Raw genomic sequence first — 46,644 nt, forward strand, 5'->3', positions numbered from 1 at the left:
TTGGGTGGCAGTGCTTATCAGCAATAGCCTGCAACTGCTCTACAGTCTGCTCGTTGTGCAACAGTCTGGCTACCTGAAACAGACCTGTGGTCGTCCTCATTGGGTCCAGATGACGGGTGATAACCCAGGTTTCCGGATCAAATGCACACTGCTCCAGAGCCTCAGGGTGCGAGGGGAAAATCAGGTTAATTGAAACCGACAGGCTCTCAGGCGGATATTGGACATGAATATCCTCAGTATGGCGATAAAACATAAGCTTGCCCGGCGTCAGCAATGTATCATCCTGAAAGGCTGTCTCCACCTGTTCACCCACCAGGCCAGTCATCCGGCGCTTGTCGCATAAATGAACAATCGTTCTATAGCCCGGCCCGTAATAGCCACAGGTAAGGAAGTCAAAATGGTGATTATGTGTCACTCCATAGCCAAGAGAGGTGGCATCTTCGGAATCAGGTTCGTCACAGGGAAGCCACAACACTGCCCTGACTGAAAAGGTATCGCAGCTGAAGAGATAGAAACTGGGTGGGGTAAAGTCTGTTTTTACGTCGTATTGGAGTACACGCCTTAACTGACCATTGAGAAAATCCAGAAAGAACCTTTTATTATTGGCAAGGCGACGAAGCATGTATGCGTCCGAAAGTACCCTGTCGCGGTCGGATAAATGCGTTTGTGAGCGACAAAAATCGATATATTCCTCCAGCTCGATTTGCTCTTTATCTGAGCAGTCCACTGTAATTGTCATCTGAGTCACCGGATTCGTTTATCGGCAGGCAGAGTGGCTAAGAATAAAAGATAGGTCACCACCAGCATCAGAAGTGAGAACAGCGATATAACTTTTGGCGTACCATCGTGCCAAATAATCAATAAAATATTGACTACACTCGCCACTGAAGAAAACAGGATAAACATTAATGCCACAGCCTGCATTGCCCAGTTAGCGCTATTCAGCAGGATGCCTGCCAGAGTATTGGTAAGAACAAACCCGGACAAGGCATACAACAGCATCGGCAAAATCAGGTTCATGGTCTCAGCACTGTGATAGATCAGATCCAGAACTGTGGTCAGTAGCGTGAGGAAGATCAGCAAAGGAATAGTATGGTGAACGATAGGAAGATAGTTATATTTTTTCAGCAACAATCCGTTAAATACGCTCACCATCATGCGGCTTAAATACAAGACACTTAACAGATAGCTGTATGAGAGTGGCTGTAACTTAAAATAGTCGAGATAAAGAAAAGCCGAATTACTGACGTATATCTGGCTGACAACCGCAATCCCTGTATTACACACCAGAAAGGCCAGAGTGTAACGATCCGTCAACATCGTTTTCCAGTGTCGAAGGCATGATTTGTAATACCTTGCATAGTCGACAGAATGAGTTGGCTCAGGCTTTTTCAATATGCCCATACATAGCAAGGTTACGATAATTGAATAAGCCAGCATTATCCCGTACACCGTTTGCCAGCCCTGAGAAAAGGCTATGAGAGTACCAAGCTCCGGACCAACCATGGGAATAACAAAACCAATGGCAGTAATGTACGACAGAACACAAGCCACCTCATTGTCTTCATAACACTCGTTAACCAGAGCCGGAACAACCGTTATCAAGCCAGCCGAAGCAGCCCCCTGCAAAGCTCGTCCGACAAAAAACAATGTTTCCACTGTCAGCAGGCAACATAACGTACCGATCGCAAACAGCAGCAACGACCAGTAAAGGCAATGGAGCCGAAAGCCCGCATCTGACAACAATGCAACGATTGGCATTGCAAACACCTGGGTCAGTACGAACAGGGGCAATGCCAGCTGCATTTCAGCGGAGCTGACACCCAGCGACGTTGCAACATCAGGCAAGATTGGCAGGAATAACGTAACTGGCAGCATGGGCAGAATGGAGACTGCTCCCATCAACGCAACCAGTTCAGCTTTTGTCAGGTGCTGCAGAGGTGCCACAAGCGGTTACCCATCAGGTACTTATATGTTAGTACTCAACCACAGAAATCATATAGGTGGTTAAATGTTCACCTTCCAGTTATTTCTATTGCTTTTACGATGTCACTCTCCTGAAACGATCATGAAGCTATTCAGTAGTGGTAATGAGCATAGACAGATATTCTCATATCGTTTTTTTCTTTGACCCACTGTTGGAGTACTCTTATTCTGAAAAAATCAACATTTATAACTGGAGGCACGAACGTTGAAAAAAATTAAGAACGAAACCGAACTGGTCCGCGAAGCACTGCGAATTGGTGCCATCTATGTCGAAAAGCGCAAAGCCGGTAAGTTTGAAGAAACGGATTCTTCCCGCCAGAAAATCGAGTACCTTTACCGCCTTCTGGTACACGACAACCTGATTCAGCCACTGGTCAAGGGACAGGAATCCGAACAGAACATGAAACACAAACTGGCTTTGTGGATTTCACGACAACTGCCCGAAGGGCATCCCCTGCTCAAATAAGCAAAAGCAGGAAACTGATCTTAAAAACCAGTACACTGGCCGCCTTTTCACTATCTTCACTTGACTATCGACATGCCTGCCAACCTGAAATGCCCCGTCTGCTCGCAGCTTTTACAACAGTTAGACAACGGGGCAGCATGTGCCAACAACCACCGTTTCGACCGCGCCCGCCAGGGTTATCTGAACCTGCTGCCCAGCCATAAAATGCGCAGTAAGCATCCGGGAGATGACAAGCAGATGGTGCAGGCGCGTCATCGTTTTCTGGACAGTGGTTGTTATCAACCAGTTATAGACGCCCTGACAAAAGCCACCCGAACAGCACTGGACGGCGTTGAACACCCCGTTATTCTGGACGCAGGCTGTGGTGAAGGTTATTACACCGCTCAATTACACGATGCTTTTCCACAGGCATCAGTCTGCGGTTTTGACATCTCAAAACCCGCCATTCAGGCCTGCTGTCGCCGCAGCAAAGACGTTCAATGGCTGGTTGCCAGTGTTAACGACATTCCTGTGCCAGACAATCAGATTGATGTCATTATCAGTGTATTTTCCCGCTGTGACTGGAAAGAGTTCAGCCGGGTTCTCAAGCCTGGTGGGAAAGTTCTGGTTCTGGCACCAGGGGAACAACACTTGTATGCACTGCGTCAGGTTATCTATGAGGAAGTTCGCCCCTATCCGGCAGACAAGCTGGTCAGCCAGTTGCCAGAGCATTTCAGCCTGCTGGAAAAAGCTTCTGTGACAGGTACAATGAAGCTGGATTCGTCAGAGTTAATTCTTGACCTGTTGGCCATGACACCACACTACTGGCATGTAAAGCCGTCACAAAAACAACAACTGTCTGAGTTAACATCGCTTGAGTGTGGCATTGACATGAAACTCTACGCCATCGCCTACCAACCTGCAGAGAGTTAAGATTTTGATCAATATTGACGAGATCGAATGGGACGAATGGACTCATGGTGAACAGTATGGTGTTCGTAGCAAATGCCTGAGCGACAGCGCAGGCGGGCTGGCCATTGCTACCCGCATGCAGGAGCTTGAACCGGGCAAACAGTCAATGCCACTGCACTTTCACACCGCAGAAGAAGAACACCTGTTCATCGTTGAAGGCGAATGTACTCTGCTGCACGGCGAGGAGTATATTCACATGATTGCTGGCGACTATATCTGCTTTATGCCCGGTGATGACCGGGGACACGCCTTACTGAACCACTCTAAAGGCATCTGTCGATACCTGATTATCGGTCAACGCGACCAGAAAGATACCGTCGTTTACCCAGAAGAAGGTCAGGTGCATGTAAAAGCGTTAGATAAGATTTTCCACGACAACTGACATATATTCCGGATTCCCACTGGTTTATTGTTCAGCGTCAACTCCTTACACCTGAAGCAAAGGTATAACTGTCTGTGCAGACGTTAACTTTTGTTGTCATCTATCAAGGAGAGGTCGCGATGAACACACCACGAAAGAACACGATCGACAGCAATAACACCTTCATGAAGTATGCGCCCAAAGCGGTTGCACTGCTTTGCCTGCTGACTGTTATTTCTGCTGCCTCCTTTCTGACCCGGGGCTGGTCCCTGATGGACTTCAATATCGCCACACTGTCGGCTCTCTCTGCCCTGGTTCTGCTGTTGAACATTCAGCTCGCCAGGGGGGAAACAATCAGCCCAAAAAAACGATTACTGACCCGGATTATGCACCGATGCAGCTATGTGCCTTACCTGTTCGGCATTTATCTGCTTCTGTTTAAGGGTTTCTGGAGCCTGACTCTGATGGTGGAATCCTTTTCAGTCATGCTGGCGGTAATGAGCCTGTTTTACCTGATTTGCGGACATTTTGTGGTTAATGCCGGCTTTCAGAGCTGTCCAATGGCAAAGCTGAGATAAAGGGATAATAAAGAGGCGGGTGCGTCCCGCCTTCTTGGAACCTGCCTTTATTTCAAGGATACTCTCCCACCTGTAGCTATAACCCCTGAAATCATCTATGACATCAACCCAAGTTCCTTTTACCACCTGGTATCTGGCTATGGAGCACGAGCATGAACTGGTAAAAAAGCCTCTGCTCGATGCTCGCTTCAAGATTCGTGAATGCCTTGAGAAACAGTTTGAAATCAACCGCTTTTTCTACCAGTTTGTAGGATGCCACTGGGAATGGACCGACAAATTAAGCTGGGATGATGAACAGTGGCAGGCTTATGCAGAAGCTCCAAATCGTCGAACCTGGATCGCTTACGTCGATAACAGTCCCGCCGGTTATTTGGAGCTGAGCAAAAATGAAGACAATGTAGTTGAGCTTGATTATTTTGGTCTGGCCAGGCGTTTTGTTGGTCGTGGGTATGGTGGAGGCTTTCTGAGCTTTGCCATTGAGGCGGCCTGGCAATGGGGCGCTCAGCGGGTGCAGGTCAACACCTGTTCAAAAGATCACCCTGACGCTCTGGCGAACTACCAGGCCCGGGGATTCAGCCTCTACAAAACCATTACCAGGTAACTCCAACAGACTTATGGCTAAAACCACGAAAAAACCGGCAGTTTCTGCTGAAACCAGAGAAGAAGCGTTAAAGATTGCCAGGGCTACCCAGAAGCCCGGACAAACCAAGGAACAGACCCGTCTGATTGCCATGGGCATCCAGAAAGGTATTGACCAGTACAAAAAACAGCAAAAAACTAAAGCCCGGGAGCTGGACCGACGCCTGAAGACGATTAAACGCCACAGGGAAAATGAGCCTGTCGTTGAAAAGATTACCGAGACAACAACCTCTGTCGTTTACCGACAAAGCAAATTACCCTGGGTGTTGCTGGGCCTTAGCTGGGCAGGCATGGCAGGCTACCTGTACTACCTCACGCTCTAAAAAATCTTACCCACCAGAAGCGAACATAAACCAGTAATGATCGCTATTCCGGCAAGGTTGAGAATCAAGCCACTGCGTACCATTTGCCGGATCGACAACATGCCGGAACCAAACACGATCGCATTGGGCGGTGTCGCAACAGGAAGCATAAAGGCACAGCTGGCTGCTATGGCAGCCGGTATGGCCAGCATCTGCGGGTCCATCCCCAGCGAAACAGCAAGGGCGCCCAGCGGAGGCAGAAAGGCTGCCGTGGTGGCGGTATTACTGGTAATTTCAGTCAGGAAAATAATCACCGTAACCACCAGTCCAATCGCCATCAATAAAGGCATTCCTTCCAGAATATTCATATTTCCGGCAATCCATTCAGCCAGGCCGGTTTTGCGGATCATCGCTGCCAGACTCAAGCCCCCACCAAAGAGCAATAAAACATCCCAGGGCAGTCGCTGAATATCTTTCCATCCCATCAGGAACGCCAGCTTTTTCCAGCGCACAGGTATAACAAACAAGGCAATGGCACCGCACAGGGCAATCGTTGTGTCAGTCAAGGCAATGCCGGGAAAATGTCGCAGAATTAACGGCCGGAATATCCAGCCAGCTGCCGTCAGAAGAAAAATCGTGGCAACCGCCTTTTCACCTCGCGAAAGCCCTCCCATTTCAGCCAGCTGCTGTTTAAGGGAATGCTTTACTGTTTCATTGTCTTCCGTACGCAGGCTGTAGCCGCCACGACTCAGCCACCAGCCAGTCACTATCAGCATCAACACACTGGCTGGAACACCAATAATCAACCACTGGGCAAAACCCAGCTCAATACCATATTGTTCCTGCAAAAAGGCAGCCAGCAATGCATTAGGCGGTGTGCCAATCAAAGTGGCAAAGCCGCCGATGGAAGCGCCATAAGCAATCGCCAGTAACAGTGCGCTGGGAAATTCACCCTGGTTCTGGTGATGATCCCGCATCATGGCAATCACCGACATGCCGATCGGCAACATCATAATGGCAGTGGCGGTATTAGAGACCCACATACTGATAAACGCCGTAGCTATCATAAACCCTATAACCTGACGTCGCTCTCCAGTACCACTGGCCAGCATGGTGTGCAGGGCAATGCGTCGGTGCAGGTTCCAGCGCTCCATGGCGAGTCCCAGTATAAACCCGCCCATAAACAGAAAAATAACCGGATGGGCATAAGGAGCAGCAACCTTGTCGAGACCCGAAAGGTTCAGTAACGGTGCCAGCAGCAATGGCAACAGTGCAGTGACAGGTATTGGCAGAGCTTCAGTGGACCAGAAAATAGCCATCATCATCGCCAGACCCGCACAGCGCCAGGCAGGGTCGCTCATACCTTCCGGGGCAGGAACCAACAAGGTTATTCCCAACAATAAGACCCCCGACACAAAACCAATAAGCCAGCGGGACGCTCCCAGTTCTGCGTCAACCGCAGGCGTTTCATTTTCCGAAGGGGGTTGAGACATGTTATTTTCCTGATGATCACTCTGTAAATGTGTCGGTCAATGGCCTGATCTATTGAGCTATAGCGACATTGCCCCTCCACGATTGCTTGCTGCAATAGTTTGAACAGAACGTCCCATCGATCAGAAGGGAATTATAAACCAGTATGATAACCAGCCTGCCTGAATAAGCGGCACCCCGCAAAGATGAGACAAATCACATGAAACACCCCTGCTTCCACCATGCTAATGCGAATTTCCACTGAGCACAGTTACAACGGCTCTCTGTTATACTGGCTGGCTTTATCATCAAAACAAAGAGTCCATCTTGAGTCAGGCACTGTTTTCCAGCTTACCACTCCCCCCCGCCCTGTTAACCAACCTGAAAACCATTGGTTATCAGGAGATGACAGCCATCCAGCAGCAGAGCCTGCCCCTGGCTCTTGACGGCAAAGACCTGATTGCCAAGGCTAAAACCGGTAGCGGCAAAACGGCGGCTTTCAGTATCCCGATGCTGACTAAAATCCGTCAGCGCTTTTTTGGCTGCCAGGCTCTGGTACTTTGTCCAACGCGGGAGCTGGCGACGCAGGTGGCGAACGAAATTCGCAGGCTGGCTCGCTACCAGCAGAACATAAAGGTCGTAACACTCTGTGGCGGTCAGCCCATAGGGCCACAGATAGGCTCTCTGGCTCACGGCGCTCATATTGTGGTGGGTACTCCGGGGCGTATTCAGGATCACCTGCGCAAACGAACCCTCTGCCTTGAAAAAGTCAGCACACTGGTGCTGGACGAAGCCGACCGTATGCTGGATATGGGGTTCATTGACGCCATTGAAAACATCATTGACCACACACCCGGCCATCGTCAGACCCTGCTGTTCTCTGCTACCTACCCGAAAGGCATTCGCCAGCTCAGTGACCGGTTCCAGAATGAGCCTGAAGAAGTCACCGTTGAGTCTGTGCATAGCCACCAGCATATTGCACAGTCTTTCTATCAGGCGGATCACCATGAAAAACCCGATGTTCTGCACAAACTGCTGGCACATCACCAGCCATCGTCCAGCGTCATTTTCTGCAATACCAAACAGGTGTGTAAGGATGTGGGGGTAGAACTGTACAATCTTGGTTACAAACCTCTGGTTCTCCACGGTGATATGGATCAGAAAGAGCGCGATCAGATGCTGGTACGCTTTTCCAATCAGAGTTCCAATATCCTGATCGCTACTGACGTTGCAGCCCGTGGACTGGATATTGATGACCTGGCCTGTGTAATCAATTACGACCTCAGTCGCGACCCCGAAGTGCATGTTCATCGCATCGGGCGTACAGGCCGTGCAGGCAAAGAAGGTCTGGCATTCAGCCTCTACACATCCAAAGAACATTACAAACTGGAACGCATTGCAGACATACTGCAATCAGAGCTGTCTGAATCTGACCCCAGCCACCTGCCAAAACCGAAAACCGAAGCCCCGAAAGCTCCCATGGTGACGCTGGCCATTGATGGTGGACGCAAACACAAGGTAAGACCCGGCGATATTCTCGGCGCCCTGACCGGCGATGCTGGCATTGCCGGAGATCAGGTGGGAAAAATCAATGTCTTTGATTTTGTGGCTTATGTCGCTATAAAAAGAGAGTCGGCTCGCAAGGCTTTGAGCCGACTGGAGCAAGGAAAGATCAAAGGCAGGAAGTTTAAAGTTCGCCGGATTTAAAGCGTTTATGCCAGCGGCAGATTAATGGTTACCAGCAAGCCACGGTCGTTATTCTCCAGATGAATATCACCACCGTGGCTATGGATGATATTGCGGGCAATGGACATGCCCAGACCAATACCACCCGTTTCCCGGTTTCTAGACTCTTCCATCCGCACGAACGGTTCAAATACTCGTTCTGTCATCGCTTCAGGAATACCATCGCCTTCATCCTGTATCCGTATTTGAGCGCTTTCCTGCCCTGCAGACGTACTCACATGGGCAACAGAACCATATTTCACCGCGTTCTCTATCAGGTTACGCATTGCACGCTTCAGACTCACCAGACGACAATGGGCAATAACTTCCTGACCGTCCTGATAGTGAACATGCAGGCCAATATCCCGTAAGTCTTCACACAGACTATCCAGCAGGGCATTCACATCGACCGCCCGGGTTGGTTCATTGTCTGAAGCCTGTCGTGTAAATGCCAGAGTGGCTTCAGACATCTGGTGCATTTCATCCAGAGTGGCCAACAGCTGATCCGTGTCCGGCCCCGGTTCCATCAACTCAACTCTGAGCCGCATGGAAGTAATGGGTGTTCTCAGGTCATGGGACAAGGCTGCCAGCATACGGGTACGATCTGCCACAAACCGCTGTAGTCGTTCATTCATCAGGTTGAAAGCCCTGATCAACTCGCGAATATCCTCAGGCCCCTCTTCCTGAAGCGAGTCGATTTTTTCACCCAGCCCCAGCCGGTGCGAAGCAGACGACAGTTTCCGCATGGGTCGGGTAATGCGGCGCACCATAAAGATAATTCCGGCCAGAACACATAAGGTCGATATTCCCATCAAAAACGCGGTTCTTTTAGCCAGTAAGGGCATAACCTTTGGTGTCGACGACTGCATATTCAGCCACTGCCCATCATCCAGCTGGATAGAGACATTGAGAAATAACAGGTTAGGACGTCTTTTATATCGGTCATGACCCCTGTCCCCTCTGCGCTCCTCCCAATGCTTTGAACGACGGGGAGGCGTCATTTCTTCAGATCGATCACTGGCAAGATTCACCCTTACCTGTCGCCCCGGTTTCGGGTCGTCAAAAGACCCGGCAATACGATCAATCAGCATCTGTTCTTCAGGAGAATAGTCACCAGCCGGCACCAGACTCTGGTCGGACAAACGGAAAAACGCATTCTCCCGGCGAGTCGTTTTTAAAATTGACCGGTGCAAACTGGCCGGACTGGCTTCCAGCACTTCCGCAAGGGTGGCGGTCTGACGGGTCAGCATCCACTGGTTAATGCGATTCACAGCTTCTTTATGAGCGTCACCTGCCATCCATAGACTGATCGCCAGCGCCAGCGCCATACCCAAAAGCACCACAAGAATCATCTGGCTTGCCAGACTTTCAGGCCAGAAACGTGATGAGCGTAATTTGCTAAAACGTTTAATCAAATTCTATTTCCTGAAATCAGGTTGCTTTTACTATGAAAATGCAGCTCTCCCAGACTCCTCAGTCATTTTCATGTTTCGGAGTGAGCCGCATTTTCAGCTCATGGCTGTTTAGGAGCGATCTCTTTAAGAAACCATATTGGCCGTAAACGAATAACCCCCACCCCAGACGGTTTTGATTAACCTGGGGTTTCTGGGATCTTCTTCTATTTTTTTGCGTAGCCTGCTGATCTGGTTATCAATGCTGCGGTCAAAAGGCAGAGCTTCACGCCCCTTGGTCATATCCAGTAACTGGTCACGACTTAATACTTTTTTGGGGTGGTTTAAAAAGACGGTCAACAAGCGGAATTCCGATGTGCTGAGCGGCACAAGCAGGCCATCCTGCCGTTCCAGCTGATGCTGATTAAGGTCAAGCGTCCAGCCTTCAAAGCGCATTTTTTCAGGCTCATTGACTGACTGTTTCTGCGGACGAACCTCGCTCACCCGTCTTATCACTGCTTTTACTCTGGCCAGCAGTTCTCTGGGGCTGAAGGGTTTGGAAATATAATCATCAGCCCCCATTTCCAGGCCAACGATTGTGTCGGTTTCTTCGCCCAGCGCCGTCAGCATGATAACGGGTGGGCCACCCTTATCTTTCAGATAACGGCACAGGCTCAGGCCATCTTCTTCCGGCATCATGATATCCAGAATGACCAGGTCCACCGTTGTCTGCGACAACACATTGCGCATCTGCTGACCACCATCGGCCAGGCTGACCTGATAACCATGCTGCCCTAAATAACGTCCTAACAGATCACGAATTTCGTCGTGATCATCGACCACAAGAATATGCTGTTGTTCTGCCATAGCTTTAACAACCACTTTACTGACCCTCTCTTGTCTCGATTATACGGGCTCAGATTAAGCAAAGTTGTATCAAATATTATCAGCCTGACAAAAAGCACTGCCAGTTGATACAAATTGCGACAACTGACCGCGCTGAAGAGATATTTCTGAGACATCCCCACGCTTTAATGAGAAGCGTAAACCAGACAAACGAGGAAGGGTCCATGAACAAAAAAACATCTATCGCTTTTATCGCCGCAGGCCTGATCGCCATCACATCGGCTTTTGCATGGTACGGTGAAACGCAAGACTCTGAAGGTCATGAGCACCGGTCAGAACACTGCATGAAAGGCGGCAGGCATCATGGTTACAAGATGGGGAAACGTGGCTGGGCTGGTCACAAAATAATGGAGAGAGAATTCACCGCTGACCAGATCGGGACGCTCACCAAAGCCAGACTGATTATGCGTGGTAATGAAAACCTCAAATTAGGAAAAGTAACCAGCACGGAAAATGGCTACAACGTTACCATCGTGACTCAGGATAACTCTCTGGTGAAAGAACAACAGCTGGCGAAGAACGGCATGCCTGTTAAAAAATTTGAGCGCCTGCAAAAGCGTATTGAAGCACGCAAGGCAAAAGCCAGCTCTCAGTAATACCCATTCCGGTCGGCAGGGCTGGCTCATACAACGCCCTGCATGGGTGATAAACTCTTAGACACATCCGATTTAAGAAATTTGACGCTAAATAAGTTGGGACAGTACGAGGAACTCAACTTCTGGGTGTGCGACCCATGGTTCAACATACATTGCAAAATGTATCTGTACGGTCAAATGGTGACGTGAACTACTCGCCCCTGAAGGAGCGAGCTTCCAATACTAAGCAGCTACCGCAGTAGCAACTGTTCTTTTCTTTTTTGACGTTTCGCTGCCAGATGCGGGAGAGTGCTTGCACTTTCCCGTCTTACGAATGGCTCCACGTCCTTTAGTCAGCACAGGAATACCCTTGCCAACCAACTCTGTTCCGGAGTCTAAAAGTAAATTAATTGCTCGTTTCTTAGTTACGATGCTGGCGTTTCGGTCAGCGTTGTCAACGTGTCCGCAGCTACCGCAAGAAAACAATTCCTGTGTCTTACGGTTGTCGGGGTGAGTGTAGTCGCATTCCGCACACTCTTGACTCGTATAATGTGCAGGCACTTTGAATACTGCCTTACCTGCTCTTGCCGCTTTGTAGCGGGTGTAACTTTCCAGATAATGCCAGCCAACATTTAGCACAGCCTTGTTGAGCCCTGCTTTGGCCCTGGCTCTATTTGGAACAAACTTGCCGTTTCTATCTTTCCTGACCTTTGGCTTGCGAGTCATCTTCGAGGTTTTCAGGTTCTCGAAAATGATGACCTTCGCCTTGCTATCGACTATCTTCCGACTGGTTTTGTGGCAGAAGTCTTGCCGGATACTTGCCACCTTTTTATGTTGACGGGCTATCCGGTTTTTTGTCTTTTGCCTGCGGTTAGAGCCTTTGGTTTGGCGAGACAGACGACGTTGCAGTTTTTCAACGTACCGCTTGCGTTTATCCATGCTCTTTTTCTGATTCTCCGTGAAGTCGTAAGCCTCCACGCCGGTATGCACTGGTATTGCAACACCACGATCCACGCCAATGACATACTCTTCCAGCCATTCTTTAGAAGCACCTTTCAGGTACTCCAGGTGTTCCTTTTCTGTTGCGGGTTCTTCCGATCCATCGTCATAGCAGAAAGAAACGAAGTACCGACCAATCTCTTTCCTGATGTAAAGGGACTTGGGCTCGTTGAATGCACCGTGGGACTTGAACGACAGATAACCGATATTGTTGGTCTTTGTGCCTATAAAAAGACGGGTTACACCGTCATCACATACATCGAACCGGAATAATTCTTTTGTGAGGTAAATGCTGCCTTTATCAGTTTTTGGCTTCCTTTTTGGCTTGCCGCACAAACCTTTCATATGCTTCTGGAAGGTCTGATACCAGTGGGTAGCTGAATTTCTGATTATTTGACTGGGACAGCTATAGAGCCAGGGAGAAAGCTCTCTGCTTTTAAATTGAGCGGCCTTAGTGTCAACCGGCGCAAATGTCCCGACAGGGCAATATTTTCTTGCGTAGGCGCTGTAGTAGCGATGTTCGTCACACTTGGCATTCCAGATAAACCGGGCGCAACCCATCCACTGAGACAGGATCAGCTTTTGCTGGTCTGTTGGGTTGGCTTTTAATCGGATGCCCTGAAGCATTGCAGTGCCTGTTATGTTGAATGCCTTTATGCTAGTGCAGCTAAGCGCTAAAAACCATGCAGGCAGCACTAGTATTTTCAGCAAAGTATCGCCGGAACGTATTCACGAGGGAAATGACCGATCAACTTCGTGAGATCTTTTCAGAAACCTGCCCGCAAATGGAGTGCCACTTTCAGAAAATTCGTTAAGACTTCTAAACGGTCGTCACAGCAAGGCTAGCGCCTTGCGCTGGCTAGACCCGCCTCTAAAGAAGCGGGTTTGCGCCAGTGTTTCGATCAAAGTCTGCCAGGTGGAAAAATGAAGGTAAAGAAATTCACTCTGCCCATATAACCGAAACGGCAGCCCAATGGGGGCTCAGGTTGTATTCTGGCAAAATACGATTTACCAGAATGACAGACAGCAATGGAAATCCTACCAGTGATTATGGGTTACATTTCTCCCGATATCGCCCGACCCCGGAAAGCTGCCTCATTTTGTAAACCTTCATGGAGTACTAACGAAACGTTTTTATAGTCTCAAATCACATTTTCTTACACTTCATCACTCAAATTAAGATTTTACTTTTATGGCTGAAACCCCGTTTATCATCTATATACATCTGTCCTGACAAGAATGTTGATTTAATCCTGCCTGAAGCAGGCCTGAATATAAAAAGACAGGTGACCTGAATGAAGTCCTTTTTTAACAAAATACTGATGCTTTCATTGCTCTGTATCTCCGCTACCCTGTCAGTAGCCCGTGAAACTGCCCCCACAGGCTGCTGGTTTGATACGACAAAAGATACTGCCGCAGATTACGAAAGTGCTGACAAGCACGTAAACAGCTACTGCTCTGTTCCCTATAGCTCAACCGATTACTATATCGGAAAAGTCATTGATGATGATGGCACCCCGGAATGCCATTACACCACCCCTGGAAGAGATGAAGGGTACGGGTACGATGTCCGATGGCTGGTCACGAATTATGAGACTTTAAAAGACATCATAAAAAAGCATGGAAAGCACGGAAAATTTCATGAAAGCATTGATAATTTCCACAGTCATTTCCCTGAATGTACAAGCTCAACCCAAGGGCATACGCCCATTATGGCTCCGGTCAATAACCCAACGATTGCCCAGCCATCTTCTCACAGGGAGGTCTGTCTTTCAGATGAAACTCTGGCAGGAGGAAATAGAGGAATAAAAATCGGCTATTGGCAGAATGGACAGTGTCAGACCAGCGATAATTCGCCATTTTATCCTAAAAAATCGAAAGAGCAGCCAAAAGCCAGCGACGGCTGCCCGGAATACAACCCTGATACTGAATTTTCCTGTGAAGGGTATAGTTTTTATCGTCGGGGCTGGGCAGAAGAGTGCATCAGTGCGTTTGGTGCAAAGTCATGCTACGAAAGCACAACCTGTAAAAAGAAACAAACACAGGAAGAGTGTTGTAAGTTTGCACACGATGAGAATTGCGAAACTGTCTCCATGGATAAAAAAGGAAAGTGCTGTTGTGGTGTCAGACTTAACAAGGATAATGACAAATGCCGAAATGTGGGATTGAGAAGAGAATAATGATAACGCCATAAACAGATCCCTTCACACCATTTCGAATAAGCCACGGACGGCAAAACGACACAACCTGTATCCGTAACAACCTGACCTGACGAATAGCTGGTCGGGTTCTCGTTAACTACATAGTTGACCATGTCAACCATATCTATTCTAATATCCTCAATTTTACTTTGCGGGTATTGCCTTCAATGAGCCAGCAGGCGAAACAGTTATTCGACGCCTTACTGACGCTTTCACACCATTTCAGCACAAGCTGTTGTGAAAGCAGTCATTGTGAAGAGTTCAGCCTGATTGACTATCTGGCGCTTCGCAGCATCCAGAACCAGCCTCAATGCTCTGTTCAAACCATTGGTCAGTCACTGGGCTTCACCAAAAGCGGTGCCACCCGGGTCATTAAACGTCTGGAAGCCCGTAATCTGGTCTCCATCTGCGTCAACCCGGATGACAGCCGAATCAAGTGCCTGTCCCTGACCGGGCTTGCAGAAGACTGTCTGGACTCAACCAGAAGCCTTCAGGCACAGCGGATAGACAAACTGCTGAACAAAATGGAACCAGAAGCAGCCGCACAGCTGGTACAGGGGCTACAGGCACTGATCCGGCACCTGAAGTAACCCAATAGAGACCACAGCCTGAGCAGGCTTTTTTATTTCCCAATTGGTTGACACTGACAACCATGTAACCCCTGGAAACCTTTGATGCAAAACGCTTTCAAACCGAACAGCCATGAGCGAAATGCAATTTTCATGGAAAGGAGTAACCGTTCATGAAGCTGCTATGGAAAATGCGCTTCATTTTGCGTGACTACTGGAAACACTACCTTCTGGCTTTTATCAGCCTGCAAGCCGTGGCAATACTGAACCAGCTGCCTCCCTGGCTGATCGGTCGTGTGGTGGATGAAATCACCATCGACAACCTGACCAGTCAGGAGTTAATGCTTTACATCGCGGGTATCATGGTGATTGCCATCGCCATTTATGGCCTGCGCTATGTATGGCGCTCTCTGTTGTACGGTGCCTCCATTGACCTGGTTCGCGGTCAGCGGGATCGGCTGTTTGCTCACTTTACCCGGATGTCACCCGACTTCTACCAGGAACACACCACTGGCGATCTGATGGCCCATGCCACCAATGACCTCAACGCGGTGGAGGAAAGTGCAGGCGGGGGTATTATGACCCTGGTTGACTCAGTGATCGCAGGCTTCACTGTTCTGGCTGCGATGGTTTTTGCTGTCAGTGGCAAGCTGACGCTGCTGGTTCTGATCCCGTTTCCAATACTCATCTGGGCCACCAGCCACTACGGCACCGCGATGCACAAAACCTTTGGCCGGGCTCAGGTCAGTTTTTCTGACCTGAACGAGGAAGCCAGGGAAACCGTCACCGGCATACGAGCCGTTCGCGCCCACGAACTCAATAAACGACAAGAACAGCGTTTTTACGATTTGTCCCGTGAAACCGTCAACGCTAACCAGAAAGTGGCACGTATCGAGTCCATCTTTGGCCCCACCATTAACCTGTTTTTTGGTCTGTCTTTTGTTATTGCACTGATGGGCGGCGCATGGCTGATTCAACATGGTGAAATGACACTGGGCCTGCTGACCAGTTTCACGCTCTATCTTGGACAGCTTCTGAGCCCCATGATGCAGTTTGGCTGGCAGTTCAGCGTATTCCAGCGTGGTAATGCATCCTGGAGCCGACTGGAATTCCTGTTTAGCCAGAAGCCCTCCGTGACCGATGCCCCAACAGCCGTAGAAGCACCTGCAAATCACGATCTGGCGTTTAATATTCAGTCTTTCCACTACCCAAAGGCTGACTCTCCGGTTCTGACCGACATCAGACTGCAGGCTCCGGCTGGTTCCTTTATCGGTATTACCGGTCGAACCGGCGGAGGCAAAAGCAGCCTGTTCCGGTTGCTGCAACGCCAGTTCAATCTGGATGCAGGCTCATCCATTACGCTCGGTGGCATTACCATTGACCAGATAAAGCTGAAAAGCCTGCGCAGCCAGCTGGCATGGGTTCCACAGGAGCCAATGCTGTTTTCCGGAACCATTGCGGAAAACATCGCCATGACCAGACCGGATGCTTCTCAGGAAGAGATCGAACAGGCTGCCAGACTCGCCGCCATTCACGACGAGATCTGTCACTTCACCGATGGTTACCAGACCATACTTGGCGAAAACGGCATCAACCTTTCCGGCGGCCAGAAACAGCGTGTGGCGTTTGCCCGGGCCCTGCTGACCGATGCCAGCATTCTGTTGCTGGACGACGCGTTCAGTGCGCTGGATATGAAAACAGAAGCGACCATTCTGAAAAACCTGTCTGCCTACAAAAACAAAAAGACCATTCTGCTGATCACTCAACGCCTGCCGGAACTGATTACTGCAGACCATATTCTGGTCATTGAGGAAGGCATCATTAAAGAACAGGGTACCCACGACGAACTGCTGGACCGCCCTGACTGGTATGCCCGCATCTTCAAACAACAGGCACGCACTCTTCTGGTGAACAGGGAGGATACGACCGATGACCAGCCCATTAACGAATCACCAACACTGGTAAGCGCCTGATGAAAGCAAAACGATTTGCAGGACTCGGACGCCTGCTGGGCTTCAGCCGCCCTTACTCAAAAGGCTTTATCAGCGCCTTTCTGCTGTTAATGCTGGCAACCGCCTTTGAAATGGCTTCACCCTGGGTCATGAAAATTATCCTTGATGACTATATTGCGGTGGGTAACAACGATATCAATACGCTGGTGATGCTGGGCATTGCCCTGACCAGTACTTATGTGGGCGCATCGATATTGCAGTACATTCAGGGCGTCATGTTCCAGGACAATGCCCTGGAGGTTATACACGACATCCGTCAAAAGGCGTTCAGCCATCTGCTGAAACTGCCCATGAAGTACTTTGACGGAGAGCCAACCGGTCGTCTGGTATCAAGACTGACCAATGACTCTGAAGTTATACGACAGATGTTTGTCGGAGTAATCCCCGCCATCCTGCGTGGAGCCCTGAAACTGGTGGGTATTTTTACCGCACTGGCACTTTTGGATTTCAAACTGATGTTGCTGATGCTGGTTATTGTGCCGATTCTTCTGGGCAGCATGCGTCTGTATCAGAACCTGAGCCGTCCCGTCGTGGCAGGTGTTCGGGCCAAGCTGGCAGACATCAACACCAGTCTTAATGAATCCCTGCAGGGCATGCAGATTATCCAGGCCACCAATCAGGAAGAACATCGTCGTGCAGAATTTGCAGAAAACAACAAAGAATGGAGCCTGCTGCGCCGCAAAGTGATCGGCATCGACAGTCTGCTGCTGATGCCTTTTGGTCACTTCCTGCAAACCATGGCGCTGGCGGGCATTGTCGCCTGGTTTGGCTGGAAAGCTGGTTTTTCCGTGATTGAAGTCGGCACTATTTATGCCTTTATCAATTATCTGGCTCGTTTCTTTGAGCCTTTCCGCCAGATTTCCATGCAGCTGGGCAACCTGCAACAGTCACTGGTGGCTGCCGAACGTGTCTTTGAACTGCTGGACGAACCGGAAGAGTCCCGCAGCCAGACGGGAAATGCTTCCGTCAACAGTGGCAAGATGGAATTCAACAACGTCAGCCTGTCCTATGACGGTAGAAATCAGGCGTTGGACAACGTCAGTTTCACTGTAGAACCCGGTCAGTTTACGGCCATTGTCGGCCACAGCGGCAGTGGCAAAAGCTCCGTTATCAACCTGTTAATGCGTTTTTATCAGCACCAGCAGGGACAGGTTCTTATTGATGGGCAACCACTGAACAACATGAGCGAGTCCGCCCTGCGCAACCACGTTGGGCTGGTCTTCCAGGAGCCGTATATCTTCAGTGGCTCCCTTGCCGAAAACATCAGCCTTAACCATCCTGATATCAGTATGAGTGATGTGATCAGCGCTGCCCGAAAAGTATCTGCCGACCCATTTATTCGAAAACTGTCTGATGGTTACGACCACCAGCCCGGAGCCGGAGGTCAGGCGTTATCGACGGGTGAACGTCAGTTGTTGTCCTTTGCCCGAACGGTGGCGCAGGATCCACGTATTCTTCTGCTGGATGAGGCAACCGCCAATATTGATGGAGAAACTGAGCAGTCGATTAAAGATGCACTGATCACTCTCCGCTCTGGTCGTACCACTATTGCTGTGGCCCATCGCCTTTCGACCATTCAGGATGCCGACCAGATTCTGGTGATGGACAAAGGTCAGATTGTTCAGCGCGGAACTCACAGTGAGCTGCTTAACCAGACCGGTTCTTACCGTGACCTGTACCTGTCACAGCAGACCAGAGAACAGCTGCATAACCCTGCAGATAACCTTTCCAGTGAAGCACCTTCTTCCAGTTTAGCGGTGGCATAATGATGAACCAGACAACCCGGGATCCCGCCATTCAGGACGCCATTGAATGGGCTCTTTTAAACGGTTTTTCCCTGAAAACATCGCCAGAATCAGCGACACACTGCGCTTTTAGTCTGGCACCGACATTGATTGAAGATACCCGTTTTTCTCATCTCCGCAAAGCCGTACCAGTGCTGGCAAAACTGATTCATGCCGTTTCAGAAAACCATGAATACCTGCAGGAGGTCATGGCTCCTATTGCCGGTGCAGACCCTTTCTTTACCAACCTGCTGAATCTTCACAAACATATTCACTTTGGTCAGCAGAAAGCACTCAGACAACCCATGTTGTTTATGCGCACTGACTTTATGGATGATGCGAAAGTGGGTCCCAGGGTCATTGAGTTCAATGGCATCGCTGCAGGCATGGGTCCCTTTGGCCAGCGAGCCCACGAATTGCATCGTTATATGCAGCAGCAGTGGGCTGCTACCTTCCAGAAATGGTCCCCCGTGGACAACCTGCGGCTGATTGACAACCCGGCCATTGAGCTGCTGTCAGAAGGCATTGCAGCAACTGCCAGCCAGGTTCGGAAAGAATCCGGAGAAACCGGACAACCGGTGTTTTTGATGGTGGTACAAGCGGATGAAGACAACGTTTACGACCAGCATCTTCTGGAGCAGGGCCTGCAAAGCCTTGGCATAAGAACGGTTCGTCGTACATTCCGTGAACTTCACGACCAGCTTTCAACCGGAGAAAACGCCCGCTTGCTGCTTGAGAGTATTGGCGGGGTAGATGCCATCTATCTTCGTGCAGGCTATCAATACTCTGACTTTGTCGCCCATGACCTGGAAGAGGCTCGCTGCTGTCAGGCTTTAAGCCAGACCCGTGCCTTTATGGAACAGCATAATGTTGCGATCAATGCCACGGTCAGCCAACAGTTGGCCACCAGCAAACGGGTTCAGATGTTGCTGACCTCCATGACTGCACAGGAATTAACCCGTTTTGGCCTTACCCTGCCCGAAGCCAGTGAAGCAAAAGAGTTTCTGGGTGTCATGCTGCCTGTTGACGAAAACAGCGCCGACTGGTTCGCCGATAAGCCCAATAATAACTGGGTTCTGAAGAACCAGGGCGAAGGCGGTGGTCACTGCATTTTTGGCGACGATATTTTGCCAAAACTCAAGTCGCTTTCCAGTGAGGATTATCAGGCATGGTCACTGATGCGTCGCCTGCACCCGGCTCACAGAGAGCGCCCTGCTTTACTGGTGCGCCGGGGCGAAGCTATTAAGGTGGATGATCTGATCAGTGAAATAGGGCTGTTCACCCTTCACTTCAATGGCAAACCGATGACACGTTTCAATGGTAATGACAGTGGTTACGCGGGATACCTGATTCGCAGCAAGCCTGCCACTGAATCAGAAGGCGGTGTACACAGCGGCATGGGAGCTGCCGACTCTCTGGCTGTTAGGTAGAAACCAGCATCCCAACCCGGCAGTCCCCACGATAAGGTACGCCACTTAGGAGTCTGTTCTCGCTCAGGCTCCTTAGGCAAGGCTAACACTATCATCAGGGAACACATGAGAAAATCACTACTTGTTGCTGCCGTCCTTCTTACTTCTGCCTCCAGCGCCCAGGCGCTGGTAGGTGCAAAAGTCGGTTACAACTACTGGAAGACTGCCAATCACGATGGCGTCCATAACCTGTACGGCCAATTTGAGCATTTTATTCCGCTGGTACCCAATGCTGCCGTACGCTATACAAGCGTTGATAACAAAAAGCTGAAAGTTAACAGCTTTGATGCGCTGGGTTACTACCGTCTGCTGGACAACGGTAATGTGGACTGGACCGCAGGACTGGGCCTGCGGCGCTTTGACTCAGGCAAGCTGAAAGGTGACCGTTTCTCCAGCACTCTGCCAATGGTCAGCACCGAAGTAACTCTGTTTGGCGACAACCGCACCAGCTTTTACGGCAAAATGGATCTGGGTAAAAACGGCAACACTAACTTCACCGATTTTGAAGCAGGTGTTCGCTTTAAGCTGTTCATGGGATTACGTTTGCAGGCCGGCTACCGGAGCTACACACTGAAACTTGACGGCACCAAGGGTATCAAGGATTCAGAGCATTTACGCGGCCTGAACCTGGGGCTGAACTGGGGCTTCTGAACCCTGTAAGTCTGAACGGGTAGCGGGCTTGACAGCCCGCTTCCTGTCCTGTCCTTCCCTCTCAATACCAGCCGTCTCTCTAACAAGCCTTCCGCCCCTTACATTCAACCTCAATTAAAACTAACTCTTTGATTTTAAGGGTATATATCACAACGTTCCTAAGACTTTGGTCTTTATAGCCGCAGTGCTGCCTCATTCTGATGCTATACCTTTATATCAGGACTTCCTGAAGTTAATTTTGCAAGGATGTAACTCATGCCAAACAAACCAATGCAGGCAACTGACGATCATCAGTATGCCGAAATCCTTAGTTAACTGACCTCCGGCATAGCCGGAGGCTTATCAGATTACGCCCTCTAAGGGCTTTTATTGCGCCCAAGGGCGCTTACCAGTCAAGATCATACTGATCTCTATTTCCATCATTCTTTTCTTGATCTCGGATATATGCCCGAACCACTTCTTCATCAAGTCCTACTGTTGAGACAAAGTAACCTCTTGCCCAAAAATGCTCTCCGTTAAAGTTACGCTGCTTGCCTTTGAAATTTTTCGCAATCTCTATTGCACACTTTCCTTTCAGATATCCAACGACATGAGATACCGGATATTTGGGTGGAATACTGATGCACATGTGAACATGATCAGACATCAAATGCCCTTCGAGAATTTTGCAGCCTTTCCTTCTGGCAAGCTCATGAAATATTTCTCCGAGAAACTTTCTCAAATTCCCATAGATTACCTTTCGTCTTCTCTTTGGGATAAAGACAATATGGTACTTACAATCCCAACGCGTATGAGCCAAACTCTTGTAGTCTCTCATTGGTTTTACCTTCAATTTTCTTGGTCGGAAACTGAAGGTTAGCTACTGTCGCTACGGTTAAACCTATGAGAGTCTCCCCGGCATAGCCGGGGGTTTATCAGTGTTAATTATCTTGCCAACGGCGGGTCTCTGGCTGAAGCCAATAACATCAGTCGGAGCATGCTTGAGACGATCTATGGAACAGGCTACAACCAGTACACTACCGGGCACTACGAAGAAGCTGCCCGGGTATTTCAGTACCTGTGCCTTTACGACCAGTGGAACCCCCGCAATTACTTATGCATGGGAGCGTGCCTGCAGATGATGCATCTGTATGCTCAGGCAATAAAGTGCTACACCTTTGCTTTTCGACTGGATGCCGGTAACCCGCTCCCCCTGATTTACATAGCCGATTGCAATATGGCTCTTGACCGGATTGAGAAAGCAAAAGAAATCTACAAAACCGCACTGAAGCTGGCAAAAAGCACTCGCTTCAGCCACAAGGAAATCGACAGAGCTGAAATGCTTCTTGCCACTATTGATGTACAGAACAAGGAGGTTCACTAATGGTTGATTCAGTATCTGGCGGTCGTCCGCAAACACCCGTTGAAGCCTTTCAGGAACAGCAAAAAGCAGGTCAGGCAGAAAAAATTGATAAAATAGGCCTGAGCTATGATAACGGCAATTCAGTATCTCATCTTGATGCCAAAGGCGAAAACCCTCTTGCTTCATCTATAATCCATGCCCCGGTCATCCCTGAGCCAGACTCAGCAACAACAGCGACCGGGGATAAACTCAGCGATGTGCATACTCAGACCCTGTTGCACAAGGTCAGGTCGGGGGTTAACAGCATCGTTAACTTTCTTAAACATGACCAGCCAGAGATGATAACTCCTGCGATATCTGAAAAAGCAAGTGAAATCAATGCCGGGCTGGGCAAAGTGTCATCGGCTCCAGTCCCACTAATGAAAGAACTTGCAGCTAAAGTGGACTCTCTGCATAACGGTCTGGACAGCGGCACCCTGGATTCCGATCAGCTCGACCAGATCATGTCCGAAATCCGGTCAAAGATGGATGATAACTCCATAAAGTATTCTGAGTTTGATATTAAGTTGCGTTCGGCTAATGCCCAGCAAAAGCATGACAGTAATATTGAAAAAATTGAGAACCACATAAAAGAAGCAGAAAAGGCAAAACAAGAGTCTTCATCAGGTGGGTGGTTCAAGTCGTTTATTACGGCAATCTTCCCGCCACTCGCTCTTTTCGAGGCAGGCGTCCAGATTGCTGAAGAAATAACAGGCTCCGAGTCCAGTCTTAGCATGTTTTCAAAAAACAATGCTTTTGGGAAGGTTCTGGATGAGGCTGAAAAAGATATAGAAAAGACTTTTACGGACTTTGGCATTGATATTAAAGAAGCCTTCGAGCCAATAGGAAAAAAGGAAGCCTGGGATAATTTAGGCAAAGACCTGGACCGGGACCTCGGTAGACTTGGCAGAGACACCGAACAAGCCTTTTCCAAAGCGGGTAATGAGGTCGCTGATGCCTTCAAGCCTATAGGGAACAAGCAAGCCTGGGACAATTTAGGCGACGACCTCAACCGGGACCTCGGCAAACTTGGCAAAGACACCGAACAAGCCTTTTCCAAAGCGGGTAATGAGGTCGCTGATGCCTTCGAGCCTATAGGGAACAAGCAAGCCTGGGATAATTTAGGCGACGACCTCAACCGGGACCTCGGCAAACTTGGCAGAGACACCGAACAAGCCTTTTCCAAAGCGGGTAATGAAATTGCCGATGCCTACAAGCCAATAGGGCAAAAGGAAACCTGGGATAATACGGGCGATGAAATCCTAACAGATCTTGGTATTGAACCCAGTTCCGGAAAAACGATCGAATCGGCCTCTGTCGAGACAAAAGAAGAAGGTTCTTTCGCAGTCGAGCAGGAAAAAGCAAAAATCGAAAAAGAGCTGTCTGCAGCCACGCTTGAACTGGATAATGAACGTGAAGTATTTACAGCCTTGCAGGGACTGGATGTAGGTGAATCAGCCATGACCAGTCAGGAAATGATGAAGTTACTGCAGCAAATGAAGATTGCTGAAGAAAATAAAGAGAAGCTGGAAGAAGCCATTGCAGCGCTTGAGTCTGGTGATCTTGAGTCTCTCAAGCAGATTGCCACTGAACTGTCAGGCGGTGACGCCATTATCGCGCTGATGGATAATCCTGAGGCCTCTGCTGCCAAACTGACAGGTTCGCTTCTGGACGTACCCGCAGAAACCATCAAAATGCAAGAAGACCAAATGCTGCAAAACAGCATGACCAAACGCTTTAGCTGATCCTGCATAAATCACACTTGAAGCCGGCTCTTGCAGCCGGCTTTTTTTGCGCTAAAAACCCTTAATCCAGCTGTGGTTAAACCAACAAATTAACGGGTCGAATAAAAGCAGCACGTACGAAAAAAGCCCTGCTAATTCCTTGGCAGGGCTTTTAATATGGCGCGCTCGGGAGGATTCGAACCTCCGACCGCCTGGTTCGTAGCCAGGTACTCTATCCAGCTGAGCTACGAGCGCGCAATTTGTTGCGTGGCTATTTTTACACCACTCGATTAATCAATTCAACACCAATTAATCTTTATTTAAACTAGATTCAAATCAGAATCTGGCGGTGAGGGAGGGATTCGAACCCTCGATACGCGTTAACGTATACACGCTTTCCAGGCGTGCTCCTTCAGCCACTCGGACACCTCACCGTTATCGCTGCTGCTTTCGAAGAAAGTTTGTCGCTGCGAACAGGTGGCGTACTTTATAGCAGTGTTTGCTAAAAGGCAAAGGCAAAATACCAAAAAAGCTGGATTCCTCGGAAAACCCTTATTATTTCAATCGATTAAGATGAAAGGCATAAGACAACACTGCCTCAAAAATACGCTCTGGCAGCAGCCTCTGTAAAAACGGCAAGCTTCGACTGCCATTCCCTATTTTGACTGAGCCAGATGCTTTACCGGCTTTTACCCGCCCGACAATGATGCGGGCCACCTTTTCAGCCGGGGTAGGATTGTCCTGGGAAGCGCCAGCCCGTTTCCATAAAGCGTCTTCAATGGGCTTATAAAAAGAGTGGTCAGGCAGGGCTCGTGCCAGTGCCTGCCTGGCATTATCGGCAAAACGGGAACGAATGGCTCCGGGCTTCACACTCATCACGTCAATACCAAAAGGCTTGAGTTCCATACGTAACGTGTCAGAAAACGCATTGAAAGCCGCTTTTGAAGCACAATAGGTTCCTGAAAAGGGTGTCACCACCTGGCCAGATACACTGCCTATATTGATGACGGTGCCAGACTTTCTTGAAACCATGGCAGGGGTCACCGCCTGAATCAGTTTGAGTGGCGCAAAGACATTGGTTTCAAACTGCATCCTTAATTCCGGTTCTGGCATCTCAACGACCGCCCCCATGGCACCATAACCGGCATTATTCACCAGCACATCAATTCCACCAGCCGCTTCCATTCTGGCGACCAGTTCCCTGACCTGATCATCACAGGTGACATCCAGAGGCTCAATCCGAATGTCCGATGACTCAAGGTCTGATAAAGTTTCTTTTTTTCGTGCTGTCGCCCAGACCTGCCAGCCCTGACTGGCGAACTCTTTCGCCAGGGCTCTGCCAATGCCTGACGAACAGCCGGTAATTAAAACGTTTTTCATGTGACCTTACTTTTCAGACAACTGAGATAAGTCGGATGTATCCAGCGTTTGTCTGGAAAACTCTTTTTTCACCCTGACACCGAGCGCAACAAACTCATTAGTTTGTGAAATCAGATTGCCGCGCCCCTGTTTAAGGGTGTTCATGGCTTCATCATAAGTATTTCTTGCCGTTGTCAGCTGAGTGTCGAGTTTTTCCATCTTTTCAACAAATACCCGCAACTTGTCGTAAACCAGACCGGCGCGATCGGCCAGTTTTCTGGCATTGGCATTTTGTCGCTCAATCGTCCACAGGTTGGCAACGGTTCTGAGAGTGGCAAGCAGCGTAGTGGGAGTCACAACCACGATATTCTGTTCAAAAGCATCGTTAAACAGTTTTTGGTCATGCTGGAAAGCGGCGATAAAGGCAGGTTCAACGGGCATAAACATAAAAACAAAATCGGGTGTTTTTACGCCCGCAAGGTTTGGATAGTCTTTATCGCCCAGACTTTTAATATGATTACGAATACTGAGGATATGGCGTGACAGAGCCGACTGCCTTTCGTCATCATTTTCTGCATTTACGTAAGCCATGTAGTCAACCAGCGACACTTTAGAGTCGATAATCAGATGTTTTCCCTCTGGCAGATAAACGACAAAATCGGGTCGTTTATTCTGACCTTCATCGTCCTTGAAGTTAGCTTCCCGCTCGTACTCTTCGCCTTTAATCAAGCCACTGCTTTCAAGAATTTTTTCAACCTGAAGTTCGCCCCAGTTGCCCTGTAGTTTTTTATCCCCTTTAAGGGCTCTGGCAAGGTTACCGGCTTCATCCGTAATTCGCTGATTCAGGCTGTGCAGGGTTTCGAGTTGTTGCTTTAAGGCCGCCCTGCCTTCGATATCAGCTTGTTGAGCCTGCTCCACTTTATTTCGAAAGTCGCCCAGCTGTTCTTTAAAAGGTTTGAGTAATGTATCCAGACGTTCCTGATGCTGCTGGGAAAACAGTTTACCTTTGGTTTCCAGAATCTCACTGGCAATATGATGAAATGCCTGTTTCTGGGTTTCGCGGTTGCCTTCCAGTTCTTTTATCGTTTTTTCATGATGCTGTTGCTGCACTTCCAGGCGTGTCCTTAATTCCCTTACAGCCTGTTCAGCCTCGCTGCGATTTTCACGCTCAACCTCAATGCGTTCCAGCAAACGAGCCCGGTCGTCTTCACCTTGTCGGATACGCTGATCACGTTCAGCCACCCGGTCCTGCTCACTGCTTAACAGGGTTTCCAGCTCGGCCTGCATCCGTACATTTTTTTGTCGTGCCACCAGCCAGCTCAATAAAGAGAACAGTACTGCAACAATAGACGCCACGATCACTGTGGTTGAGGACATAAACAGAATCTCAGTCAGGGTTGATCTTCAGTCATGTTACTATTTCAATATTATGTTTTCATAGACATCAGTCGGGAAAGCCGTAGGAATGAGTCATTGAATTCTTTTGTTCGAGAGCGAATCATCTCCCCCATAAAAGCTTTACTGAACCAGGGGCTGAACCCAAACTCTCTGGCGTTGTGCCTTGCAATCGGCTTTGCGCTGGGTTTCTTTCCTGTGTTTGGTACCACCACCGTGCTTTGCGCACTGACAGCAGCGGCTCTGCGGCTGAATCAGATTGCCATACAGGTTGCCAACTATTGCGGTTATCCATTGCAGTTTATTCTGTTTATTCCGTTTATACGGCTTGGGGAGTATTTGTTTGGGCTGGAACGTATTTCTGTAAATCCGGTCGATATTTTTACGCTGGCAAAAAGCAACTTCAGTCTGTTTATTGAGCTTTATGGTCTGGCCATCTCGGCTGCCTGTGCAGCCTGGCTACTTGTGTCAATGCCGGTTGTGCTGCTGTTATGGAGGGGGCTTGCTATTGTGCTGAAAGCAAAGATGAAAACGGTTTAAGCATCCCTGCTTAATTCAGCTTTAATACTGTTCCTTTATCTCAAAAAAATCCTGTGACAATTTCCATACACCAGCGTCGTTTTTCACCCATTCCTCCTGTGTGATGACGCCTTTGCCCACATTCATAGACCAGTTCGCTCCAAGATGAACCTTTTCATTACTGACCTGTTTCAGCCAGATTTCCGTATAGTGCAAATCAGACGCTCCGGACTGAATAAATGGACGCCAGAAATTGTCTATATTGTCTTTGCCGGCATATTCTCCCATGGGATCAGCCTGCATGACCGCATCAGGCAAATAAGCGGAAACGCAATAGTCGGCATCTCCCTGGTTAAAGTGCTTGACCCATTGTTTGCTGGCAGCCAGAACTTCAGCTAGTACATGGTGACTCATGAGCCGTCTCCTCATGATCGCTATGGGTCCATAAAGTTTAGGGTGACATGCTCCCAAATAAAGTAGGTACTTTTTGCTTCGCAGACCACAGCCAGTCCATAGCGACTGGGCTTACGCAGAAGCCTCCACAAGCAGAACCGGCTAGCCCGTCCGGTTTTAGTTTTAAAGCCGCGAATAAAGATAAAACAAGGTAAGAGCTGTGTCAAAAGCTCAACCGGAGTACCCTGAAGGGCATAAATCCTTGCGGACTCCCGCCTTATATCTCCCCATTCAAAGTAGTAGGGAGGCTTACGGCGAAAATGCTAATCCAGGCAGTCAGGAAGGCTACATGCCCCCCAACAAGACGTATTTGATCTCCAGATAATCGTCAATGCCATAACGAGAGCCTTCCCGCCCCATTCCCGACTCTTTTACACCACCAAAGGGGGCCAGCTCGGTTGACAAAATGCCTTCATTAACCGCCACCATACCGTACTCCAAAGCTTCAGCGACCCGGAATACACGACGTAAATCGTTGGAATAGAAATAGGAAGCCAGACCATATTCAGTGTCATTCGCCATACGAATTACGTCGTCTTCATCGTTAAAGCGGAATACCGGTGCCAGAGGGCCAAAAGTTTCTTCTTTATAACAGAGCATGTCGGGCGTTGCGTCGGCAATCACTGTCGGGGTATAGAACAGGTCACCAGCAGCATGTTTATTGCCACCGCACAGTAGTCGTCCATTTTTGCTAACAGCGTCCTGAACGTGTTCATCGGTTTTTTCAACCGCTGTACGGTCAATTAACGGCCCCTGATCAAAATCATCAACCAGACAGTTACCTACAGACAGCTCTCTTACCTTCGCAGCAAATTTTTCTATGAACTCATCATAAACACCTGCCTGAACAAACAATCGGTTGGCACACACACAGGTTTGTCCGGAGTTTCGATACTTACTGACAATGGCACCTTCTACAGCCTTATCAATGTCCGCGTCGTCAAACACAATAAAAGGCGCATTACCTCCCAGTTCCATGGAGACTTTCTTAACCGTGTCGGCACACTGTTTGATCAGTAATTTGCCAATCGGCGTGGAACCGGTAAAAGAGAGTTTGCGAACCGATGGGTGAGACGTCATGACACCACCAATGGCTGAGGCTTTACCGGTAATAACATTGACGACTCCCGCCGGAATACCAGCCCGCTCGGCAAGTTCTGCCAGAGCCAGGGCGGAAAGTGGCGTGACTTCTGCTGGTTTTATAACGATCGTACAACCAGCAGCCAGGGCCGGCGCAGCCTTGCGGACAATCATGGCCGAAGGAAAATTCCACGGCGTAATAGCAGCAACAACCCCGACAGGCTCCTTGGTCACCAGGATACGCTTGTCACTGCCATGGGCTGGTACAATATCGCCGTAAGCCCGCTTGCCTTCTTCCGCAAACCACTCAAGATAAGACGCACCATACACCACTTCGCCTTTTGCCTGAGGCAGGGGTTTGCCCTGTTCAGCCGTCATCAGTTTTGCCAGATCGTCCTGATGTTCCAGCATTAAATCGTGCCAGCGTCTTAGGAGTACTGCCCGTTCTTTAGCCGTCCTGCGTCGCCAGGAAATCATTGCCTGCTCTGCGGCTTCAACCGCTTTAACAGTCTCGGCCTCCCCCAGTCTGGGTACGCGGGCTATAACTTCTCCAGTCGCAGGATTAATCACCGGAATGGGCTCAACACCGCTCGATTCAGTAGACACCCATTGCCCGTTAATGTACGCCTGTTGTCGTAATAAACCGGTATCTCTCAGTTGTACTGCCATAATGACTCTCTCTTATTTAACCATTAATCTGACAGCGCTGTCAGAATGCTGCATTGAGGATTATCATCACCGGCGCAACTCTCAATTAACCGATACAGGCTGGATTTCATGGCTTCAAGCTGTTGAATTCTGGACTCGACATCCGCCAGTTTTTCTCCAGCGATTTTTTTAACATCTGCACTGCGACGCTGGCTGTTCCGGTTTAATTCCAGCAACTCCCGACACTCATCCAGAGAGAAGCCCAGAGCTCTGGCCTGTTGTACAAACCTCAGCTCCTGAACCTGTTGTTCCGAATAATCCCGGTAGCCATTTTCCTGCCGCCGGGCGGCAGGAATAAGGCCAATGCTTTCGTAGTACCGAATCGTTTTACTGGTCAGGCCGGTTATTGAAGCCACTTTAGAAATGTTCATTGTGCTGCTTTGTCTTTTTTTCGCTATGGTCATTATCAGGCAGTACGCTGAACAAATAAACGATTTCAGACTCAATCAATCCAGCCTGACACGATCTATAGCGACACGGTCAATAGCGACACGATCAACTCGCCTTAAACTTTCTCAACCGGTTAGCATTCGTCACAACCGTCACCGATGAACAGGCCATCGCCGCACCTGCCACCACAGGGTTGAGCAACATTCCTGTCAGCGGATAGAGAACACCTGCCGCAACAGGAATACCCAGAGTGTTGTAAATAAAAGCCCCAAACAGATTTTGTCGTATGTTCTTCAGGGTCGCTCTGGACAACAGTACAGCATCAACCAGCCCATGCAGCGAAGACCGCATCAGGGTGATATCCGCCGATTCAATGGCGACATCGGTGCCACAACCCATGGCAAAACCAACATCAGCCTGAGCCAGTGCGGGCGCATCATTAATGCCATCACCGGTCATCCCCACCTTTTCACCGGCTTCCTGAAGCTGTTTCACATGAAAAGCTTTATCTGCGGGCAACACTTCAGCATGAACATCATCGATGCCAACCTGCCTTGCCACGGATTCAGCGGTTTTTCGATGATCTCCGGTCAGCATAACCACTTTTATACCGGCAGCTTTCAACCGTTCAATTGCGGCTTTAGAGTCAGAACGTATCGGGTCGGCAATAGCCAGAATGCCCACTACCTGTTTCTCCAGCGCAACCAGTACAGGGGTTTTACCTTCGTCAGCCAGACCGTCAACCTTTGCCTGCCAACTGTCGTGCGACAGTTCATTAAACGTCATCCACTGTGTATTACCCAGAAGAACATTCTGACTATTAACCTGTCCTGAAATACCAAAACCGGATTTCATTACAAAGTTATCAGGAGCAGCAAGCGTCAGGGAGCGAGCCTTTGCGGCTGAAACAATGGCTTCTGCCAGTGGATGCTCGGAGGCAGACTCAAGGCTGCCAGCCAATACCAGAAGCTGTTCTTCACTGAAACCATCTGCTACCAGAATGTCAGTAACTGCCGGAGTCCCTTCCGTAACCGTACCTGTCTTATCGACTACTACTGTCGTTAACTGACTGGCTTTCTGTAGAGCTTCACCATTGCGAACCAGCATGCCCAGCTCAGCGGCTCGTCCAACCCCGGCCATAACCGACATTGGGGTCGCCAGACCCAGCGCACAGGGGCAGGCAATAATCAATACGGTTGTCAGTACCACAAAGGCATGGGCAACGGCGGGCTGCGACCCAAGAAAATACCAGACCAGCGCTGAGAGAATGGCAACGACAATAACCACTGGAACAAAGAAAGCAGAAATCTGGTCCGTCAGGCGGGTAATAGGCATTTTGGCATTCTGAGCCTGTTTCACCAGCTGAATGATATGCGCCAGAGCAGTGTCTTTGCCTACTTTTTCCGCTACAAACAGGATAGAACCATTCTTGTTCAGTGTGCCTGCGGCTACTTTATCATCAACACTTTTGCTGACTGGCAGGGGTTCACCGGTCAGCATGGATTCATCCACCAGCGTTGTACCACTGGTTACCCGACCATCGACTGGTATTCGTTCACCGGGGCGAATACGGACAATATCACCAGCCTTGACTGCCGTCACCGGCACATCGATCTCATCTCCTTCTCTGACAATACGAGCCGTTTTTGCCTGAAGCCCCAGCAACCGTTTAATCGCCGAACTGGTTTTACCCTTTGCCCGAAGTTCCATTGCCTGACCCATATTAATCAAACCGATAATCATGGCAGAGGCTTCAAAATACACATGTCGAGCCGCCACGGGGAACCATTGCGGCCAGAGTACCACCACCATGGAGTAGATCCATGCTGTCCCGGTTCCCAGGGCAATCAGCGTATCCATCGTGGCAGAGCCGTGACGAACCGACTCCACCAGCCCATGAAAGAAATGACGTCCGGAGAACACCAGAATTCCCAGGGTGACCATACCCACACTGCCCCACAACCACTGATCCTGCGGGGTATGAACACTCATAGGGATAAAAAACATCGACAGCATCAACGGGATACTGACCGCCAGCGCAAAGATGCCATGTTTCAGAAGATAACGGTACTGTTCCTGATCTCGCTGTTCCTGCTGACGACGATTGTCTTCTTCACTGTCAATTAACGACCCTGGCTTACCAATAGCTTCGAGAGCCTGCAGCAGAGTTACCACATCTGGCACACCGTCTACTTCTGCAGTTTTTTCCGCCAGATTGACCCGGGCATCCTTCACATCGTCAACGGATTTAAGCGCCTTTTCGACTTTTGCAACACAGCCTGCACAACTCATATCGGGTACAGACAGGCTGATTGTCTCCTGATTCATACAACCTGCTTCCATTAATGTATTCATTATTGTGAAGGATAAACCTTCCTGTCGCTGGAAGGTCAAGGAGAAGCATGACAGCCGTACGATGGTGGACACCACCCTCAAGATTGATACGCAGACCAGGCTGAAAAACTAATTGGCCTGCACCCGCCTGGTCTGCGTCTGAACACTGTTGCAAATCGCTTGCAAAAATCGCTTGCAAAAACAGAATGATCACATCGGGAAAAATACCTTGCTCACCTCAGCTCAGGTCAAATTCCCCGTTCTTGACTCCCTTGATAAAAGCATCCCATTCGGCCGAACTAAAGACCAATGTTACTTTGTCCGGATCGCTGCTTTGCCTCACAGCAACTTCTTTTTCCGGACTGATTGCAACGGCAACACAAAAAACCCTTGCAAGAGGCAAACAGGCTGAGGATTTTTTAAAGTGCCTGTCATTTTCAAAGTAAGCGCTCATAACTTAACTCCCCTTTCTTAATGAGGAACCAATCAGTCTAACTAAAGTCGCCGAAAAATCAATGATGATAGAAACTGTGAGGTGGGAGCTAAACAGCCCACAAAATTATTTCAGTACAATGTCAATATTGTAATATTTCTGAAACATAAACCCTTTACCTTCGCCATCATCATTCACGCACTAAGGTGCAGAAAAATGTCTGAAATGACAGCTGTTAGTCCTGTTTCAAATGACAAGGTGATGACACGCCACTACGGTCGCATCTGGTTAAAGGTAATCCTCTGGATTTACGGCCTGCTGGTTGCCGTAAGTGTTATTGGTTCCGGTTTCAAAATGGTAGTGGGTGGCAACGCCGCTGAACTGTTTAACTTTGCCAACAATGCTTTTCTGGCTTTGATTGCCGGCACACTGGCTACTGCACTGATACAGTCTTCCAGTACAGTGACGTCTATCATTGTGGGTCTGGTAGCTGGCGGACTGCCAGTACACATGGCGATCCCGATGATTATGGGTGCCAATATTGGTACAACAATCACTAACACTGTCGTTAGTCTGGGTCACATGGGCTGTAATAAAGAGTTCAAACGGGCTTTTTCAGCATCCACCGTGCATGACTTCTTTAACTATCTGGCGGTGCTGATTATTCTGCCACTGGAACTGATGACCGGCTTTCTGAGTAAACTGTCCCTGTCCGTGGCTGAAATGCTGGTGGGTGGTCAGGATATGAGCATCAGCTTTAACCTTGTGAAGTTTCTCACAGCGCCGTCAGTAGACATTATCAAAGGTTTTGCCAGGCTGCTGCCTGACAATACCCTGGGTGGTCTGGCAATGATTGCCTTTGGTGTTTTCCTGATCTTCTCTGCCGTGGTTCGTTTAGGCAAACTGCTGAAAAAGGTGATGACCGGCAAGGCTAAGGACGTTCTGGAAAAATCCATTGGTCGCGGCCCAATTTCCGGCATTGTTTCCGGCGCTGCCATGACCGTCATGGTTCAGTCGTCTACCACCACGACCTGTCTGATGGTACCCATGGTCGGCAGCGGTCTGTTCTCGGTTCGTCAGATGTACCCTGTTACCCTTGGTGCAAATATTGGTACAACCATTACGGCCATCCTGGCAGCCACTGCGATCTCTGGCAATGCCGCCATGTCAGCAATGACCATTGCTATGGTGCATCTGTTCTTTAACCTGTTTGCGGTAGCACTTATCTATGGCATCAAGCCACTGCGTGAAATCCCACTGTTCGCCGCCGAGAAACTGGCAGAGCTGGCAGTGAAAAAGAAGGCTTACGCATTTGCCTATCTGGCACTGGCCTTCTTTGTTCTTCCGGGACTGGCCATCTTTTTGACCAAATAATCGCAAATCCGGATGCACTTTAAACGCCTTGCAATTCATCATTGCAGGGCGTTTTTTATGGATCAGAACAACACTTCAACACCCACCCACACTTGCCTTCCCGGTTCATGAACCCTTAAGGCTTCCGGGTTAAAGGGATCACGGCTGGCGCGGTTAACGTGCAGGGCATAGGTTCGGTCAAACAGATTTTCGACACCACCCAGCAGCTTTAAACCTTTATCCAGCTGATACCAGCCATACAAATGCATCACGCCATAACCTGACGATTCACCAGCATCCAGTCCGCTGTCTGTATCCACTTTATCCTGACGGGCTGCAAGCTCATATCTGGCCCCCAGTAACCAGGCATCCGTGTTGTAATCCAGCTTGATACTGCCCGTCAGAGGTGGAATCTGTGGCAGATTTTTCTGCTGGGAATCATCACGGTTTTCGCCCCGGATCCAGGACAATCCAATAGCAGGCTGCCAGTGTCCAATGTCATAGCGGGATTCCATTTCCAATCCATATAAGCGGGCATCGACGTTTTTATACAGTTTTGCTCCTCTCTTACCTGAAGAGCTGCCAGAAGTGCGCAGGATAAAGTCATTGACCTCATCAACAAAAGCCATCACACGAAACTGTGCCCGGGTTGCCTGAAACTGATAACCAGCATCCAGCTGATGATGAATCTCTGGCTTTATCCGGGGATTACCCACCCAGTCATCACTGCCATGACAGCAGGAGCCTCTGGAAGCAATGTAACGTTCAGAAGCATCGGCCGTCCGGACACTACGACTGGCACGCAGCTCAACAGACTGTGTCGATGACAGATCATGAATCCAGCTTACCAGGCCGCTGCTGTTGCCTTCACTGACTTTGTCAGCCTTGTAACCGTAGTACTTTTGGTAGAGCGCATCCGGGCTGCTGGCTCCCAGCGCTTCAGCAGAAGCTTTTGTCGCTTCTGCTTTAAAATCATCATAGCGACCGCCCACCCTGAGGTGGTTGTTATCGCTTAATTCATAATCCAGTTCAGCAAACAGCCCCATCTGGCGATATTCAACACCCGGCCACATGTGAGACTGATACTGGTCAGCCTGTGAAGGATTGTCCAGAGCTACTTTATAGCGTTTGGCATCCCGGTCATTGGCCTGATAGTCGATGCCAATACGCAGCTCACTCTTTTCCGAAAAGACAGAACCCTGCAAACGCCCGCCCCGGGTTAATGATGAGGAGGGTGCTTTCAAACCGTTGGGAGCATTGGGCTTGCGTCGCCTGACACTGAAGTTATCCATTTGATGCTCAACATCAGAACGGTAAGCTGACAGTTCCAGAGCATCAAATATCAGGAATGACCGGTCGTAACGGGTCTTAAAACGCCAGATGTCAGCTTTAGCCCGGGGAGCATCCATACCATTGCCAGAGTAATACACATCGTCGTCACGAACCGCTTCGACATTCAACTCCATACGGGTAAAACCGGCGACCTCTCCGGAAATAATTAAACCTCCGGTGTTAGTGCGAAAAGCTGAGCTGACCTTACTGCCACTGCCATCCTTATAATTGCCCGCGTCCTGATAACCACCATACGCTCGCAACCAGCCTTCAGAGCTGCCTGCCGCAATATCCAGAGACAGGTCTTTGCCGTTAGAGTTACCGGTATACCCCATATAAGCCTTGCCAGTAACGGATGGGTGCCAGCGCATCCCCTGATCATTGTTAAAGTCAGGGGCGTCCCTGGTAAACAGTACCGTACCACCAGAGCCTCCAGCCCCGTAGATAACCGATTCATACCCCCGAATAACTTCCACTTTGTCGTACCCGGCCCGACTGACGTAAGTGGTGGGTGGGTCCATTCTCCCCGGGCAGGCACCATGGATATAAGCGCCATCCATCACCACATTCAGCTGACTCTGCTGCTGCCCACGAATAATAGGCTCGAAACCTTTGCCACCTTTTCTGGAGGCTGTTACGCCGTTGATTTCTCTTAAAGCCCGTCCAGCATCAGTAGCAGGAACAGTGATCTGATTAACGGATGAAACCGATTCAGATGGCAATAAAGACTCCGACACATCAATCGCTATATCTGAAACATCATTCGCCCGAACAGCCGGTGACAACATTCCAGCAAGCACACCGGAAAACAGCAGCAATTTTTTCATTAACCAACCCTGTGATGACTTCTTATTTTTTCGGTGGGTCAGTATAGGTGTTATCTTTACGTGCAATGCAAAAAAAGCACAGATACAGGCAGGCAACCTTCATGCAACACAACCCCGGACTTGTATGGTTCAGATCCGATCTCAGGGTTCTGGACAACCCCGCCCTTTATCATGCCAGTCAGCAATGCTCTCAGGTTATTGGTGTCTATCTATTGTTTCCGCAGCAGTGGCGTCTACAGCACGATAGTAATAACAAACTCTATTTCTGGATGCAGAACCTCAAGGCTCTGGAAAACGAACTGGGCAGGTTGAATATTCCTCTGATTATTGCCCCGGCAGAATCATTCAACAAAGCCCCGGCAACCCTGCTTAAACTGGCGGAAAAGTTTACTATTCAGTCGCTCTGGCTGAACGATGAATATGGGGTTTACGAACAACAGCGGGACGATGACACTGAACGTTTGTTCAGGCAGAAGAATATTCCCTGCCACCGCTATCATCATCAAACCCTGTTTATTCCCGGTACCCTGCGAAACCTACAGGGTGAGTACTTCAAAGTCTTTACACCTTTCAAAAGAAGTCTGTTCCAGCGGATCACTCCGGAACAACTTCAACCACTGCCCGCCCCTGAAAAACAGGCTCCTTTACCGCTGAAGCACACGAACCCCGAATCACTGGAGCAGCATTTTCCACCCACCGCCAGAAACATTGACGACCACTGGCCTGCTGGTGAAGCGGTGGCACATAACAGGCTCAACACCTTTCTGGTGAATACCATCAAGCAATACCATAACCAGCGGGACTTTCCATCCATAGCCGGAACCAGCTCGCTCTCCCCCTGGCTAACCGCTGGCACCTTGTCGGTCAGGCAGTGTTTTCATCAGGCATTGCAGGCAAATAATGGTGAGCTGGATACCGGCAATCCGGGTATCACCACATGGCTCAGTGAACTGGTCTGGAGAGAGTTTTATAAACATATATTGTATGGATTTCCTCAGGTTTCCAGGCACCGGGCTTTCAAACCTGAAACAGAAAGGCTGACCTGGCAGAGTGACCCAACACTGCTCAAAGCCTGGCAATCAGGAGAAACCGGTTTTCCCCTTGTGGATGCCGCCATGCGCCAGCTAACCAGTACCGGCTGGATGCACAATCGACTGCGTATGATCACGGCCATGTTCCTGTCGAAAAATCTGCTGCTCGACTGGCGGCTGGGCGAGCAGTTTTTTATGGAACACCTGATTGATGGCGACCTGGCCGCAAATAATGGCGGTTGGCAATGGTCTGCCAGCACCGGTACCGATGCCGCACCTTACTTTCGGATGTTTAACCCCACCAGCCAGTCCGAAAAGTTTGACAGTGAGGGAACATTTATCCGGCAATGGCTGCCGGAACTGGCGCATCTGGATAACCGGCAGATACATGCGCCGTACCAGAAAAACAGCCAGCTGGCACTGAGCTATCCGCCACCCGTCGTCAATCACAGTGACTCAAGACAGCGGGTGATGGAAGCCTTTCAGGCACTCAAAAGCCAGCTTTAACGGCCTGTCCGTTTTGCGTACTCTTCAATGCGCTCACCAGGCCGATAGCCACTCAGCAGAAAGGGGGCCTTGTCGTCACACGCTTCGATATAAAGTTCTTTCTTCTGGAAGATTAAGCGCATCAGCTCTTTTTCGTCATGAAACTCTCTGGCATGGTCATGATATCCCCCGCCCAGCAGGTGACGGAATTCATGTTGCGCCACAATAGCGTCCATACCTTTCAGGTCTCGGGTAAACGTGTTGCCTTTGGCGTCCTGAGCCTGAAGGGTGATTTCGCTCCAGGTGGCTGTTTTGCCAAAAGGCTTGTCCCTGGCACTCAGGCAACCATGCCAGAAGCAGACCTTCTGTCCGGACACTTTTGTAATTACAGGATTAATGAAGACCTCAGCCGGTACAGAGCTGTTCACCATAGGGGGCGGCGCAATCAGAAACAGCTGCAACGGCTTCCCGACCTGATTGGCGGATATACCGGCAACGTTGGTGGTTATCAATTTCTGCATGGCATCAATCAGCGCATCAATGCGCTTGTCTGGCAATTTGCGAACCGGCTGCGTGGGAGTATTCAGAATCGCTTTATGTTCGGGATTATCAAACTGAAAAAGAACCAGCTTCTCGTTTTTAAGCAAGCCGATGGCAGCTTGTTCAGAGGTGTCAAGAATAGCCAGTAAAATCAAGGCAATGAGTAACGCACTACCAAACAGAACCAGTTTTCCCACGCTATTACCTTCAAACTGCCAAAAGAGGAAAGCATAGACCAAACAGCAGCAATAGCATTTGCCACCAGATTATCAGTATTTACCCTTTCATTGACCCAGCCCAAAACAGCAGCAGCCAACAAAAAACATAATAAATCACCACTAATAAAGATAATGCGTCTGTAGTGCTTATGTATCGTAATGCAAAACTCGCCGTGATCGGTCTACTCTTTCTGTTTCTGTTTTTTCTTCCTGTGGAAATGATACCGATCAGCGGGATAACCATTGCCGGGCAGCGAGTGATGGCTATTTTTGTGCTTGCCACACTATTGTGGGTAACAGAATTAGTCCCGGCCTACGCAACGTCTTTAACCATTCTTGGCCTGCTATGTATTACCACTTCGGACAGCGCGCCCTTTATGCTGAAAGAGGGCATTGAGCCCGAGTTTATGCTGAGTTATTCCCGGATTATGTCCAGCCTGGCAGCCCCGGTAGTCATACTGTTCATGGGTGGTTTTTTTATTGCCATTGCTGCCACCAAGTACAAGCTTGATATCAATATGGCACGGGTACTCCTGCAACCTATTGGTACTGATTACTCAAAAGTGATGCTGGGCCTCATGGGCATTACCGCCATTTTTTCCATGTTTATGAGTAACACCGCCACCACCGCGATGATGCTTACCCTGCTCACACCACTTCTGAAAAGCATGGATAATAATGACCTTGGCGTTAAGGGTATGATTATGTCGGTACCCATTGCGGCAAACGTCGGCGGTATCGGAACACCAATCGGTACCCCCCCGAATGCGATTGCTTTCCGTTACCTGACGGGGGAGTATGCCATGGGCTTTGGTGACTGGATGCTGTTTGCCATTCCTATGGCAGCTGTTCTGATTTTTATCAGCTGGGTACTTCTGCAGAAAGTCTACCCGACCGGTATCAGCAAGATTGATCTCGAAATCGACAGCGAGTTTGATCAAAGCAGAAACGCATTGATTGTTTACGGCACCACGACAGCTACCATTCTGCTCTGGATCACTTCCAGCCTGCATGGCATTAACTCCTACACTGTCGCCCTTCTGCCGGTCATCGTATTTTCCCTGTGTGGCATTATCTCCACGGAAGACATCAAACAGATTAACTGGGACGTACTCTGGCTGATTGCCGGTGGTATCGCGCTGGGTTACGGACTGGAAAGAAGTGGGTTAGCCAGCGCACTGGTACACACCATACCTTTCGACTCCATGGGCATCGTTGTGGTGCTATTCATGCTGTCGATTGTTGCCATGATCATGGCGACTTTTATGTCCAACACGGCAACCGCCAACCTGCTGATGCCAATTGCCGTTTCCATTGCCACCGTTCTGAGTGGGCTGGATGCCTTTGGTGGTCTGAGCGTAGTAGTCATCTGTGTGGCACTGTCGGCATCAATGGGTATGTCACTGCCGATCAGTACCCCTCCCAATGCGTTGGCTCACGCTACTGGCATGGTAGGCAGCAAGGACTTTATCAAAATGGGTAAGTTTGTCAGCAGCATCGGTGTGCTGATGATTTTTGCCTGTATGGTGGCGCTTGGTTCTATTGGTTATTTTTAAGGGAAAATCTATCGCTTTCCGCTGTCCGTCGTCCGCTTTTAGCTGTTGGCTATTTACTACCTGACCAACAGCGAAAAGCGGACAGCAAAAAATAAGCCTGCTAATCAGAAGAAGTTAATGGACGCCAGTCCAAGCAGAACCGCATAAATCAGTAACACACCCACCGGACTGATAATTCGCGCTGTTCTGATAAAGTCTTTGGTATCTACCAGACCCGTAGCGTGCGCCAGGGCATTAGGCGGAGTGCTGATCGGCAGTCCCATACCCAGGGAGGAAGCCATGGCAACCGCTGTCCCCATAACCACCAGTCCACCCAGATCCGCAATGCTGGCAACAGAAACCGACATGGAAACCGCAATCGGCATCAGCAGGTTAGCCGTAGCGGTATGAGACATAAACGTCGCCATCACCATACACAGAATACTGATACCCAGAATAATCATGGCGCCGCTGTAGTTATCAAACGGCACCAGGCTGACCACTTTTTCAGCCAGACCGGAAGAGGCAAGACCAGTACCAATAGCGATACCACCGGCCAGCAGCCACAGAACATCCCAGCTGATGTTTTTCAGGTCATTCTTTTCAACAATGCCGGTTAAGCTGAATACAGCCACTGGAATAATGGCCACTGCATAGGCGTTAATGCCATGGAAACTGGAGAACATCCACAGTAACACCGTCGTAATCACAGTGCCGTAAACAATAAAAGGTTTCAGACCCCGCTCAAAACGGGAGTCGATGGTGATGCTGATCTCTTTGCTTTTGGAAGGGTACAACTTCTGCAGCAACCACCAGCTGAAAGCAATCAGCACAACGGTAACAGGCACTGCAAAGGCCATCCAGCCACCAAAACTCAGGGCGTACTCACCGACAAAGTAACGGAACGCAATCGCATTGGGCGGTGTACCAATTGGAGTACCCATTCCCCCCAGGTTCGCCGCAACAGGAATAGAAATAACCAAGGCACGACAGCCCGGATCAGAGCTGTCCATTTTCGCCAGGAGAGGGGTCATAATCGTCAGCATCATTACGCTGGTAGCCGTGTTGCTCATAAACATGGAGAACACCGCCGTGATGATCATTACACCCAGCATAACGATCTCATATCGCGTTCCGAACGGTTTCAACAGAACACGGGCAAGGTTCAGGTCAAGCTTGTATTTGGCACAGGCCATGGCAATAAAGAATCCGCCCAGGAACAGAATAATGACTGGCGAAGCAAAACTGTTGAAAATTGACGTATAAGACAGAGCCTCATCCCCCAGGGCTTCACGCAACGGGAAAGGGGCGCTGTTCGTGGTCGTCAGCACCAGCAGCATGATAATCAGCAGCGATGTGGCAAAAGCGGGTACAGCGTCGCTTATCCACATCATGGTGGCCAACACGAAGATCGCCAGTACACGTTGCTGCAATACACTAAACATGCCTTCCGGAAAAATCATCTGGGGAAAGAAAAACAAAACAAGAAATATAAGTGATATGGGTATCAATTTTTTAAGCGGCATGGCTCAGACTTTCAGAAGGTGTAATTCACTGGGTATCTTTACGAAGACTTGAAATGGCATCAAATCTGTCAGAGGCATTAATAATGCCCTAATCTAATGAAAGCAGTGCTGAGCCAGATCACTAAAATATTTAATCTATTAAATTTTCTAGTCAAAAACTCACACAATCAAACGTTGGCAACTATATTTTCTCATTGGTTTTTAATTTTCTAACTTCACAATGAATTCAGAATAAAAATGGTACATATCATGCCAAAAATAGAACTGATCAGCTTCAAACTCTGTCCCTATGTTCAGCGTTCAGTGATTACGCTTCTGGAAAAAAATATCCCCTTTGATATCACCTATATCGAACTGGACAACAAACCAGACTGGTTCCTGAAAATTTCCCCCCTGGGTAAGGTTCCAGTCTTACGAATAAACGACGACGATATTTTATTTGAGTCCGCCGTCATCAATGAATATCTTGATGAAATCACTCCGCCGCCACTGCATCCTGAAGACCCTTTTGCAAAAGCCCGGAACCGTGCCTGGATCGAGTTTGGTTCCAGCCTGCTGATGACCAGCCACCGCCTGAGGACTGCCGAAGACGAAGAGTCGCTGGAAAAAGAACGTTCACTGCTTTTAACACAGCTGAACCAGCTTGAAGCACAGCTGAAAGGTGGAAAGTTCTTTAATGGTGAGCGCTTCAGCCTTGTCGACACCGCCTACGCCCCGGTTTTTTGCTTGATTGACCTGCTTGATCGCCATTTCAATACAGGCCTGCTTGAACATTTACCAGGGCTGAAGAACTGGTCAAACAACCTGCTTCAGCGCCCTTCAGTTAAAGGCTCAGTAGTAGAGGATTATGAAGAACGGGTTCTACAGCGACTACAAGATAGCAGTGCCATCCTCATCCGCCAGAGTTGACAGCCTTCCCGCACAGGCGGAGATCCGCTTGCGTGGGAGGAACGACTGAACCCTCTTATCTCAGACCTTTGGTTTTACTCTGCGCCTAGGTGCTTTGCGTGGAGTTGCCAGAATAGGCTCCGCTTTTTCCCGGGGCTTTCTGGGTGCCTTTTTAGCACCTGAACGCTGACCATCCTTATGCCCTGCCTTTGGCTTTTTCGGTTTCTTCTGTTTTCTGGGGCGCCGGGACGGGTCATGGCCTGTCTCAGGTACGGTATGCACAGGTTCAAAACCTGCAATTTCCTTGCGCTCCAGAGTCTGTTTAATCAGTTGCTCAATGTCGCCTAACTGATCAGCTTCGTCAGCACAAACCAAAGAAACCGCCTGACCGGTTGCGCCGGCACGACCGGTACGACCAATACGATGAACATAATCTTCAGCCACATTAGGCAAGTCAAAGTTTACAACCTGTGGTAGCTGGTCAATATCCAGACCGCGAGCGGCAATATCCGTTGCAACCAGTACACGTATATCGCCAGATTTAAACTCAGACAATGCTCTTGTACGAGCCCCCTGACTTTTGTTGCCGTGAATGGCCGCTGATTTAATGCCTTTATCATCAAGATGACGGCTTAAACGGTTTGCACCATGCTTAGTGCGGGTAAACACCAACACCTGCTCCCACTTATGCTTTTTGATCAAGTTCGTTAACAGGGCAGGCTTCTGTTTTTTATCAACCGGACACACCCACTGTTTAACTAATTTGGTAGTGGTATTGCGAGGGCTAACAGAAATCTCAACAGGGTCATTCACCAGGCTCTTCGCCAGGGTTCGAATCTGATCAGAAAAGGTGGCAGAAAACATCAGGTTTTGACGACGTTCAGGCAGGATGTTCAGGATCTTTTTAATATCATGAATAAAGCCCATATCCAGCATGCGGTCAGCTTCATCCAGTACCAGCACTTCAAGATGTTTGAACCGAACAGCATTCTGATTATACAAATCCAGCAAACGCCCGGGAGTAGCAATCAGAACATCAGCACCACGACGCATACGCATCATCTGCGGATTAATTTTTACGCCGCCATAAACAATCGCAGAGGTTAATGGCAAGTGCCGGCTGTAAGAACGCACGTTATCGCCAACCTGTGCAGCCAGCTCTCTGGTAGGAGTAAGAATCAAAGCACGGGCCTGATTTGGGCCGGCACGTTCGCCACGACTCAGCAGTTCCAGAATCGGCAGAGTAAAACCTGCCGTTTTACCGGTACCCGTTTGTGCCGCAGCCATGACATCCCTGCCTTCCAATACTGCTGGAATCGCCTTGCCCTGAATAGGAGAAGGCGTTTCATAACCTTCCTCGGCTACCGCTTCCAGAATAGGGGCTGAAAGGCCCAGGGAATCAAAATTCATAAAATGATCTCTCGTATTTTACTATTTGTTCGAATAGTAAATAGCAAAAACCCCAACCGATTTCTCGACTGGGGTTCTCTTAATTAGTGCCTGGCGATGACCTACTCTCACATGGGGAAGCCCCACACTACCATCGGCGATGTGTCGTTTCACTTCCGAGTTCGGGATGGGATCGGGTGGTTCCAACACTCTATGGTCACCAGGCAAATTCTTTTTTGAGTTGCAGTTTTTCCGCTTTCCGCTTTCCGCTTTCCGCTGCCAGTTTAGGCTACTGCAAACTCTGGAATCCTGTTCTTAATAAGCTGTATTTCTTGCTTCACACTCTCGTGTATGGCAACCTCCATGGATGGAGGAAGTGCTGAAAATCGTCTGGAACGATTTCAGTACAAATCGCTTTGGCGTTATATGGTCAAGCCTCTCGAGTCATTAGTACGGGTTAGCTCAACGCCTCACAACGCTTACACACCCCGCCTATCAACGTCGTAGTCTTCAACGTCTCTTATGTGGCCTCAAGGGCCAAGGGAAGTCTCATCTTGAAGGGGGCTTCCCGCTTAGATGCTTTCAGCGGTTATCCCGTCCGAACTTAGCTACCGGGCAATGCGTCTGGCGACACAACCCGAACACCAGTGGTTCGTCCACTCCGGTCCTCTCGTACTAGGAGCAGCTCTCCTCAAACTTCCAACGTCCACGGCAGATAGGGACCGAACTGTCTCACGACGTTCTAAACCCAGCTCGCGTACCACTTTAAATGGCGAACAGCCATACCCTTGGGACCGGCTTCAGCCCCAGGATGTGATGAGCCGACATCGAGGTGCCAAACACCGCCGTCGATGTGAACTCTTGGGCGGTATCAGCCTGTTATCCCCGGAGTACCTTTTATCCGTTGAGCGATGGCCCTTCCATTCAGAACCACCGGATCACTAAGACCTACTTTCGTACCTGCTCGACCTGTACGTCTCGCAGTCAAGCTGGCTTGTGCCTTTACACTAACCGCACGATGTCCGACCGTGCTTAGCCAACCTTCGTGCTCCTCCGTTACTCTTTGGGAGGAGACCGCCCCAGTCAAACTACCCACCACACAATGTCCCCGGTCCCGGTAAGGGACCTGGGTTAGAACCTCAATATTGCCAGGGTGGTATTTCAAGGTTGGCTCCATGCAGACTGGCGTCCACACTTCAAAGCCTCCCACCTATCCTACACAAGCAACATCAAGATCCACTGTGAAGCTGTAGTAAAGGTTCACGGGGTCTTTCCGTCTAGCCGCGGATACACTGCATCTTAACAGCGATTTCAATTTCACTGAGTCTTGGGTGGAGACAGCGTGGCCATCGTTACGCCATTCGTGCAGGTCGGAACTTACCCGACAAGGAATTTCGCTACCTTAGGACCGTTATAGTTACGGCCGCCGTTTACCGGGGCTTCGATCAACCGCTTCTTCCGAAGAATAACAGCATCAATTAACCTTCCGGCACCGGGCAGGCGTCACACCGTATACGTCCACTTACGTGTTAGCACAGTGCTGTGTTTTTAATAAACAGTCGCAGCCACCTGGTATCTTCGACCAGTCCCAGCTTAGAGAGTAAATCTCATCACCAGAACCGGCGCACCTTCTCCCGAAGTTACGGTGCCATTTTGCCTAGTTCCTTCACCCAAGTTCTCTCAAGCGCCTTGGTATTCTCTACCTGACCACCTGTGTCGGTTTGGGGTACGGTCCCCCTTGACCTGACGCTTAGAAGTTTTTCCTGGAAGCATGGCATCAACCACTTCCCGGCCGTAGCCGGTTCGTCATCAGTTCTCGGCATAAGTGAACCCGGATTTGCCTGGGCCCACAGCCTACGACCTTAAACAGGGACAACCATCGCCCTGCCGGCCTAGCCTTCTCCGTCACTCCATCGCAGTCAAGGGGGGTACAGGAATATTAACCTGTTTCCCATCGATTACGTCTTTCGACCTCACCTTAGGGGCCGACTCACCCTGCGCCGATTAGCGTTGCGCAGGAACCCTTGGTCTTCCGGCGAGGGAGGATCTCACTCCCTTTATCGTTACTCATGTCAGCATTCGCACTTGTGATACGTCCAGCATGCCTCCCGGCACACCTTCAACCGCTTACACAACGCTCCTCTACCGCTCGACGACTCTTTATAAAAAGAGCATCGAACCCGTAGCTTCGGTGAATAGTTTGAGCCCCGTTACATCTTCCGCGCGAGCCGACTCGACCAGTGAGCTATTACGCTTTCTTTAAAGGGTGGCTGCTTCTAAGCCAACCTCCTGGCTGTCTGGGCCTTCTCACATCGTTTCCCACTTAACTATTACTTTGGGACCTTAGCTGACGGTCTGGGTTGTTTCCCTTTCCACGACGGACGTTAGCACCCGCCGTGTGTCTCCCTTGATTGCACTCATCGGTATTCGGAGTTTGCATGGGGTTGGTAAGTCGGGATGACCCCCTAGCCCAAACAGTGCTCTACCCCCGATGGTGAGACAAGAGGCGCTACCTAAATAGCTTTCGAGGAGAACCAGCTATCTCCGGGCTTGATTAGCCTTTCACTCCTATCCACAAGTCATCCCCTGGCTTTTCAACGACAGTGGGTTCGGTCCTCCAACCAGTGTTACCTGGTCTTCAACCTGCTCATGGATAGATCGCCCGGTTTCGGGTCTACACCTTGCGACTGTTCGCCCTATTAAGACTC

The 46,644-nt window shown here is 49.5% G+C and carries 40 protein-coding genes, 2 tRNA genes and 2 rRNA genes (2 of these 44 cut by a window edge); 22 read left to right on the top strand and 22 right to left on the bottom strand.

Annotation, left to right across the window (positions count from 1 at the left end; all coding sequences use genetic code 11):
- Together NX722_RS19660 and NX722_RS19665 are read right to left on the bottom strand one after the other, a co-directional pair.
- Nucleotides 1-739, bottom strand: the 5' portion of a protein-coding gene (locus NX722_RS19660) for a hypothetical protein (protein ID WP_262564561.1). 128 nt of this gene lie to the left of the window's left edge; 739 of the gene's 867 nt are visible here — the first part of the coding sequence; the start codon lies at nt 737-739; the stop codon falls past the left edge of the window.
- Nucleotides 740-744: 5 nt separating this feature from the next.
- The gene (locus NX722_RS19665; RefSeq protein ID WP_262564562.1) at nt 745-1,947 is read right to left on the bottom strand and encodes an MFS transporter; all 1,203 of its coding nucleotides are present in this window, start codon (nt 1,945-1,947) and stop codon (nt 745-747) included.
- 244 nt (nt 1,948-2,191) lie between these two features.
- Here NX722_RS19665 and NX722_RS19670 point away from each other — a divergent pair, with 244 nt between their 5' ends.
- The 6 genes from NX722_RS19670 (at nt 2,192) to NX722_RS19695 (ending at nt 5,304) form a co-directional block, all read left to right on the top strand.
- Entirely contained in the window at nt 2,192-2,452 is a 261-nt protein-coding gene (locus NX722_RS19670; RefSeq protein WP_262564563.1) for a DUF5062 family protein, read from the top strand.
- Between the two features lie 72 nt (nt 2,453-2,524).
- Nucleotides 2,525-3,364: a methyltransferase domain-containing protein gene (locus tag NX722_RS19675; protein ID WP_262564564.1), complete on the top strand. Its 840-nt coding sequence runs from the start codon at nt 2,525-2,527 to the stop codon at nt 3,362-3,364.
- A 4-nt stretch (nt 3,365-3,368) separates the two neighbouring features.
- Complete coding sequence (locus tag NX722_RS19680; protein ID WP_262564565.1) at nt 3,369-3,785, top strand: cupin domain-containing protein; 417 nt, start codon at nt 3,369-3,371, stop codon at nt 3,783-3,785.
- A gap of 119 nt (nt 3,786-3,904) precedes the next feature.
- Nucleotides 3,905-4,342: a hypothetical protein gene (locus tag NX722_RS19685; protein WP_262564566.1), complete on the top strand. Its 438-nt coding sequence runs from the start codon at nt 3,905-3,907 to the stop codon at nt 4,340-4,342.
- A 97-nt stretch (nt 4,343-4,439) separates the two neighbouring features.
- On the top strand, nt 4,440-4,943 hold the full coding sequence (locus NX722_RS19690; RefSeq protein ID WP_262564567.1) for a GNAT family N-acetyltransferase: 504 nt from the start codon (nt 4,440-4,442) through the stop codon (nt 4,941-4,943).
- Between the two features lie 13 nt (nt 4,944-4,956).
- Complete coding sequence (locus NX722_RS19695) at nt 4,957-5,304, top strand: DUF2956 domain-containing protein (RefSeq protein WP_262564568.1); 348 nt, start codon at nt 4,957-4,959, stop codon at nt 5,302-5,304.
- Here the strand turns inward: NX722_RS19695 and NX722_RS19700 are convergent.
- The gene (locus NX722_RS19700) at nt 5,301-6,776 is read right to left on the bottom strand and encodes an SLC13 family permease (RefSeq protein ID WP_262564569.1); all 1,476 of its coding nucleotides are present in this window, start codon (nt 6,774-6,776) and stop codon (nt 5,301-5,303) included. The genes NX722_RS19695 and NX722_RS19700 overlap by 4 nt on opposite strands.
- Nucleotides 6,777-7,080: 304 nt before the next feature.
- Between NX722_RS19700 and dbpA the strand changes: the two genes are divergently transcribed.
- Entirely contained in the window at nt 7,081-8,460 is a 1,380-nt protein-coding gene (dbpA, locus tag NX722_RS19705; protein WP_262564570.1) for an ATP-dependent RNA helicase DbpA, read from the top strand.
- Nucleotides 8,461-8,465: 5 nt separating this feature from the next.
- Here the strand turns inward: dbpA and NX722_RS19710 are convergent, their stop codons facing one another.
- Nucleotides 8,466-9,893: an ATP-binding protein gene (locus NX722_RS19710; RefSeq protein WP_262564571.1), complete on the bottom strand. Its 1,428-nt coding sequence runs from the start codon at nt 9,891-9,893 to the stop codon at nt 8,466-8,468.
- Between the two features lie 123 nt (nt 9,894-10,016).
- A complete protein-coding gene (locus NX722_RS19715; RefSeq protein WP_322740940.1) occupies nt 10,017-10,751 on the bottom strand; it encodes a response regulator in 735 nt (244 codons plus the stop codon).
- Between the two features lie 188 nt (nt 10,752-10,939).
- Here NX722_RS19715 and NX722_RS19720 point away from each other — a divergent pair, with 188 nt between their 5' ends.
- Entirely contained in the window at nt 10,940-11,371 is a 432-nt protein-coding gene (locus tag NX722_RS19720) for a hypothetical protein (RefSeq protein ID WP_262564572.1), read from the top strand.
- Between the two features lie 222 nt (nt 11,372-11,593).
- Here NX722_RS19720 and NX722_RS19725 read toward each other — a convergent pair whose 3' ends face one another.
- Nucleotides 11,594-12,976 carry an RNA-guided endonuclease InsQ/TnpB family protein gene (locus NX722_RS19725; RefSeq protein WP_262564573.1) on the bottom strand — a complete coding sequence of 461 codons (1,383 nt, stop codon included), beginning with the start codon at nt 12,974-12,976 and terminating at the stop codon, nt 11,594-11,596.
- A gap of 56 nt (nt 12,977-13,032) precedes the next feature.
- Here NX722_RS19725 and NX722_RS28970 point away from each other — a divergent pair, with 56 nt between their 5' ends.
- From NX722_RS28970 to NX722_RS19755, 7 genes are all read left to right on the top strand, one after another.
- Nucleotides 13,033-13,164, top strand: a complete 132-nt coding sequence (locus tag NX722_RS28970; RefSeq protein ID WP_404831012.1) for a transposase — start codon at nt 13,033-13,035, stop codon at nt 13,162-13,164.
- Nucleotides 13,165-13,644: 480 nt separating this feature from the next.
- Nucleotides 13,645-14,529 (top strand): hypothetical protein, encoded by an 885-nt coding sequence (locus tag NX722_RS19730; protein ID WP_262564574.1) that lies wholly within the window; start codon nt 13,645-13,647, stop codon nt 14,527-14,529.
- Between the two features lie 188 nt (nt 14,530-14,717).
- On the top strand, nt 14,718-15,140 hold the full coding sequence (locus NX722_RS19735; protein WP_262564575.1) for a MarR family winged helix-turn-helix transcriptional regulator: 423 nt from the start codon (nt 14,718-14,720) through the stop codon (nt 15,138-15,140).
- Between the two features lie 152 nt (nt 15,141-15,292).
- Entirely contained in the window at nt 15,293-17,092 is a 1,800-nt protein-coding gene (locus tag NX722_RS19740; RefSeq protein WP_262564577.1) for an ABC transporter ATP-binding protein, read from the top strand.
- A complete protein-coding gene (locus NX722_RS19745; RefSeq protein ID WP_262564578.1) occupies nt 17,092-18,897 on the top strand; it encodes an ABC transporter ATP-binding protein in 1,806 nt (601 codons plus the stop codon). The genes NX722_RS19740 and NX722_RS19745 overlap by 1 nt, the downstream gene beginning before the upstream one ends.
- Entirely contained in the window at nt 18,897-20,345 is a 1,449-nt protein-coding gene (locus tag NX722_RS19750) for a glutathione synthetase (protein WP_262564579.1), read from the top strand. The genes NX722_RS19745 and NX722_RS19750 overlap by 1 nt, the downstream gene beginning before the upstream one ends.
- Nucleotides 20,346-20,450: 105 nt before the next feature.
- Nucleotides 20,451-21,035 carry a porin family protein gene (locus NX722_RS19755; RefSeq protein ID WP_262564580.1) on the top strand — a complete coding sequence of 195 codons (585 nt, stop codon included), beginning with the start codon at nt 20,451-20,453 and terminating at the stop codon, nt 21,033-21,035.
- A 385-nt stretch (nt 21,036-21,420) separates the two neighbouring features.
- Here the strand turns inward: NX722_RS19755 and tnpA are convergent, their stop codons facing one another.
- Nucleotides 21,421-21,852, bottom strand: a complete 432-nt coding sequence (tnpA, locus tag NX722_RS19760) for an IS200/IS605 family transposase (protein WP_262563698.1) — start codon at nt 21,850-21,852, stop codon at nt 21,421-21,423.
- Nucleotides 21,853-21,948: 96 nt separating this feature from the next.
- On the opposite strand from tnpA, the gene NX722_RS19765 reads away from it, so the two are divergent.
- Both NX722_RS19765 and NX722_RS19770 read left to right on the top strand, forming a co-directional pair.
- Nucleotides 21,949-22,398, top strand: a complete 450-nt coding sequence (locus NX722_RS19765; protein WP_262568696.1) for a SycD/LcrH family type III secretion system chaperone — start codon at nt 21,949-21,951, stop codon at nt 22,396-22,398.
- Nucleotides 22,398-24,161: a hypothetical protein gene (locus tag NX722_RS19770; protein WP_262564582.1), complete on the top strand. Its 1,764-nt coding sequence runs from the start codon at nt 22,398-22,400 to the stop codon at nt 24,159-24,161. Before NX722_RS19765 ends, NX722_RS19770 begins: the two co-directional genes overlap by 1 nt.
- Nucleotides 24,162-24,318: 157 nt before the next feature.
- Here NX722_RS19770 and NX722_RS19775 read toward each other — a convergent pair.
- The 4 genes from NX722_RS19775 to rmuC form a co-directional block, all read right to left on the bottom strand.
- Nucleotides 24,319-24,395, bottom strand: a tRNA-Arg gene (locus NX722_RS19775).
- A gap of 89 nt (nt 24,396-24,484) precedes the next feature.
- A tRNA-Ser gene (locus tag NX722_RS19780) sits at nt 24,485-24,574 on the bottom strand.
- 121 nt (nt 24,575-24,695) lie between these two features.
- Nucleotides 24,696-25,520 carry an SDR family oxidoreductase gene (locus tag NX722_RS19785; protein WP_262564583.1) on the bottom strand — a complete coding sequence of 275 codons (825 nt, stop codon included), beginning with the start codon at nt 25,518-25,520 and terminating at the stop codon, nt 24,696-24,698.
- A 6-nt stretch (nt 25,521-25,526) separates the two neighbouring features.
- On the bottom strand, nt 25,527-26,876 hold the full coding sequence (rmuC, locus tag NX722_RS19790) for a DNA recombination protein RmuC (protein WP_262564584.1): 1,350 nt from the start codon (nt 26,874-26,876) through the stop codon (nt 25,527-25,529).
- Between the two features lie 96 nt (nt 26,877-26,972).
- On the opposite strand from rmuC, the gene NX722_RS19795 reads away from it, so the two are divergent.
- A complete protein-coding gene (locus NX722_RS19795) occupies nt 26,973-27,434 on the top strand; it encodes a DUF2062 domain-containing protein (protein WP_262564585.1) in 462 nt (153 codons plus the stop codon).
- 21 nt (nt 27,435-27,455) lie between these two features.
- Here NX722_RS19795 and NX722_RS19800 read toward each other — a convergent pair whose 3' ends face one another.
- The 5 genes from NX722_RS19800 to NX722_RS19820 form a co-directional block, all read right to left on the bottom strand.
- On the bottom strand, nt 27,456-27,827 hold the full coding sequence (locus tag NX722_RS19800) for a nuclear transport factor 2 family protein (RefSeq protein ID WP_262564586.1): 372 nt from the start codon (nt 27,825-27,827) through the stop codon (nt 27,456-27,458).
- A 324-nt stretch (nt 27,828-28,151) separates the two neighbouring features.
- Entirely contained in the window at nt 28,152-29,615 is a 1,464-nt protein-coding gene (locus tag NX722_RS19805; RefSeq protein ID WP_262564587.1) for an NAD-dependent succinate-semialdehyde dehydrogenase, read from the bottom strand.
- 23 nt (nt 29,616-29,638) lie between these two features.
- The gene (gene cueR / locus NX722_RS19810; protein WP_262564588.1) at nt 29,639-30,025 is read right to left on the bottom strand and encodes a Cu(I)-responsive transcriptional regulator; all 387 of its coding nucleotides are present in this window, start codon (nt 30,023-30,025) and stop codon (nt 29,639-29,641) included.
- 124 nt (nt 30,026-30,149) lie between these two features.
- The gene (locus NX722_RS19815) at nt 30,150-32,372 is read right to left on the bottom strand and encodes a heavy metal translocating P-type ATPase (RefSeq protein ID WP_262564589.1); all 2,223 of its coding nucleotides are present in this window, start codon (nt 32,370-32,372) and stop codon (nt 30,150-30,152) included.
- Between the two features lie 244 nt (nt 32,373-32,616).
- Nucleotides 32,617-32,832: a DUF397 domain-containing protein gene (locus NX722_RS19820; RefSeq protein ID WP_262564590.1), complete on the bottom strand. Its 216-nt coding sequence runs from the start codon at nt 32,830-32,832 to the stop codon at nt 32,617-32,619.
- A gap of 195 nt (nt 32,833-33,027) precedes the next feature.
- On the opposite strand from NX722_RS19820, the gene NX722_RS19825 reads away from it, so the two are divergent.
- The gene (locus tag NX722_RS19825) at nt 33,028-34,185 is read left to right on the top strand and encodes a Na/Pi symporter (protein ID WP_262564591.1); all 1,158 of its coding nucleotides are present in this window, start codon (nt 33,028-33,030) and stop codon (nt 34,183-34,185) included.
- Between the two features lie 62 nt (nt 34,186-34,247).
- On the opposite strand, the gene NX722_RS19830 is transcribed toward NX722_RS19825, so the two are convergent.
- On the bottom strand, nt 34,248-36,323 hold the full coding sequence (locus tag NX722_RS19830; protein WP_262564592.1) for a TonB-dependent copper receptor: 2,076 nt from the start codon (nt 36,321-36,323) through the stop codon (nt 34,248-34,250).
- Between the two features lie 101 nt (nt 36,324-36,424).
- Between NX722_RS19830 and phrB the strand changes: the two genes are divergently transcribed.
- Nucleotides 36,425-37,861: a deoxyribodipyrimidine photo-lyase gene (phrB, locus tag NX722_RS19835; protein ID WP_262564594.1), complete on the top strand. Its 1,437-nt coding sequence runs from the start codon at nt 36,425-36,427 to the stop codon at nt 37,859-37,861.
- On the opposite strand, the gene NX722_RS19840 is transcribed toward phrB, so the two are convergent.
- Nucleotides 37,858-38,577 (bottom strand): peptide deformylase, encoded by a 720-nt coding sequence (locus NX722_RS19840; protein WP_262564595.1) that lies wholly within the window; start codon nt 38,575-38,577, stop codon nt 37,858-37,860. The two genes, phrB and NX722_RS19840, sit on opposite strands and share 4 nt — an antisense overlap.
- 170 nt (nt 38,578-38,747) lie before the next feature.
- Between NX722_RS19840 and NX722_RS19845 the strand changes: the two genes are divergently transcribed.
- Nucleotides 38,748-40,154: an SLC13 family permease gene (locus tag NX722_RS19845; RefSeq protein WP_262564596.1), complete on the top strand. Its 1,407-nt coding sequence runs from the start codon at nt 38,748-38,750 to the stop codon at nt 40,152-40,154.
- A 104-nt stretch (nt 40,155-40,258) separates the two neighbouring features.
- Here NX722_RS19845 and NX722_RS19850 read toward each other — a convergent pair whose 3' ends face one another.
- Nucleotides 40,259-41,659 (bottom strand): SLC13 family permease, encoded by a 1,401-nt coding sequence (locus NX722_RS19850; protein ID WP_262564597.1) that lies wholly within the window; start codon nt 41,657-41,659, stop codon nt 40,259-40,261.
- Nucleotides 41,660-41,908: 249 nt separating this feature from the next.
- Here NX722_RS19850 and NX722_RS19855 point away from each other — a divergent pair, with 249 nt between their 5' ends.
- Complete coding sequence (locus NX722_RS19855) at nt 41,909-42,568, top strand: glutathione S-transferase family protein (RefSeq protein WP_262564598.1); 660 nt, start codon at nt 41,909-41,911, stop codon at nt 42,566-42,568.
- Nucleotides 42,569-42,628: 60 nt separating this feature from the next.
- Here NX722_RS19855 and NX722_RS19860 read toward each other — a convergent pair whose 3' ends face one another.
- The 3 genes from NX722_RS19860 to NX722_RS19870 form a co-directional block, all read right to left on the bottom strand.
- Nucleotides 42,629-43,957, bottom strand: coding sequence for a DEAD/DEAH box helicase (locus tag NX722_RS19860; protein WP_262564599.1), 1,329 nt, complete (start codon nt 43,955-43,957; stop codon nt 42,629-42,631).
- Between the two features lie 88 nt (nt 43,958-44,045).
- Nucleotides 44,046-44,161: ribosomal RNA gene (gene rrf, locus NX722_RS19865) — 5S ribosomal RNA — on the bottom strand.
- A gap of 201 nt (nt 44,162-44,362) precedes the next feature.
- Nucleotides 44,363-46,644: ribosomal RNA gene (locus NX722_RS19870) — 23S ribosomal RNA — on the bottom strand; it runs 639 nt beyond the window's last position.

This window comes from Endozoicomonas gorgoniicola, from assembly GCF_025562715.2.
GTDB classification, from domain to species: Bacteria; Pseudomonadota; Gammaproteobacteria; order Pseudomonadales; family Endozoicomonadaceae; genus Endozoicomonas_A; species Endozoicomonas_A gorgoniicola.

Bases quoted from the DNA above. Each gene is read 5' to 3' on its own strand.
- cueR (WP_262564588.1), bottom strand. From the start codon at position 30,025: ATGAACATTTCTAAAGTGGCTTCAATAACCGGCCTGACCAGTAAAACG.
- NX722_RS19785 (WP_262564583.1), bottom strand. From the start codon at position 25,520: ATGAAAAACGTTTTAATTACCGGCTGTTCGTCAGGCATTGGCAGAGCC.
- tnpA (WP_262563698.1), bottom strand. From the start codon at position 21,852: ATGAGAGACTACAAGAGTTTGGCTCATACGCGTTGGGATTGTAAGTAC.
- NX722_RS19695 (WP_262564568.1), top strand. From the start codon at position 4,957: ATGGCTAAAACCACGAAAAAACCGGCAGTTTCTGCTGAAACCAGAGAA.
- NX722_RS19720 (WP_262564572.1), top strand. From the start codon at position 10,940: ATGAACAAAAAAACATCTATCGCTTTTATCGCCGCAGGCCTGATCGCC.
- NX722_RS19725 (WP_262564573.1), bottom strand. From the start codon at position 12,976: ATGCTTCAGGGCATCCGATTAAAAGCCAACCCAACAGACCAGCAAAAG.
- NX722_RS19735 (WP_262564575.1), top strand. From the start codon at position 14,718: ATGAGCCAGCAGGCGAAACAGTTATTCGACGCCTTACTGACGCTTTCA.
- NX722_RS19750 (WP_262564579.1), top strand. From the start codon at position 18,897: ATGATGAACCAGACAACCCGGGATCCCGCCATTCAGGACGCCATTGAA.
- NX722_RS19745 (WP_262564578.1), top strand. From the start codon at position 17,092: ATGAAAGCAAAACGATTTGCAGGACTCGGACGCCTGCTGGGCTTCAGC.
- NX722_RS19700 (WP_262564569.1), bottom strand. From the start codon at position 6,776: ATGTCTCAACCCCCTTCGGAAAATGAAACGCCTGCGGTTGACGCAGAA.
- phrB (WP_262564594.1), top strand. From the start codon at position 36,425: ATGCAACACAACCCCGGACTTGTATGGTTCAGATCCGATCTCAGGGTT.
- NX722_RS19860 (WP_262564599.1), bottom strand. From the start codon at position 43,957: ATGAATTTTGATTCCCTGGGCCTTTCAGCCCCTATTCTGGAAGCGGTA.
- NX722_RS19755 (WP_262564580.1), top strand. From the start codon at position 20,451: ATGAGAAAATCACTACTTGTTGCTGCCGTCCTTCTTACTTCTGCCTCC.
- NX722_RS19825 (WP_262564591.1), top strand. From the start codon at position 33,028: ATGTCTGAAATGACAGCTGTTAGTCCTGTTTCAAATGACAAGGTGATG.
- NX722_RS19830 (WP_262564592.1), bottom strand. From the start codon at position 36,323: ATGAAAAAATTGCTGCTGTTTTCCGGTGTGCTTGCTGGAATGTTGTCA.
- rmuC (WP_262564584.1), bottom strand. From the start codon at position 26,876: ATGTCCTCAACCACAGTGATCGTGGCGTCTATTGTTGCAGTACTGTTC.
- NX722_RS19770 (WP_262564582.1), top strand. From the start codon at position 22,398: ATGGTTGATTCAGTATCTGGCGGTCGTCCGCAAACACCCGTTGAAGCC.
- NX722_RS19690 (WP_262564567.1), top strand. From the start codon at position 4,440: ATGACATCAACCCAAGTTCCTTTTACCACCTGGTATCTGGCTATGGAG.
- NX722_RS19730 (WP_262564574.1), top strand. From the start codon at position 13,645: ATGAAGTCCTTTTTTAACAAAATACTGATGCTTTCATTGCTCTGTATC.
- NX722_RS19855 (WP_262564598.1), top strand. From the start codon at position 41,909: ATGCCAAAAATAGAACTGATCAGCTTCAAACTCTGTCCCTATGTTCAG.
- NX722_RS19845 (WP_262564596.1), top strand. From the start codon at position 38,748: ATGTATCGTAATGCAAAACTCGCCGTGATCGGTCTACTCTTTCTGTTT.
- NX722_RS19820 (WP_262564590.1), bottom strand. From the start codon at position 32,832: ATGAGCGCTTACTTTGAAAATGACAGGCACTTTAAAAAATCCTCAGCC.
- NX722_RS19800 (WP_262564586.1), bottom strand. From the start codon at position 27,827: ATGAGTCACCATGTACTAGCTGAAGTTCTGGCTGCCAGCAAACAATGG.
- NX722_RS28970 (WP_404831012.1), top strand. From the start codon at position 13,033: ATGCAGGCAGCACTAGTATTTTCAGCAAAGTATCGCCGGAACGTATTC.
- NX722_RS19805 (WP_262564587.1), bottom strand. From the start codon at position 29,615: ATGGCAGTACAACTGAGAGATACCGGTTTATTACGACAACAGGCGTAC.
- NX722_RS19815 (WP_262564589.1), bottom strand. From the start codon at position 32,372: ATGAATCAGGAGACAATCAGCCTGTCTGTACCCGATATGAGTTGTGCA.
- NX722_RS19850 (WP_262564597.1), bottom strand. From the start codon at position 41,659: ATGCCGCTTAAAAAATTGATACCCATATCACTTATATTTCTTGTTTTG.
- NX722_RS19675 (WP_262564564.1), top strand. From the start codon at position 2,525: ATGCCTGCCAACCTGAAATGCCCCGTCTGCTCGCAGCTTTTACAACAG.
- NX722_RS19685 (WP_262564566.1), top strand. From the start codon at position 3,905: ATGAACACACCACGAAAGAACACGATCGACAGCAATAACACCTTCATG.
- NX722_RS19740 (WP_262564577.1), top strand. From the start codon at position 15,293: ATGAAGCTGCTATGGAAAATGCGCTTCATTTTGCGTGACTACTGGAAA.